The organism is Algoriphagus boseongensis (genome assembly GCF_004362805.1).
GTDB lineage: Bacteria > Bacteroidota > Bacteroidia > Cytophagales > Cyclobacteriaceae > Algoriphagus > Algoriphagus boseongensis.
In genome coordinates, this window is the sequence record NZ_SNYF01000009.1 from 1 (window position 1) to 57,671 (window position 57,671).

The following is a 57,671-nucleotide window of genomic DNA, read 5'->3' on the forward strand; positions in this document are numbered from 1 at the left end:
AAATGACGGACTGGTTGATGCGATTGATGTTGATTTTCCATGTCTTGAAAGTTGTGTAACTCTCAAAAACGGTCAATCTATTTTAGACCTTTACATCTTGCCAACTGCATACTGTCCACTGCCATCTGTTTATTTCAACACTTCCCTCGAAATCACCAACTTCTGGATCTCGGAGGTTCCTTCACCAATGGTGCAAAGCTTAGAATCTCGGTAATATTTTTCCACTGGGTAATCTTTGGTAAATCCATATCCTCCAAAGATCTGTACCGCCTCATTGGATACAGAAACCGCTACTTCAGATGCATAAAGCTTTGCCTGGGCTCCGGCAAGCGTAACTTTTTCTCCCCTGTTTTTCAGGTCAGCAGCTTTGAAAGTCAATAGTTTTGCCGCCTCAATTTGGGTGGCCATGTCTGCCAGTTTGAAGGAGATTCCCTGGAAGCTGGAAATAGGCTTGTTGAATTGGTGACGCTCCTTGGAGTATTGGATAGAAGCTTCTAAAGCTCCCTCTGCAATGCCTAAGGATAAGGCTGCAATGGAAATCCTACCTCCGTCCAATATCTTCATGGACTGGATAAAACCTTCACCCACTTCGCCCAAGACTTGGCTTTCGTGGACTTTGCAATCCTCAAAAATCATCTCGGCAGTTTCTGAGGCTCGCATGCCAAGTTTGTCCTCTTTTCTGCCTCCCTTGAATCCCGGAGTGCCTTTTTCTACAATAAAAGCGGTCATTCCATGACTATCTCCTACTTCTCCAGTTCGGGCGATTACCACCGCCACATCTCCTGAGTAGCCATGCGTGATAAAGTTCTTGGCTCCATTGAGTACGTAATAGTCACCCTCTTTTTTGGCGACGGTACGCATATTTCCAGCATCGGAACCTGTATTCGGCTCAGTCAAGCCCCAGGCTCCAAGCCATTCGCAGGTAGCTAGTTTGGGTAGGTATTTTTGCTTTTGCTCGGCATTGCCAAACATCAAAATATGACCGGTGCACAGGGAATTATGGGCTGCCATGGATAGTCCCACTGAGGGGTCAAGCTTGGCCAGTTCGAGTATTGCAGTCACATATTCAAAATAGCCAAAACCAGATCCTCCGTATTCGGTAGGAACCAAAACGCCCATCAGGCCTAATTCGCCGAGTTTTTTAAATACAGGTAAAGGGAAATAGCTCTGATCGTCCCATTCTTTTCTGAAGGGGGTGATTTCTTTTGCTCCGAAATCCCGGATCATTTGAGCGATCATTCGCTGGTTTTCATTCGATGAAAAATCCATCATGAGTAATATTTGGGTTTATTCTAGATTATAAACCTTAAGATGAGAATTAGGTTTGGCAGTACCAAATAGGCCAAATCCGATGAAAATTTTGAAAATTTCTAAGAACTCAAGCTTTTGATTCTACGAATCCAACAGAAAATTCTTTTTTTATTTAAAAAACGGGTAAAGACCCATTATTCCTTATTTTAGAAAGGTTTTGATTTTAATCAGCATAATAAATGAGATCAGCAGGATTTACGTTTTTGTTTGTCATTATAGTCGCCATTTCCTCCTTTGCTCAAAGTCCAACTTATGTTTTGGACAGCTTAAAAACACAACTAAAGCAGGCAAAAACCGACCAAGAGAGGGTAGGAATTTATTCCGAATTGACCTGGTACTGGGCTATGGTTAATTTGGATTCAGCCTTGGCTTATGGTAAAGAATCACTTGCTCTGACAGAGAAAGTGGGAGACAAAAAGGCCATTGGACAAGCCTGGAGTGATCTGGGAAATGCTTACAACCAAAAGGGACAATTTGCGGAAGCAAAAAATGCCTACAAGAAATCATTGCTGATTCGAACTGAAATAGCGGATTCTGCCGGAATTGCAGGTTCCAAAAGTAATTTAGCCTCAGTTCATCAGCGATTGTATCAGACCGATTCCGCAATGAGTTACTATGTGGAGGCCTTGGATTATTACGAGCGGACAGGAAACGACAGATATATCAATTTTCTAAAAAATAATCTTGCAGTGCTTCATGAGGATATGCGAAATTTCCCAACCGCCCTCAAGCTCTATGAAGAAGTTGCCAAGTATCGTGAGGAAAATCAATTGATTTACGATTTGGCCTTGGTATATAATAACATGGGCAATATTTATAAGGCCACCAAAGATTACTCCAAGAGTGAAGAGTACCTCAATAAAGCCCTGGAAAATGGATTTAAGGCGGGAGATTCCTTGGTGGTTTCTGTCACATACCTCAATCTGGCTTCCCTTTTCAATGCCGCTGATCGTCCTGATCAAGCAATTGAGGCCGCAAATGCAGGGATAAAAATTGCCAAAAAGGTTAACTCACTTTACGATCAGGCCATGATGGAGTATGCTTTGGGGAACTCCTATTCCTTGAAAAAGGAATATTCCAAAGCCCGAACTTCCTACTTGAGTGCCATCAAAGTTTTGGAGGATCTGGAGGCAAAGGAGGAAGTATCTGCCATTCAACTTCGATTGGTGCCGGTCTTTGCAGCACTTAACATGCCCGATAGCGCTCAATATTATACAGATTTATACATCGATTATCGAAATAAGCTGACTGAAGAACAGGTTGAGGAGTTGACCAATGAAATCCAAACCAAGTACGAAACCGAGAAAAAAGATCGGGAAATTGCCGAGCAGCAATTAGCCATCCGGAATAAAAACCTCCAGCTTTACGGGAGTTTGATTTTAGCTTTAGCACTGGGGATTTTGGGCTATTTACTATACCGTCAGCAAAAGCTGAAGAATCAGCAGCTTAAACAGGAGGCAGAATTGAAGGCTGTTTTGGCCCAATTGGAAACTCAAAACAAACTCCAGGAGCAGCGACTGCTCATCTCCAGAGACCTTCATGACAATATCGGAGCCCAGTTGACTTTTATAATTTCTGCGATCGAAAACCTGAAGTTTTTTGAGCCAGTCAAGGAGCAGCTGAACCAGCGCTACGATTCCATTGCCAGCTTCACCAAGCAAACCATCACTGAACTCCGGGATACCATCTGGGCCATGAACAGCGGTCAGGTGACTTGGGAATCCTTGGCGGGAAGAGTTCAGGATTATTTACAAAAAGCTAGACAGTCTTCGCCAGGAATTCAATTCGAGTTTTCCTTGGCCGATTCGATCCAGAAAGACTCAACGCTTGGTTCCGCAGAAAGTATTCAGGTGCTGAGAATTATCCAAGAGGCGGTTCAAAATGCAGTCAAATATGCTGAAGCAAGTTCTATAAAAGTGGAGGTCAATAGGGAAAATGTAGAGTACCAAGTTTCTATTCAGGATAATGGAAAAGGATTCGAAGAATCTGAAATTACCCCCGGGAATGGACTATACAACATGCGAAAGCGAGCAGAGGAATTGGGGGGAGTTTTGGAAATTTCTTCTAATCCCGGGAATGGTACCGTGATCCTATTAGTTTGGGATGGAGAATAGGACTTTTGACGTATAGCAATTCGAGTAGTCAAAACTTAGCTTTCGAAGAATTTTGAGATAATGCTGGGTTTTTTGACAGAATCAGTTGGGCTTTTGGTATTGGCGACCCTGACGCTTGGCCTGTTCGTATTTTTTCATTTTATCCTTTTTAAGGAGTATTTAAGCACCAAGCGGATTCATTTTCAAAGGATTACCCAGTTGGAAAATTTGGTTCAGCAAGAACTTGATCGATCCAAAGCCCTTTTTCTAGGAGACCAGCAATTCCATAGGATAAAGGCTGAAACCGAGGAAAAATTAGGCTTGATTAAAATCCTTTTGGAACTGATGGGAAAAGACAAAAAAAAGGGACCCTAATTCTAGGATCCCTTTCGTTTTGGATAGGTTCAGCTTAATTAAAATTCTTGATCATTTGGTAGCAAAACTGGATGATCTCCTTGTAGTTTTCTTTACCGAGTTTCTCATCAATGCCATGGAAGCGCTGCATGGAAGTAGAATCTAAGCGCATCGGGTGGAAGCGATATACCTGTTCGGATACAGGATAAAAATACCGAGAATCCGTAGCGCCTCCCACTAAGCCTGGCACTACTACAGTCTCAGGATGAAGGCTCCGCATGGTTTTTTCCAAGACTTTATAGGGCTCTGCATCAGCACTTGATACAGGAGGAGGATTGGTTAAGAAGCCAACAGGTTCCACTTGGACCTTGTCGGAAACGATACTTTCAATATGAGCTTGAGTAGATTCAATGGTTTCTCCAGGAAGGATTCTGAAATTGATCGTGGCTTCTGCTACGGTAGGAATTACGTTGTTTTTTACCCCGCCATCGATTATCGTAGGGGCTGTTGTCGTGTGAACATTGAATCCCTCCAAAATCTGCTTTTTAAATAGCCAAGGATTGGCAAAAACCATCCTTGTGAAAAATGGCATCTCAGGTCCTAGATATTCTAATTGTTGGGGAATCGGGTCGATCATTTTGTAAGGAAGCTGATTGTTTTCCAGATCTACGATGGCCTTAGCCAAGATTCCAATGGTATTTTCCTTGGGTGGAGCAGAGCTATGTCCTCCATTCGTTTTGACAATAAGTCGGAAGGAAGCAAATCCTTTTTCCCCCAGATTGATCATCGCCACAGGAGATTCTATTCCGGGCACTAGTCCTTCAGCGATAAATCCTCCCTCATCCATGGTCATGGCAGCCTTGATTCCTCTTTCTTTTAGTAGTTCAGCAATTTTGCCAGCTCCTCTTGGACCTCCAACTTCCTCGTCATGTCCCGAGGCAATGTAGATGGTACGCGAGGGTTGAAATCCTTCTGAAAGCAGTTTTTCCACCGACTCCAATAGGCCTATCAGCGTTCCTTTGTCGTCCATGGTACCTCTTCCGATGATGTGGGTGTCCGTGATTCGACCCTCAAAAGGTGGAGCTTCCCATTGGTTGATTGTTGGTTCATCTACAGGGACCACATCCTGATGGGACATAAGAATGATAGGTTTCATAGAAGGATCAGAACCTTCCCAGGTATAGAGCAGACTATACGTATTGATTTTTTCCAGCTTGAGTTTGGAGTGGATCAGCGGGAAAGTTTGTTCCAAAAATCGATGAAATCCAAAAAATTCGGTTGAGTCAGGGGGAGTATCCTCATTGAATGAAATGGTTTTGAATTGGATTGCCTTGGATAGGTTTTCAAAAACCTGATCTGAAATGGCGACTTTTTCCACAGGCTCACCTTCCACTTGTTTGGAGCTCATTCGGAAGGTGTTGAATAGGATAAAGGCTACTGCTGCAAGAAGTAAAAGCATCAGCCAGAGAAGGATTTTTTTCATGGAAGGTGGTTGTGAATTTTATTGTTTTGATTTTACAAAAAAGGAATTTAAGCAAAAGGTCCAAACATTCAGCTTGGACCTTTCATTTTAGGATATTTCTACATCCTTGGTATTGTCATCAGGAATCCTGTCGATCAGCTTGTTGTAAGGATCAATTCCTGCTTTCACCGGCTCACCTTTCACTTTGATTGTGATGGTGGATTGCCCGGGTTTGATTTTGTATTTCTGGACATAAAGCGGATTGGTTCGGGTTCTTCCGTTTTCATCTTTGTCCTCTGCTGCAAAAACTCCAATGTCTATGTAATCTCCATCATAGCTCGCATTTTCTTCTTTGCCTGTTTCATCGGCATAGAGTTTTTGAGAAAGTATGTTTAGGGTAAGTTCATATTCCCCATCTGAGATTTTTTTGGCGGTAACAGATTCTGCACGGTTATCATACAAGGTGATTTTATTCCAGGTGTCGTCCAGGTAATATTTCAGGCTATCTGGGGTCACTTGATCCAAATGCCTGAATAAATCATAGCTGCCTGGGAATGGAGGGAATTGCTTTAGTCCAAATTCCTGATTGAATGCATAAAGAGCAGAGTCCATCGCCTCTTCCCCGATCAGGTCTCGGAGTCCATACAAGATCAAACTTCCTTTATTGTACCATTGGTATGGGCGATTGCAATTGATGAAGGTGTTTTCCTTTTTGCTTTCGTTGGATCTTCCTCTTAGGTAGTCATCCAATTCGTCCTCCAGGAAGCGCTTCATGTTGTCTTTTCCGTACTTTCTCTCAGAGAGTATCAAGGCAGAAAATTCAGCCAATGCTTCTGAAATCAAATTGGATCCCCGTGTATTATTCGGAGTGATTTGATGTCCCCACCACTGGTGAGCCAGCTCATGCGCTGTCACATAGTAGACATAATCGAAGGCGTTTGGATCGGAGAAGTTTGCGACCCAACCGAAACTCTCAGAGAACGGAACGGTGTTCGGGAAAGATTGCGCAAATCCGGCATATCTCGGAAATTCCAAAAGGCGCATCTGCCTAAATTGGAAATTGCCGTAAGTCTCTGAGAAATAAGTCAAACCATCTTTATAAGATTCTAAGAAGCGATCCAGATTGTAAGGATGCTTGGCGTCGTGGTAGATCTCGATATTTATTTTTTGCCCATCAGGAAGGACAGCTTCATCTCTCAAAACCTCATATTCTGCTGATACAAAAGTGAAAAATGACTGAATCGGCGTGTCTTGAATGTAATGGAAATACCTTCTTCCGTTTTCTTCCCACTCCTTTTGAAGATATCCGGGAGCGACTGCGATTTGGGAAGGAATCGTGCTTACCACAGCTTCAAACTGAATGAAATCCGCATCATCTGCGAAAAGCAGCGTTCGTTCACCCTTTGGATCATGATGCGGCGGTAAATCCTCCGGTTTTTCTGGAAGCTCATATTTCCTTCTGTCCTCATCCGAAGAAATCTCAATTCCCGCATCATATCCGATATTCGGAATTCCCCCACTAAAGAATGAACCATTGTAAACCAGCTCTCTGCCAAAGCCTGAATTTGGGAATCCCGTATTCAAGGCCTTGCTAATTATGGTCAGATTCAAGGTGTCTCCCGGCTGCATGGTTTGGGGAAGAGCCGTTATTTTATACCATTCCCTTTCTGGGTTTTTTCCGAAAACCTGGAATTTTCTAGGTTCATAAGTCAAGGGAAAGCGATGCTTCAGCGTATCCCCGTTGAGGACTACTTTGAAATCATCCAAAGAAACGGAGTTGAAATGGATAGAGTCAATTGGGGAATCTGTCTTGTTTACCAATTCGACTTGAGCCACGAAATACGCATCTCGCTCCATAGGGTAGAGATCAGCCTGAATATTCACTTTGGTGTATTTAGGCTGAGGAATTCCCTCGTATTTTTTCAACTGTTTCTCATAGGCCACTGATCGCTTGGTCATTTCCTCCGGAGTCATGTATCCATTTTCATAGACCACGGTTTGGTAAATGTATGCCCCAGATGCCAAGGCAATCAGAAGAAATAGGTAGGAAAGCTTTGGAGCTGAGGTCCCAAGTCTGGATTTGGCAGATTGCCAACGGCTTTTCCAAGAATCTTCTGTTCCTCTTGAAAAGAAGATGCTGAAAAACAAAACCAGAAATATTCCCCACGCTGTCCAGTATAGATTAAACCAGAAAAGAGGTTTGCCAAAGTGCCCCAGTCCGTTCATGTCACTCCAGGTATAGCCAGGCTTATAGCTGAAGAAGAAGAGGTTGAAATTGTAATCCGCAAAATCCCTCAGGATGATCATCACCAGCCAAATTCCAATCGCAGCTGCATGTCCTGCAAACTTATTATTGACTACCAAATGAACCGCAAATACCAGCATAACCATCTGGAGATAATCTGGCAGGGAAATCAAATAGCTGTCAATCAAATAGACTTTCAAATCGTAATCGAAGTAGCCTTTCAGGGTTTGGATAATGATTCCCACTACGATAGGAACAGTAGTCAAAACCAAGCAGATAAAAGCCATTCCCAAAAACTTGGAAGAAATCACGACTGAGTCCTTTACCGGGAAAGTATCATTGATGACAGAATACCCAGTGGCTTTGTCTCTGTGGAGGGCTTCTCCGGTAAAGAACACGATGATGATGAAGACGAACAGGTTGTAGTCAAAGGATTTGTACTCCATCAAAAAGGAAGTGGATGGAAAATTGGGAACGCTATAAAGCGTCATTCCTATCCAAAAGTCCAAAACCAAAAAGATCAATCCACCTAAAAGAATTGAGCGGAAATAGACGTCTTTAGAAACATTTTGAACCTCAATCCTTGTGAGAGTTTTGAGACTGTTCCATTGATAGTTTTTGGAAAAATCCGAAACAGCCGAAATCTTTTTCTGAATGTATCCTGGTTCAGCTTCTTTGCCGGCCTTGCTTTTCTTTTGAGAAGTCTGAAAGAAATAACTGAAGCTAAATCGGAAATAAGCAGCTACAAAAAACACCAATCCCAATCCAGACCAAAGCAACCGGTTCAGCAGCAAGTTTCCTTCAAGAGGAAGGAAAAAGCTGTTTTGCTCGTAAGGAGTGAGATATCGGGTTTGAAGGCTAAATGAATTTAATCCAAACGGATCTATCAACTGAACCAAATCCTTGTTTTCAATATCCTGAGCAAGGAAATTGGCCAGCAGGTAAAATATGAAGACTACAATTCCACCTGAATAAATGGACCGGATATTTCTGGTGAAGACGATGAGGGCAAAAAACAAGGTTCCCGCCAACCAGAGATTTGGAAGAAGAAGGGTAAACCAAGGTTGGAAATAATTGATCAATAAGTTGGGACCGTAGCGCTCAGCTTCTGTGCCAAAGCTAGGGCCGAAAAGACTACCCAGAAAAATACCCAGCAATGCTCCCAAAGAAATAAAGAGAAGGGTGACGAACGATCCCCAAAACCTTCCCATGAAATAGTCAAATTTCGTGATAGGGTAGCTGAAAAGGAATGTTCCTGTCTTATGCTCTAAATCCCGATAAAGCGGCACACCCATAACCGCCGACGCAATCAAAATCCCAAAAATGGAAATCAGAAGCAGCAATTCCGCGATGACGATTGGAGCGTTATGAAAGACTTTTTCGGAAGCCGGTGTGTTTCCGAAACCAATTAGCAGCATAGGGACAATGGTCAACATCAGGAAGTAAATCCAGGTCGCCGGCCGTCCAAACCGGTATTTTAGTTCGAATAGAAAGATATCCTTAAACATAAGCCTGCTTATATGGTGATAGGATCAACTTTCTTGGAAATGAAACTGAAGTAGACGTCTTCTAGATCAGCAGGAACTGCCTCAAAACCATTATCCAAAGCCTCTTCACTTTCTACGCGAAGACTTAATTTTCCTGAGATCAATTTGGTGGAGATCACGTGGTAATCTTTTCTGTATTGATCCAAATCCCCTTTGTCGATTGCTTTTTGGTAGATTTTTCCCTGAACCATGGCCAGTCCATCTTTTGGTTTTCCTTGCATGAGCACTTCTCCCATGCAGATAATGGCCATGTTGGAGCAAAGAGTATTCACATCTTCCACGATGTGAGTGGATAGGATTACGATGGTATTTTCTCCGATTTCTGAAAGCAGATTGTAGAATCGGTTTCTTTCCGAAGGATCGAGACCTGCCGTGGGTTCATCAACTATGATTAGGGAAGGATTTCCCACTAAGGCCTGTGCAATTCCAAAACGCTGACGCATACCGCCGGAATAAGTACCCAATCCTTTTTTGCGGTCTTTGTAAAGATTCACCCGATTAAGCAGGGCTTCTACGAGGTCCTTTCGCTCAGCTTTATTTCCTATTCCTTTCATCTGGGCGATATGATCCAGCATAGTTTCGGCACTTATTCTGGGATAAAGCCCAAAATCCTGAGGAAGGTAACCTAGCCGTTCTCTTACGGATTGTTTATCCTTTAAGACATCGATCCCATCCAAAGTGATGCTTCCGAGATCAGCATCCTGAAGGGTGGCAATAGTCCTCATTAAGGTGGATTTTCCTGCACCATTGGGTCCCAAAAGGCCAAACATCCCCTGAGGGATGGTGAGGGAAATGTTGTTTAAAGCTCTTACACCATTTGGGTAAGTCTTGGTTAAGTTTGAAATAATTAATTCCATAGAAACTGGGATAGTGGTTTAAAATTGAGGTCTCCAAAAATTAGCTTTGAAGAAAATGTTTGTCTTTTAAGTTAAGTATTTGGTTTGAAAGGCTTTGTATGATTCTGGGATAATTGAGCTTTCTTAACCTTTAGATGCAGATTTTCCGTGATTGGTGACTCAGGGCAGAGATATTTTTTTTAACTAGAAAGCGAAAACCAAAAGTCCCTCCATGCGAGTCATTCACTTAATCCATATTTCTAGAAGATTATCTTATCTATTGATTTTGGCCAGTCTTCTGGCTTTTTCTTGTCAAAAAAGAGAGTTCCTCAAGGAATCCGGTCAACTCGAATCTTTTGCTGAAATGGTTCAGGCTGGAGTAAAACCCATCGCATTTGGTCCGGCAATGACCGAAGCTGAAGCTTCGCTTTTTAAGGCAGAAGCAGAGCGAATTGCAGGGAAGTATGGATTGGAAATTCTGCTGGAAACGGATTTTCCAGAAACTGATCTTTTCCCACTTACGGCTACACAAGAAAAGCAATTCTACATTTTGGGTAATTCCAATTCACTCTTAGCCTATCAGAGTTGGAAGGAGGAAGTGGAAGGATTGATTTCATCCCAAACATATACTAAAGATATCCGTCGCTCACTAAGCCGAAGACTGGGAAGATTGCTGGGCTATCCTACTGATCATATGAATGACCTTTTAGGAGAAAATTCAGCTTTTCGGGATGTGGAGGATTTTGGAATTCAGGGAAGTTCGGTGCATTGGTATTATCGGGATTTTCCAAAAGCCAAAAATTTCTATTCTGAAAAGTTGGGTTTGAATATTGCTTCCGAAACAGATTCTTCTGCAACTTTTCAATTAGCGGGGGATTCTTACTTGGTCCTTCATGCCTTGAAAGGTTCTGGATTTTCCGGATCAGAGCCCAAATCTGTAGCCCTTGCTTTACTTTCGGATCACTTGCAGGGATGGTATCAGCACTTGTTGGAGCAAAATGTGACGATCAAGTATCCTTTAAAAGTCAAGCCAGGGGGTCCGCATGATGGGTTTGTGGCAGTTGATCCTGAGGGGTATTTGTTAGAGTTTGAAGCATTTTATCAGCATCCGGAGAATGAAATTCTCATTTCAGAATTGCAAAATTTAAGTCCTACTGCAACTTCCTTAGGTAAGGAATTTTCCTTCAAGGCAACCGTAGTTTGGTTGTACTACCAGGATATGCTTTCTGCTGAAAATTTTATTCAGGAAAGTATGGGACTCACCAAAAGTGCTGATCAGGGCTGGGCAAAAATTTATAAAGCTTCGGAAAATGGCTTTATTGGATTGGTGGATGGGTTAAGAGGAATGAATACCTATTCTCCCGAGAAGCTAGTCAAAATCGGTTTGGATTTAGAAAATCCCGGTCCTTGGGAAAATTACCTCAAAGCCAATTCAACCGATTCATTGCGCCAGGCTAGAACGTTTAGGGATGCAGGAGGATATATTTTTACTTTTTAGTAAATAGGTTTTAAACCACATAGAAACATAGAATTGGTTCATTTGAACCCACCTTCCTAATTATTTCTATTTTTCCTCGAGTCAATAGTATTTGTTGACAAAGGTTTTTTGACCCTGTTTGAAAAGGTTGGTTACATTGAAATTCAGAAGAATTCCCTTTGGAGCACGAAGAAGATTCATGTAGTTTATCACTTGTGCTTGATGAACTGGCAAGATCTCAGAAACAGCTTTAAGTTCGACTACCACTAAGTCTTCTATAAAAAAATCACACTTAAACATCCCTTCAACAGTATGCCCCTTGTACACAATTGGAATTTCCAACTCTTGTTTAAAAGAAATTTCTCTCTCGAAAAACTCAATTGCTAGACATTTTTGGTAAACGCTCTCCAATAAGCCAGGTCCTATTTGCCGATGAACCTCAATAGCTGCACCCAAAATCCGGAAGGATAAATTGTCAATTTCCGCTCTTGAAGCTTTCATAAAAAAGATTAAACCTAAAACTCTAATTTAAGGCTTTTCACTTTCTATGTTTCTATGTGGTATTAGAAAAAATTCAAAGGTTGTGCAGGTCTCTTTTTAGAAAATCAGATAAAGTTTTTTTTGGATGGTTAAAGACCTTTGAGTCAATGTGGTAAATTGAAATTTCCAATTTTCCCTCTCAATAAATTCATTTATGAAAAAAATCATACTCTTTGTTTTCTTTCTAGCTACTTCCTTTTGCACTTGGGCGACCGAATTGGTCAATTTGATTACTACCTACCAAGCGGATAGGGGAGCGCTATCAAGATTGTACACCAACAGACTTTCGGAGGAGTATTTTTCCCGGATGGCCAGTTTTAATCAGGATTACCTGAAAACTCTTCAAGCCCAGAATTACGCAGCCTTATCCGAAGACGGAAAGATCGATTATGTCCTTTTCAGGAATTACCTGGAGGAGGAATTGGCAGTATTGGATTTGGATCAAAGAGCATTTTCTGAAGTCAAATCTGTAGTTGCTTTTGGCAAACCCCTGGAAGAATTTGTGGTCGCCAGGAGAAGAGCAAAGCAGCCAAGTTCACAGGAATTAGCCGCTAGCTGGAATCAGGTAGCCAAAGCCGTGGATGCCCAGTTGAAATCTTTGCCTTCAAATGCCAAATATGATTCCTGGCAAAAGGCGGATCTGGCAGCTCAGGCTGTCGAAAGCTTAAATCGAGTGGTCAAGGAAGCCTATGATTTCTATTTTGATTTTGACCCGGAATTTACTTGGTGGATGCCAGAGCCTTGGAAGAAACTGGATGCCAGCATGAAGGCTTATGCGAAAGCACTGCGGGAGCATTACACGAATTCAGTCAAAGATGATGGAAGTGGCATCATAGGTAAGCCTATTGGCAGGGAAGCTTTGGAGAAGCAGTTGGGATTTGAAATGATCGCCTATTCTCCAGAGGAATTGATCGCTGAGGCAGAAAGGCAATTTGCCTGGTGCGAAAAAGAGATGCTCAAGGCATCGAATGAATTAGGTTTTGGGAACGATTGGAAAGCGGCCTTGGAGATGGTCAAGGAAACCTATTTTCCAGCAGGAGCATGGCCGGCTGAAGTTGTTCGATTAGGAGAGGAAGCAATTGATTTGATGGAGAAGAATGATTGGATTACCATTCCTCCTTTGGCTAAAGAGACCTGGAGAACGACCATGATCTCTGCGGAAAGGCAGCGGGTGAGTCCTTTCTTCCTCGGAGGAGAGGTAATTCAGATTGCTTATCCCACTTCCGAAATGAGCCATGATGACAAAATGATGTCCATGCGAGGGAATAATCCCCACTTTTCCAGAGCTACTGTCCAGCATGAATTGATCCCTGGACACCACTTGCAGCAGTTTATGAATCAGCGCCATATGACTCATCGCAGGATGTTTGGCACTCCGTTTTGGACAGAAGGATGGGCGCTGTATTGGGAGTTTGTGCTTTGGGACCGGAATTTCCCAAGGGATGCTAAGGATAAGGTCGGGATGCTTTTCTGGAGAATGCACCGCTGTGCCCGAATTATTTTCTCCTTGAATTACCACCTTGGCAAAATGACTCCTCAGCAATGCATCGATTTGCTGGTAGATAAAGTGGGTCATGAGAGGGCCAATGCAGAGGCTGAAGTGCGAAGATCATTTGAAGGAAATTATGGTCCCTTGTATCAGATTGCCTACATGATCGGAGCCTTGGAAATATATTCTCTGAGGAAAGAAATGGTAGAATCAGGAAAAATGCCAGAGAAAGAATTCCACGATTTGATTATGACCCAAAACGCAATGCCGATTGAAATCCTGAGAGCAAAAGTGACAGGAAAACCATTGGATAAAAATCACAAAGCCAGTTGGAAGTTTTTGGATTGAATTATTTCCCGCTGATTTTCACAGAAAAGGAAATAGATATTCGCAGATTCAAAAGAAGGAAGGTTATTCAGCCTTCCTTTTTGTGTTTCCCAGCATGAACTTTTGCTAGTTGATCTATTATTTACCAAACCCCAAATCCGGGAAAAAACGTAAATTGGGTTAATTTCCAATTTTAATTCATTTGCCATGAACGCTGAAAAACTTAAGCTGACCATCATCCAAAGGGTCATGAAAATCGATAGCAAATCTTCTTTGGAGCGGATTGAGGAGCTATTGATCCGGGAGGAAATGCAAAGAAGGGCAGATGAATCCATTGAGGACATCAAAGCTGGAAGAGTACATTCATTGGAAGAGTTTAAACAAATGAATGAAAAATGGCTGAAAGAGAGAGGTTTAAAGTAATCTTGACCAGGTCAAGTATTTTAAGATTTAAAGACGAGATTTTTCCTTACCTCCTAGATAATTTTACCGCCAAGCGTGTTCTTGAAATCGAGGAGGAGTTGTTTGAAAAAGTTGATTCTCTAGAGTTTTTTCCATATCGAAGTACTAGAGAAGCCTCCTTAATTGACGATCCTAAAGAATTTCGCTTCTTACTTTATCAGGCAAGCCAAAAATTTGAATTGAAAATTTTGTTTTATATCGATGAATTGGAAAAAAAGGTATATGTCACCGATTTCTTTCATACACTTAAAGATCCCTCGAAAATCAAATCCAATTAATAAAGGAAGGCCAAATCGCCTTCCTTTTTTCATGTGAATAGGTTTGAGTTATTCCGGCATGTTTTTCAGCTTGATGACCACTACTCCATTTTTTCCATCAGCGCCATACTTTTCTAAGGCTTGTTCCCCCTTCAGTACAGAGACACTTTCGATGTCTTTCGGGTCAATCTGCTCGAAGGAAAGCACCTTCTTCATTCCGCTCTTGGTTTCCAAAAAGTAAAGCGGTTGCTCTCCATTTCCATTTACACTCACGGCCACTTTTGGAGAAGTACTGATAGTTCCATTAACTGAAGAGGCCATCGGCACCCCGTCTACAATTTTCAAAGGGGCGGTACTTCCTGTTCCTCTGATGACATAGGTTTGTGATTTAGACAAGGTTTTTACCTGCTCAGGAGTCAACTCATTTTTTATTGCTACTAAAGTGCTCAGCTGTTTTTTCTTCAATTGATTTTCAAGATTTAGAACCATGTCCAATTGCTTGGAAACTGCCGCTGCGTCAATTTTATCCTCACCCAAAAGCTTTTTTAGCTTTGCATTCTCCTCATCCAAATCCCATTTCAGGGTAGAAAACTGGCCGGCATTATCGGCATGGATTTTTTTGATTTTACTGGCTTGGGTTTCAGTTAGATTAAGCTTTTCTCGCATTTCCATGATTCGGTCAGCAGAATACAAATTGCTTTGAAACATATCTGAAGAAGCTTTAGCAGGAGCTTGCACATAGGTGTATGCACTCTGTGCTTTGACTATTCCTCCTACTAGAAATAAGGTCAGAATAAGGAATATTTTTTTCATGAGATTAAAGTTTTGAAATAGTTGGTTTAGTTAAAATTCAGTCAGGAGCGAAGCCGTTGGAGACTCCCAGATGTCCATTTCGGTTGTTTCCTGAATATGAAACTGCAATTCTTGGTCAGGCCCCTCTTCCAAGGTGATGATCAGCACCTCTGGACTAGGTTGTTCTTGCTTTTCTTCGGAGGTGAAGAAAAAAGCCCCCAGCGCCAAGGATGCTGCTATTCCCATTGGAATCCACCATTGGATGTGGCTTTTTTTCTCCAACTCCGGAAATGGCGGAATCAGCAATTGCTCGTCCTGCTTGCGGATCTCTTGGAAGAATGCTTTTAATTCTGGGTCTTTATCAATTTTCATAGGTCTCACAGATAGCACAGATGTGCACAGATGATATAGTAAGTACTAGATCTTATTTAAACCTTTGCTGTTTTTCAAACCTCAAAGGCTTTTTGCCTCTCAATCCATTCTTTCAGTTTCTTTTTACCCCGGTCGTAGTGGGTTCGGATGGTTCCGATATGCAGCTGCAATACTTCCGCACTTTGCTCCAAGGTCATGTCGTGGTAAAAAACCATCAACAAAACTTCCTGCTGCATTTTGGGGAGTTGCCGGATCAGCCCTTCGTAATCATCAGGAGGGGTTTCGATCTCCTCCCAGATTTCCCTCTCCGAGTCCAAGCTTTCCCATTTTCCCAATTTTCTCAGCTCATCCATCGCTGTAAATCGGATGACTGAAAAAAGCCAGGTTTTGGGATGGGCTTCCATTTTTAGCTTCGCTTTTCCTTCCAGGATTTTTAGATATACTTGCTGAATCACATCCTTGGCCAACTCCCCATCAAACCCACAGCATTGGCGTGCCCATAAATAGGCTTCTCTGTGGTGCTGTCTGAGTAATGTTTCTAGTTGGCTTCGGTTCATTTATACTGGTTTATCAGCTAAAGCAGGAATTTATATGACAAGCTTTCAAAAAAAATTTAACTCCTAACTTTAAACTCTAAATTTCTACCCATGTGGCCACAGCTCATTCGTCAATTCCGTCATTACCTCAAGCTGGAACGCTCCTTGAGCGAAAACTCTATTGATGCGTATACGGCAGATGTAGAGAAGTTGGCTGGGTATGCGGAAAAAGAATTTCCAGGGAAAAGCGCCTTAGACTTGGAATTGGAGCATCTTCGCCGCTTTGTCAATGCTTTGGCCAAGTTGGAAATTTCGGCCTATACTCAAGCCCGGATCATCTCTGGGATCAAGGCTTTTTATCGCTTTTTGATGTATGAGGATAGAATCAAAGAAGATCCTGCCCAGCTACTGGAAGCACCCAAGATTGGCAGAAAACTCCCGGATACGCTGAGTTTTTTAGAAATAGAACAGCTACTGGAGGCTATTCCTTTGGGTGAACCCGAAGGTCATCGCAACCGGGCCATGCTGGAAATGCTCTACAGCTCAGGGCTCCGGGTCAGCGAGCTGGTCGAGCTGAAGAAAAGCCAGGTGTTTGCGGATGTGGGATTTCTTCGGGTAGTTGGAAAAGGAAATAAAGAAAGGCTGGTTCCGATAGGAAAGGACGCCCTGAAGTATTTGAAAATCTACCAAGAGGAAGTCCGAGTGCATCAGACTCCAGCTAAAGGGCATGAGGAATATGTGTTTCTCAATCGTCGGGGACAGAAGCTCACCCGGGTCATGATTTTTCTGATCATTAAAAAGACCGCAGAGCAGGCTGGGATTAAAAAAAACATCAGTCCGCATACCTTCCGGCATTCCTTTGCTACCCATTTGATCGAAGGAGGAGCGGATCTGCGAGCCGTGCAAGAAATGCTGGGACACGAAAGCATTACCACCACAGAGATCTATACCCACTTGGATCGGGATTACCTCCGGCAAGTGCTCACGGAGTTTCACCCAAGAAAGGGGTAGGATTTCAGGAAAGGATCTCGAGATAGCTTAGGAAAGATTTATTTGTCCTTAAAAGGATTGCTAAATCGCACGTCCGTCACCAAAGTCTGATCCGTCAAGGTTTTTAGGAAATTCACCACATCTGCTTTTTGCTGGGCAGTCCAATTCAATTGTTGAGGCTGACCATTGGGTCCTTTGAGGGCATTGTTGAGGTTGGGATGATTTTTCACTCCACTATTGTAGTGCTCTACCACCTCTTCCAAAGTAGCAAACCGTCCATCATGCATGTAGGGAGCGGTCAATTCCACGCTCTTCAAAGAAGGGACTTTGAAAGTTCCCAAAAAAGCCGGATTTGGAATAGCCTCAAAAACTCCTTGATCTGTTGTAGAGGCAGCATCCAATCCGTTGTTGGTGGCACCTCGATCGGGATTGATAAAGGCCTCTGTAGAATGGCAACCTATACAGCCTCCACCACCTAAATTGGGAGGAAGGAAAAAGAGCTGCTTTCCATTGTTTTCACTTACCGTAAAATTCGGAAAATTGGCTGTGGGGATATTCACTGCCTGTCGGCCGATATCGTATTTGCTGGTGACGCTGACTATGCTGCGGACAAACTGGGCCAAAGCTTTGGCGATCTTATCCGAAGTGATGGAAGTACTTCCAAAAGCTTTTTGAAATAGTTCAGGGTAGTAAGATTGAGCCTGAACTTTGGCGACCAAGCCCTCCAAAGTCATTCCCATTTCCACAGGATCCTGGAAAGGCATCAGGACTTGTGCTTCTAAAGTGGCCGCTCGTTCATCCCAGAAAAATCTTCCCCGATCATACCAGCGGGCATTGATCAGGGACATGGAGTGGCGTCGTGTTTTTCCTCCTGCAAAGCCCTGACTAAGCACCAGATCATCCGAAAATCCCTTTTCCTGCTTGTGGCAGGATGCACAAGAAATCGTACCGTTAGCACTGAGGGATTTGTCATAAAACAAGACCCTCCCCAAGGTCGCACCCGCATCGGTGGTCGGATTGGAAGTAGGGGTATTGTCATTATCCGTAGCAGCATTTTGCCCAGGACCAATCAAGGTATTCGTGCGCAAATGGGTTGGGATAACCAGGTTGGTATAGGAATAGGGCGTCTCGGGTAGATCTAGAGGGGAAACCTCAGCCTCTGGCTCGGGCTGAAGATCTAAATCCTGAGTACAGGAAATGACAAAAAAAAGAATTCCAACAAGTCCTAGTTTGATCAATCGTTCCATCCTGTTGAGTGGGTTTATGGGTGAATTGCTGGTAGGACTTAGGAAAGGAGCAAAGGTTTAATGGAGGGAAAAAATGAGAGGCGGAATTAACTTTATTTTAGAAAGTGGGGGCTAACGGGATTCAGCTTGGAGACGGCGGGCTTTCGGAGCTGTTTTCTTCCAGCCTACTCCTAACTTCTTAAAGACATTGATTTTCATAGTTACTCGGCACCGCCCGCTGTCTTCCAAGGTGATGTTAGCGTTTCGGCATTTTTCAAGGCAGAATTAATTTCGATTTTGAAATATTGACTATAAACAATCTTTGATTTTTTTCATAGAATTCTCCATGACCCATTACCATAACTTTATCGAAACATTCAGAATATTTTCTCCCTTTTCCTGACCTATTTAATAATAATATTTTGGCGCACAAATCTCCATTCTCACATTTAAAACCTAGATACTGACGGTAATAATTTCTATATTGTTTTTCTACATCATTCTTGTATTTGAGTTCTCTTGAAACTCGTTGGTCATTTTTTAGAACATCATTATGCTGTTCGATAAAAATTTCTTCAATATCTTTAATTTGACTTTTAGTTAGCCAAACAGAATTTGAGCTTTTATCTAAAATGAATCCGTGATAATCAACTGGAAAGATGTAACCCTTATAATTTTTTCCTTCAACAAAAATCGTAGAATCCGCAATTATTTCTTCTGGCAAGAATGATAGGTCACATTGAGATATTCCCAATCTTGGTAGTATTATCAGTAAACCTAAGACCAATCTTTTTAGCATTGTGTTTTTTTTATTGCTAAACACTAACGGACAGGGCTTGCCGCCTGGCCGTCTAAATTTATGATGCTTCGAATTTAATGCAACTAGGCTGGCGGCAAGCTGGTGTTAGCGGCCACTAGTCGAATTATTTTTTGTTACCAAAGTATATGTACTACTGTCTTTTCTTTGATACCAAATTATACCTACACCTGGTTTCCATTTAAGTTTTACCACTTCTGTTGAATCCACACCAATGCAGTTAATACAGAAATGAGTTATGTCGTAGTAAGTTCCATATACATCGTCAGTGATTATACTTTTTTCATGTGGAAGTTTGCCATCAAAACCTCCAAACTTTATTTCAATTGTAGCAAGTTTATTTTTGTCCCACTTAACAGCAGATAGCAAATATTTTTCGTTACTATAAACATTTCCTTGTGATCCTCCAAATCCGACAAGTTCAGGTTTACCTGGTGGAATGGTTTTATATAAAATATAGCAGGTCTCCGGGTTCCCTGAATAGCCTTCACTCGCCCCATTAAATCTTAGTTGTTTGTCAATAATTTCAATTGAATCAAATAAACCTTTGTCACTACGAAAAACTAAAGTGTCGCCAACTTTGTAGGTGTTAATTATCGAAAAGTCTTTATTATCGAACCTGTATTTGCATGACTGTATAGTAATCAAAATAAGTATGAGAATTGTTGACTTCTTAATTTTCATCTGGTGCGTGAGGTTCTCTATAGTGGCCGCTAACGGTCAAGTATAAGCGTAGTGCGGGATTTCGGAGCAATTCACTGTCCGCCCACCACAAAGTTTCTTAGGAGCAAAAATGCTCAAATTTAGCAGTTCAGCCCGCATTACGCTTATACAATGTTGGCGGTAGTTTTTTTTATTCAATTCTCCTTAATACCCCCTTTAATTTTGCTTCAACTCCAAGATTATCAAAAAGTTTTTCAGTCAATGTTAATGTCTTCATGAAAGCTGTTTTAATATCTGTCGGATCTAATTCTGATGTTGTCTCCTGAAATAACGAATACCAATCTGGGTCTATGTCTTTTTCCAAGCTTTTTGTTGGACTTTCCCAATGTTTGGTTTGGTATGTTTCAATTCTTATTAACCAAAGTAAATATTTTTGAACATTTGATAAGCTTTGGTAAGCGTGAGCAAATTCCTGTCGTTTAATTAAGTTGCTTGTTGTAAGTAAAACATTCAACAATGATTGGCTCAACCACAGGATATTTTCATTTGTTGTTCGATCAGGTACTTTAGTTTTTATTTCTTTGAGCGTGTTAGTCAATAAATCTTCTTTATCTACTAAAATCATCTTGTCAAAGTCGCTAAACTCTACCAAACCGTCCCACGATTTGATAACTTCCATTTGGTCGTTTGTCAAAAAATGAAACTCCCCCCTTATCATATTTTCAAAAATGGCAACTTCACTTCCATACTCGTTGGTAAAATATAATGCCAAAGGATGAATTTGGCTTACCCAATTTTCAGCGGAAAAATTTTCTTTATCCTTCAAGAAGATGTAGAATTCAATATCTGAATATTTGTCCCCTTCATTTTTGGTAAATGACCCGTACATAAATACGGCAGAAATATTTTTATCATTTTGAGCTATTGACTTTGTTTTGTCAATCATTTGTAACTGTGTCATTTTCTAATTTTTTAATATTAACAATCGCCCTTTCTACTTTGCGTATTAAAGGATATTTCAATTCTTATTCTATCTTACAGTTACTTATAGCTTCATTTTCTTGAATGTTTTTCGTTGTTAATTGTTTCTTCAAATTACCGCCAACGTTTGTATATGCGCAATTTACTGCGTAAAGCATGCTTATTTGGAAGCCTTGCGAAGTTAGTTGCGGGTATTTTTGAATTAGTTTTTAATCATCTAAATCCAGTTGGTCTAAAGGACTTTTGATTTGATCAAAACCCTTGGTAGTCACATGGGTATAGATTTCAGTGGTTTTACTGCTTTCGTGCCCCAATAAACTTTGGATATATCTTAAATCAGTTCCGTGCTCCAACAGGTGTGTGGCAAAAGAGTGTCGAAGTGTATGTACACTTATTTTTTTGCTGACCCCCGCCTTTTTGGCAGATACTTTCAATGTTGCTTGGATACTCCTCGATGCATAAGGAATTGGATTGTCCTTAGTACTTCCTTGACCTTCAAATAAATAGTAAATGGGTTTGTAAACTTTGATGTATTCCCTAAGTATTTTCAAAGTTTTTGGAGAAAGTAAGGTATATCTATCCTTTTTTCCTTTGGATTGCTCTACTCGGATTTGCATCCGATTGGAATCGATGTCCTTGATTTTCAAATTGATTAGCTCACTGATCCGGAGTCCTGCTGAGTAAATAGTAGTCAAAATGGCTCTGTGTTTTAAATTTTCAGTGAGCTTTAAGATACTGACTATTTCCTCTTCACTACATACTTCGGGAAGGATTTTTTCGCGTTGAGGTCGGTCAATGTGGTAATATTTCCTCTGGCCTCCCTTTACTTTTTCATAATAGAATTTAATAGCATTGATCGATTGGTTTTGATAGGAAGAGGATACTTTTCTGTTTACCACTAAATGAGTTGTAAAGACCATGATGTCTTTTTCGGTGAGGTCATCCACTTCCTGATCTGGGAAAAAATTTATGAATTCGGTAAATAAGGCGGAATAGGTTTTAATGGTTTGTGGACTATAGCGTCGCTCTTGAAGTTTTTGAATAAACTCAGCTGGACAAGTTTTAGTAAATGTTTGGGAATTCAGTTTTTCTCGTTTATCGGAGCTTAATTCTGCCTTTTGAATAAAAATCAACTTAAGGCCCAAATCAGCAATCCTCAGTCGGATTTCTTGCTCATATTTCGGCAAATAGGGAAAGGACCATTCTTTCAGAGTCGTATCCCAGCGATAAAATGGAATTTGTTTGACTGCCTTGATTAATTCCTCTTGGAACTGGAAGCGGAGTTTGAGTCTTCCTTTTTCCTTAATCAAATATACTTCCCCTTTTTCGGGGTTGTCAGTTTCTAAAGTAATAAGGTTGGTTGACAGATTTTCTTCAATTTCCGTAATTCGTTCACCAAAGTGGTGTTTTATTTTTTCCAGATTTCCGGGATAATTTGGAATTTCCCAATGAAAGTGCTCTTTATTCCATCTACTATACCTGAGCTTTTTCACGAAATCCACATCTGCCTCTTTTTTGGGCATTTTGAGAAAAATCTTTCTTTCCGTCACTAAAATGGAAATCAATTGGGAGTTCATAAAAATCAAAACTTAAAAATCTATTAGAAATATCGTTGACTTTTGGAAAACTCCCAAATGCAATTTGGGTTATCTGCTTTTGTTTTTTGAGTCAAATCTGACTATCCAATTCGGATCAGGGCAATTCTCCTTATAAAACTCCAAATCCTTTTCTGCCGCTACACCGGGATAATCTCCCCAGTTTCCGCCCAAATCCCACATCAGCTGAAAGTGCAGGTGAGGAGGCCAGTCTCCATTTTCAGGAAATGGGCCCACATGGCAAAGTAATTCCCCTGCTTTTACCTCTTGTCCAATTGCTAAGGAATCCAAGTCGGTGAGACAGAGATGTCCAAAAAGAGAATAAAGTTTTTTCCCTTCCACCTCATGTTCCAAAATGATCGTCGGCCCGTAATTCCCAAAACCTTCATTATTCTGGAAACTGTGGATTTTACCGGAAAGTGGAGCAAAAATTGGGATTTCGGCCATTGTCCAGATATCCACTCCCAGATGGATATTTCTAAAGTCTGCTTCAGCAGTGGCAAAAACCTCACTTCGTCTATAGATAGCCCGCTTTTCCAAGTAGCCCCCGATGCCGTAGGTTTTTCCGGCTCGCTCCAGTTGCCCAAAAACAAAGGATGAAAAGGCTGCAGTATTTCCTAAATCCACTTGATCCAAACTTGAATTAAGGGGTGAAAAATCAAGTTTAAGCGTATTTCCAGAGTTTAGACTTTCTCCGAAAAGTGGCGATGGCTTCAAATTCTTCCAATTCATTGGGTGAAAATAGGGATTTCGATAGTATCCATGGATTATTTTTCCAGCAGAATTCCAGCTTCAGTTTCTTTCCAATTACGAATTACGATTTACGAATTACGACCTCTATTTAAACTTCAATCGCTGTTTGAGATAGTTAGCCTTTGGTAGCTAAAGAACGCGACTTTGTTTTTAACTTTCCCGATTCTGTCTCCCGTCTTTCAGCTTCCTACTTCTTGCTCATCGGACACCCTACATCGGACGATCCTTCTTCGGTCTTCCAGCTTCCCTTATCCAGACCTCCTTACCCCCCATCCGCCAAACTTCCGGACTTTTCCCTTCCCCCTTCGGATAATTTTTCTAATTTTGCCCCAATTTGGACTTAAGTAAAATTTTCTTCAACCCACCTCTCTAATGCCTAAAGACAGTAGCATCAAGCACGTTCTCCTCATCGGTTCAGGTCCCATCGTCATCGGTCAAGCTTGCGAATTTGACTATTCTGGCTCCCAGGCCTCCAGGTCTCTTCGTGAAGAAGGCATCAAAGTTACTTTGATCAATTCCAATCCGGCCACGATTATGACTGACCCAGTGACCGCAGACAACGTGTATTTGCTCCCACTGGAAAAGAAATCCATCAAGAAGATTTTGACAGAGCATCCGGACATCGATGCCGTACTCCCAACCATGGGTGGACAAACAGCCCTCAACTTGGCTATTGACTGCGAAAAAGCAGGGATTTGGAAAAATTTCGGAGTAAAAATGATCGGTGTAGATATCGATGCCATTGATACCGCTGAAAACCGGGAAAAATTCAAGGCTTTGATGGAGAAAATCGGGGTAGATGTCTGTAAAGGTGCAACTGCTACTTCCTTTCTTCAAGGTAAAGAAATCGCTCAAGAAATCGGTTTTCCTTTGATCATCAGAGCTTCCTATACCTTGGGTGGTGCAGGTGGTGCTTTTGTAGAAAAGGCAGAAGATTTTGAAAAATACCTAAGCGCAGGCCTTCAGGCTTCACCGGTTCACGAGGTCCTGATCGAGCAAAGTATCCTAGGCTGGAAAGAATACGAGCTGGAAGTCATGCGTGACAATATCGGGAACATGATCGTGATCTGTTCCATCGAGAATTTTGACCCAATGGGGGTTCACACGGGTGATTCGATTACAGTTGCTCCTGCGATGACCCTTCCAGACACGGTGTATCAGCGCATGAGAAATTATGCGATCACGATGATGAACTCCATCGGGAATTTTGCCGGTGGATGTAACGTGCAGTTTGCCGTTAGTCCTGACAACCAGACTATCATCGGTATCGAAATCAACCCAAGGGTATCCCGTTCCTCGGCCTTGGCTTCCAAGGCAACTGGTTATCCGATTGCCAAAGTGGCTGCAAAATTGGCCATTGGATACAATTTGGACGAATTGTCCAACTCAATTACAGGAACTACCTCAGCTTACTTTGAGCCTTCTATTGACTACGTGATCGTTAAGATCCCTCGTTGGAACTTTGACAAGTTTAAAGGTTCTGACCGCCGATTGGGACTTTCCATGAAGGCAGTAGGAGAAGTGATGGGCATTGGCCGCAACTTCCAGGAAGCTTTGCAAAAAGCTTGTCAGTCTCTTGAAATCAAGAGAAATGGCTTGGGAGCAGATGGAAAAGAGCTAAAAGATCAAGCTCAAATTCTTTACTCCTTGGCTAATCCAAGCTGGAACAGATTATTCCATGTTTACGATGCGTTCAAGCTGGGAATTTCTTTCCGAACCATCCAAGACCTGACTAAAATCGACAAATGGTTCCTCAAGCAAATCGAAGATTTGATTCATTTTGAGGCGGAAGTCGAAAAATATAAAATCAATACCATCCCATTTGAAGTGATGGACAAGGCCAAGAAAATGGGCTATGCAGATCGTCAGATTGCTCATTTGTTGGACTGTCTGGAAAGTGAGGTATTCACCAAGCGCTACGAGGAAATGGGCATCAAGCGCGTTTACAAGCTGGTAGATACTTGTGCAGCCGAATTTGAAGCCCAGACTCCATACTATTACTCCACTTTTGGGGAAGAGAATGAATCCGTTCGCACTGACAAAAAGAAGGTTGTGGTTTTGGGTTCGGGACCAAACCGAGTTGGACAAGGGATTGAATTCGACTACTCCTGCGTGCATGGAGTTTTGGCCGCCAAAGAATGTGGCTATGAAACCATCATGATCAACTGTAATCCAGAGACAGTGTCTACCGATCCGGATGTGGCTGATAAGCTTTACTTCGAACCTGTTTTCTGGGAGCATATCTACGAGATTATCCTGCATGAAAATCCGGTGGGAGTTATCGTGCAGCTTGGTGGACAGACTGCTTTGAAATTGGCAGAAAAACTTTCCAAGTATGGAATCAAAATCATTGGAACCAGCTTCGAAGCTCTGGATTTGGCAGAAGACCGAGGATTGTTTTCCACACTTCTGAAAGAAAATAATGTGCCTTACCCCGAGTTTGGTACAATTCACAATACTGACGAAGCACTTGAGCTTTGTAAAACTATCGGCTTCCCACTTCTGGTTCGTCCTAGTTATGTTTTAGGAGGTCAGGGGATGAAGATTGTGATCAACGAGAAGGAATTGGAAGAGCATGTGGTCAATGTACTTCGTGACATTCCAAACAATGAAATCCTTCTGGATCACTTCTTGGAAGGAGCCATCGAGGCTGAAGCAGATGCGATTTGCGATGGGGAAAATGTCTACATCATCGGGATCATGCAGCACATTGAGCCTGCAGGTATTCACTCAGGTGACTCCTATGCAGTACTTCCTCCATACAATTTGGGTGACTATGTGATCAGACAGATCGAAACCTATACAGAAAGAATTGCCTTGGCTTTGAAAACTGTAGGCTTAATCAACATCCAGTTTGCAATCAAGAATGACAAGGTTTATGTGATCGAGGCAAACCCAAGAGCTTCGAGAACTGTTCCATTTATCTGTAAGGCTTATCAGGAACCTTACGTGAATTATGCCGTAAAGGTGATGTTGGGTGAAAACAAGGTAACTGACTTTGATTTCAAGCCTGTGAAAAAGGGCTATGCGATCAAAGAACCCGTGTTCTCCTTCCATAAATTCCCGAATGTTAACAAAGAATTGGGACCTGAAATGAAATCTACAGGTGAAGCCATTTACTTCATCGATGACCTGATGGATGATTTCTTCTTGAAAATTTACTCAGAGAGAAACATCTATTTGAGTAGGTAATCCAGTTCGATTAAATCAAAAAGCAGTGCTTAAATTTCTTGTTGTACTTCTTGGAGTGGGTTGGCTTTTAGGCCAACTCATCCGTTATTTTCTTCGATCCAAGCTGGCTCAATTTGCAAAGCAAGTCAATGAGGCTGCTATGGAGCAACAACGGGCTCAGCAAAGAGCTCAATCAAAAAAAGACGTGAATGTGGATTTTATCCCACGCGAACAGGAGGAGAAAAGGCGGAAGGATATCCAAGGAGGTGAATACATCGACTACGAAGAAGTGAAGGAGTAATCCTTCACTTTTTTTATTTAATCATGGAAGGAAACTTGGCTTCGACTCCGCTCAGCCTGACTTTTACAACTAGATAAAGCGGCTTTGACTTTGGCTGCAACTACCTCCTGCCTACTGGACTCGCTTACACCAAAAAACTTTAAACCCACTCAGGGTTTTTGTACCGATCAGATAGTCCTCTCCGCCATCTTTTATTCCGAATTTCTTTTTGAATTCCTCTGCCCCTGAGCTATAGTTTCGGCAAATGACATTGACTTTTCCTTGAGGGAAGAGCGCTTTGATTTCCTGCTTTTTGGGAGGAATTTCTCTGATGATTTCAAATATTCGCCCCGGTATAATTTGGCCTAGATCCATGGAGGTATACAGATGGGAATTTTTCTCTAGCTTCTTTAAACCAAATCGTTCACCAAAAGACTTAAAAGCACCTGCTTTTAGAATTCCACTGAGGGGTTCAATGATGTATTTTTCAGCTTCGCTAAAAGTGGATTCGGAATTGGCTTCTTCCTCCAAAGTGAAGGTGAACTCAGGATGCTCGGAACCCAAATCGAGCACTCGAATATTCCGTTTTTCATTTGAATTTTTCTTCCAGCCGAGTAGAAGCTCTTTAATCTCATTTTTGAACGAAAGAACGGTCACCTGCTGGATGTCAGGAATCTCAGCCCAGGATTGTGAGATATCGAGCATTGGAGAGACTTTAAGCAAAATTTGATTGCTTTTGCTCTTCATCAATTCCCAAGCGCTGACAACATCCGGTTCACAATCCTGAAGTTTGTATAGCTTTTGGTTGCCGCTTCCCCGTCTGGCCGGATCGGCGTAAATAAGGTCAAATTGGAGATCTGTTTTGGCTAGAAAATCCAATCCATCTCCCTCAAAAAACTCAGATTTCCCAGGATTTAGTTTTTCCAAATTGTGTGCGGAAATCTGGAAAAGTTCAGGCTGCCTTTCGCAATAAATCCCTTTTTCGAATCCCTGACTCAAATAATAAAAGTCAACTCCAAATCCTCCTGTCAGGTCAATCATAAATTTTCCTGATACCCCTTCTGATTTGAATTTTGCGGTTTCTTCGCTGGAGCTTTGCTCCAAAGAGATGGAAGCGGGAAAAATGATTTCAGGATTAGCTGCCCAAGTGGGAAGTTTTTTGCCTGCCTTTTGTCTGGCCGAAATTTGCTGAACAGCCTGTTTGAGATCAAAAGGCGCTTTGCCTTGGTATTTAAAAAGCAAAAGTGCAGGATCTTCCGAGAGATGATCCTGCACAAATTGACGGAATTCAGCGGTATTGATTTCGCTGAGATCCATTAGACTAATTTATTTTCCAAAAGATATTCAGCGATTTGAACTGCATTGGTTGCAGCACCCTTTCTCAGGTTATCTGCCACGATCCACATATTCAAGGTATTCGGCTGGGATTCGTCTCTTCTCAATCTTCCTACAAACACTTCGTCTTTCTTGTGCGCATTGATTGGCATTGGGTAGACGAAATTTGTGGGGTCATCCTGTACAATTACTCCAGGCGTAGCCTCCAAAAGGGAGCGAACTTCTGCCAAATCAAAATCCTGCTTGAATTCTACGTTAACTGCTTCTGAATGTCCACCCATAGTTGGGATTCGAACTGTTGTCGAAGTCACTTGGATAGAGTTGTCGCTGAAGATTTTCTTGGTTTCGTTGATCATCTTCATTTCCTCTTTGGTGTATCCATTAGGTTGGAATACATCGATATGAGGAAGAACATTCATGTCAATTTTATGAGGATAAACCATTGGTGGATTTGCTTCCCCGGCTCGCTCAGCCATCATTTGATCTACGGCTGCCTTGCCAGTACCAGTCACGGACTGATAAGTAGAGACCACAATTCTCTTGATACCATAGCGATGTCTCAGGGGCTCTAAAGCCAAAACCATCTGGATGGTAGAGCAATTGGGGTTTGCGATGATTTTATCTTCTTTGGTTAGCTCTTTGGCATTGATTTCCGGAACGACCAATTTTTTGCTTGGGTCCATTCTCCAAGCCGATGAATTGTCAATAACTACTGTTCCAACTTCTGCAAATTTCGGTGCCCATTCCAAAGAAGTACTTCCTCCAGCAGAGAAAATGGCAATTTCTGGTTTGGCTGCAACAGCATCGGCAAGGCCAATAACTGTATGTTTTTTACCCTTATACTCGATCTGTTTACCTACAGATCGCTCAGAAGCAACCAATAGGAGTTCGTCATAAGGGAAATTGTGCTCTGCGAGCACCTCGAGGATTTCGGAACCTACCAGTCCGGTAGCACCGACTACAGCCAGTTTCATTTTAGGTATAGGTTTAGAATGTTTTGGGTTGCAAAAGTAAGGACTAGGAGTTCATTTTCAGGAATATGAGGCAAAAAAACCTCGAAAATTTTAAGACGATTCCTTTCTGATTTTGATATTTTATATATTTAGGTAAGAATTTTTTGAAAAATATGCTGGGTACTTTTTTGAGATATCGTTCGTCTCTATTCCTTGTGATTTTTTGCATGGGAATTTTTACGATTCAATCCTTTTCCCAAATCCAGGATTTCGAAAAAGAATTTTCAATTTCCTCTTACCCTGATGAATTTTTACCCGGATGGTATGGAAATGAAGTTCGGGCCACGACTTCGAGAATTTTCCAAAGTTTAGGATTGGGTAGGGGAGGTAGTAAAGCCTTGGCTATTCAGCCAATCAGTACATTCAATGGGGTTCTTTGGATTCGTTTGAATTTAGAGGCTAATCCTTCAAAAAAGGTAGTTTTTTGGGCTAGATCCCAGCAAAATGGAGCGGGCAATCGACCAGCTTTGGTGTTTTATTCTTGGGGTAAAGGTTTGGATGGGGAGTTTTCTGGCAAAACTCAACTGGGAAGTAATTCTGAATTCCCCAATGTGAATCAGGATTTCAGAAGGTTTATTCTTGAAGTTCCGGAGGAGTTAGGATCAGAAGAAGAAATTATTCTAAGGCTGGAAGTCAACTATGGAAACGGAACTGGTAGTGCAGCAAGGTGGCTTATGGATGATTTTGCTTTTGAAGAGTTTATTCCGGACACCATTGCTCCAGAGATAGCTTCTGTAAAGGGATACTCGGCACAAGAATTACTTATTCGATTTTCCGAGAAGGTTGATCCGGTATTTTCATTGCTTCCACCTGCGTATGAATTAGAGGGGGAAAATCCGGAGAAAATCAAAAGTCAAAATGACTCAACCTTCATCCTTTCTTTTGGAGAAAGCCTTACAGAGGGAAAAGTCTACAGCTTAAAAATCACTCAAATTCCTGATTTGGACGGAAATATTCTTAAGGACACTCTCGTCAATTTCAAGTTTTTTGATCCAAGATTATTCTCCCAAAAATCCATAGTGATCAATGAATTGATGCCGGCTCCAAGAGCAGATCAAGACCTGCCTAATGTGGAATATGTAGAACTATACAACCCCACCGAAAAGGAGTATCGCTTGGATTCACTCATTTTATCTAATACCAGAACTTCTACACGTTTGGAAAACTATTGGCTGGGCCCCGAGAAATATCTAATTCTTGTTCCAAAAGGCCAGGAGAAAAATTTCACAGCGTATGGTGAAGTGCTTGGAGTGGCCAATTGGCCTACACTTTTGAACTCAGGAGACCAGGTCATTATGAAAACTGATTCAGGGTTAGAAATCGATAGAATTTCCTTTTCAACTTCAAGTTGGGGAGGTAGTGAATTCGCAGGCGGAGGATATAGTTTGGAAGTCCCTGATCCTTATTTATTATGCACTAATTCTGAATTTCTGAAGAGCTCCAAGGATCCAAAAAGGGGGACACCAGGGGTTGAGAATTCCGTATTTGACCCGAATTTTCAACTTCCAGAATTGAAAATTACTTCTGCCTATTTTCTCGATTCTTTAAGTTTTGAAATAAATTTTTCTGGTCCTTTTTCCAATACCCTAGCTCTTAATCAGATTCAGATCAGTCCAAGTTTGAATCTGGAAAGTCTTTCAATAGAAGGAAAAAAGATAAAAGTTTTATTGGCTGAAAAAGCCCTGCCCAATCAACTATTTCAACTTAGCATCAATGAACTTCAGGACTGCCGGGGAAAATCGATTTCAGTTCTTGGCCCGATTGAATTGGTGTTGCCCTTAAAACCTAAAAAGGGGGATATTTTACTAAATGAGTTATTGTTTAATCCCATTTCAGGAGACCCCAAGTTTGTTGAAATCCATAATCGAAGTGAAAATTACCTAAGTCTTGAAAATTGGGCCTTAGGGAATCTGGATAACCAAGGTCAAGTAGCCCAAGTCAGAGTTTTTGGAAACAGGGATTTAGTAATTCCTCCAAGAGGATTTTTGGCAATTACCACAGATCAGGAGAAACTTAAAATAAGGTATCCCAAATCCCAAAGCGGGAAATTTATTGATTTAGCTTCTTTGCCAAGCTTTCCCATTTCAGGGGGTACTGTGGTTTTGATTTCTTCTTCAGGGGAAGCGGAAGAGAATTTCACTTATTCCGAGGAGCTTCATCATCCACTTTTGCGGGACTCCAAAGGAGTTTCTTTGGAAAGAGTTTATTCTGGAATTCCTGTCAATGATCCCAAGAATTGGCAATCGGCCTCAGGGAATGAAGACTTTGCAACTCCTGGAAGGAAGAATTCACAGGCCTTGGATGAGCAAGCCTTCGAAGAGTCCATACGAATTGATCCTCCGGTTTTTGATCCGGAAGGAAGCTCTGGTCCAAGTTTTACCAGTATTCGGTATCAATTTGAGGATCCTGGATGGATTGGAACTTTCCGAATTGTTTCCTCTTCAGGTCAATTTATTTATACCCTATGTCAAAATGCGGTATTGGGTACAGAGGGCCAATTTGTTTGGAATGGTGTCGATAGCAAAGGTGCAAGGGTGAAACCTGGGTACTATGTTTTGTTGGTGGAAATGGTGGACTTAGGAGGAAAGACCTTAGTCATCAAAAAAACAATTGTTGTGGCTACCAGACTATGATTTAAGATTTTTTTAGGGGTGAAAAGCAATTTTTTGTATCTTTTGATACAAACCCCAAAATGCCATGGAAAAAGATCTAATCACCCAAGCTCTCCAGGAAGTGGTTCTTAAAGGAGGCAAAGGTCTTCCGGAAGTCCAACAGTACTTGTTGATGCGCTACAGAATTCAAACTGAAAATCTGGTTTTGTCAAAAAGACTCGAAAAAATGCTAAATGAAGAAAAAGCCGTCGCCTGACAGTTTTTTGTTTTTATCGAGCTAAGTTTAATTTTTTATAAACTATTGATTTTTAGACGATAAAAATCTAATTCTTTTTTCTTCCTTCGAATAGGAGGGGCTCATTTTGCAAATATCAAAGAGCGGCGTATTTTAGAGAACCAAACTGTTTTAATTTCCGTCCCGGTACTAAAATTAAACCCAAACTGTTTATGAGTCAGGAAGAAAAAACCGCATATTCTCAAGAGGAGCTAAAAGAATTTGAAGAAATCATCCTTCAAAAGCTGTCAGTGGCAAAAGAAGAACTTCATTCGCTAAAGGAAACTTTGAGTAAGAAAAACGATAGTGGAACCGATTATACTGCTTCTACATCAAAGCTTCTCGAAGATGGGGCAGATACCTTGGAGAGAGAAAGCATGAGCCAATTGGCTGCCAGACAGCAAAAGTTTGTGATCAATCTTGAAAATGCACTTATCCGAATCAAAAATGGTACTTATGGAGTCTGCGTAGATACCGGGAAGTTGATTTCAAAGGAAAGGCTTAAGGCTGTTCCTCATACCATGCATTCCATAGAAGCAAAATTGGCCAAGAAGTAAGTGGATTTCCTTCATCGCCATATTGAGGCTTTGATTTTTTGCGCCCCTGAGCCCTTGACCACCTTAGAAATTGTAAAGTGCCTCAGTGAGATGTTTGGTACTGAGATTCCTTTAGATCATGTGGAGGAAGCCGTTTATGATTTGCGAAAAAAGTATAACCAGGAGGACTTTGCCTTTGCCCTGGAGCATATTGGAGGAGGATACCAATTCCTGACCAAGCCAGCTTATCAAACCAGTATCAGTATCCTATTGCGGCAGCAGTCACAAAAAAGACTCTCAACTGCACAAATGGAAACGCTTTCCATTATTGCCTATAAACAACCGATCACTAAAGGCGAAGTGGAGCAAATACGGGGGGTAAATAGCGATTATTCAGTGCAGAAATTGCTGGAAAAGGAATTGATTGAAATTAAAGGGAAGTCCGAGGGTGTCGGGAAACCGATTATCTATGGCACTTCCCAAAAGTTTATGGAGTATTTTGGGATCAACTCTATTCAGGACCTGCCACAACCAAAGGATTTCTCCCAACCTGAAAATCAGATAGGAGAGGAAAGAGAATAGGTTAATCTAAAACCACTTTAGCTAACCTTGAAATCAGGAATTTTTTTCCGGTGGCTACTTCTTCACAAAGTACTCTGGTCCTTCGCGTTTCTCCTTTTTTAAATTTTCTTCCAGAAACAGTAAATATGCTCCCTGGAGCTAAATCAGCCAAAAAACTTCCAGTTGCTTCTTCTCGATTAGTATCATATTTCCCCATTTCTTTCATGAGAAAAAGATCCTTAGCAGAGCTTGCCGATGGATTTCTCATGTGAAGCCTTAACGGGATCAAAATATCTTTTGGGAATACCGACTTATTTAAAACAGGAAGCATCAATTCTTGGAAGGTTTTCTTCCATTCATGACCGTGTGGAGCATGATTCACTCCGAATTTTTCAAAAGCCCTTAAATGAGCGACCTCATGAATGTAGGTAAGAAGAAATTGGTAAGGATTGAGGTCTGAGTTAATGGTGATGGTTTGGATTTTTTTGTCTTTCCGATACCGAAAATCTCCCAGTTTGGTAGCTCTGGGTTTTTTGACATGAAATGAAAAAGGAACCTCTTCCCAAAGCTTAACGCAGTACGAGAGGGAAAAAGGGGGCAAATGAAGTTTTAAGATTTTTTCGATTGCCTGTAGGTTACTCATTGGCTAAAAATAAAAAAAAAGAACCCCGACTAAGCCGGGGTTCCAATTTTTTTCCTTTTCGGATCGATTACTGAGCAGGAGCTACAACAGTAGTGTCAACAGCAGCAGCAGCAGTGTCAACTGCAGGAGCTTCCTCAACTACAGTTTCTTCAACTACTACAGTTTCTTCTGTAGTTTCTTCAGTCGTCTTGTTACCGCAAGAAGCAGTAGCGATCAAGCCAGCGATTGCGAAAATTGCAAATACCTTTTTCATTTGTTATGGTTTTCTTAATTACGGAGCAAAGGTACTAGTATTATTTACAATTCTCCAAGTACCTTCCAAATATTTTTTTATTTGTTTTTGTAAATAATTTTTACAGGAACTCCTTCGAAATCAAAGTTTTCTCTTAACCTATTCTCTAAGAACCGGGTATAGGGGTCTTTGATGTATTGTGGAAGGTTACAGAAGAAAGCAAAAACCGGATTTTTGGTAGGTAACTGGGTGGAATATTTAATTTTTATGTATTTGCCTTTCCATGCTGGTGGAGGATATTTTTCAATCTCCTGAAGCATGATGTCATTTAGTTTCGAAGTAGGGATTCGTCTGGTTTTGTTTTCAAAGACCTTAACTGCCAATTCAATTGCCTGAAATATTCGCTGTTTTTCTGTGACAGATGTGAAAATGATTGGGATCCATTTGTGCTCGCCTAATCTTTCGAGCATTTCGTCCTTAATTTTATTCATGGTCTTATGATCTTTTTCAATAAGATCCCATTTGTTGACCATGATCATTACCCCTTTGTTGTTTTTTATGGCTAGTGCAATCAAATTGATATCCTGAGCTTCTAGACCTCTGGTTGCATCCACCATGACAATAACTACATCGGACTCTTCCAATGTCCTCAATGAACGCATGACGGAATAAAACTCGATATCTTCTTTGACTTTCCCTTTTTTTCGTATTCCTGCGGTGTCAGTAATGATAAAGTCTTTTCCAAAAAACTTATACCTCGTATGAATTGCGTCTCGGGTGGTACCGGCTTCATCGGTTACAATTGATCGTTCCTGACCTAAAAGGGCATTTAGGAAGGATGATTTCCCGACATTAGGTCTTCCCAAAATTGAAATCTTGGGTACGCCTGCATCTGGATCTTCTTCTCCCTCATCTTTGAAATGGGTGACTACAGCATCCAAAAGATCTCCAGTTCCACTTCCGCTAACAGCCGCAATAGGATAAATTTCAAAATCGCTGAGTCCTAAAGAATAAAACTCATTGGCCATCAGCGCCTTTTCTTGGTTGTCAGCTTTATTGGCTACGATAAATAGAGGCTTGGTAGTGCTTCTCAGTTCATTGGCAAATTCAGTGTCCAAGTCAGTAAGGCCATCATTGCAATCCACCACAAAAAGGATTACATCAGCCTCTTCAATGGCCAATTTTACCTGCTTTCTGATTTCAGCTTCGAAAACATCATCAGAACCAGTCACATATCCACCGGTATCAATTACTGAAAAGAATTTCCCGGACCATTGGGCATGTCCATAGTGTCGGTCTCGGGTAACCCCGCTTAGGTTGTCTTCAATCGCTTTTCTCTCTTCAACCAAGCGGTTAAAGAGGGTGGATTTTCCAACGTTTGGTCTTCCGACTATTGCTACAATATTTGCCATGATCAAGATGGGTCGTACCCGAATTTTTTAAGTTTTGCTTTATTTTTCCTCCAGTCAGGTTCTACTTTGACGAAGGTTTCTAGGAATACTTTTTTGCCGAAAAACTTCTCCAGTTCTTCCCTGGATTCTATTCCGACTTTTTTTAGCATTTTTCCTTTATCTCCTATGACGATGCCTTTTTGGCTATTTCGCTCTACAAAGATGGTAGCCCGGATTTTGATGATTTTTTCCTCATCATGAAAATCCTCAATGGAGACTTCTGTACTGTATGGGATTTCTTTTTTGTAATTGGTGAAAATCTTCTCTCGGATAATCTCGGAAGCAAAGAACCGCTCCGGGCGGTCAGTTAGTTCCTCTTTATCATAAAAAGCTGGATGCTCGGGTAATCTATCGAGGATTTCCTGCAGGATTTTCTCAGTGTTGAAATTTTCCTTAGCTGAAATCGGGATGACACAATCAGATTTGACCCGGGATGTCCAGTATTCCATCACCTGATCTAACTGACCTTCTTTGGCCAGATCGATTTTATTGATTACCAAGATAACCGAAATTCCAGACTCATTGATTCTTCTGATTACGTCCTCGATTTCCTCGTCAGTTTCATATAAATCTGTCACAAAAAGAATCACATCCGCATCTTCAAGGGAGAGGTTTACAAAGCCCATCATACTTTTATGTAATTCGTATTTGGGCTTGAGCATTCCTGGTGTATCAGAAAAAACTATTTGATAATCTTCAGAATTTGTAAGTCCTACAATTCTGTGACGTGTAGTCTGTGCTTTAGAAGAAACTATCGAAAGTCGCTCACCCACAAGGATGTTCATTAGGGTGGACTTGCCGACATTGGGTTTTCCAACAATATTGACAAAACCTGCTTTATGGGGATGAGCGGTCATTTTCTAAGAATTTTTTGCAAAGGTACTTGATTTTTGAGAGTTTGTCCTTACCTTTGCATCACAATATCGCGGGATGGAGCAGTTGGTAGCTCGTCGGGCTCATAACCCGAAGGTCACAGGTTCGAGTCCTGTTCCCGCTACTACAAGAAAGGACACTTAATTTAGTGTCCTTTTTCTTTTTGAAATTTTTTCAGATAAAACTTTTGAGACTTTAATAAGGAAGGTCTAATCCTTCTGGTTATTCTCTTCCTTTGATTTTTGAGAATTGGCGTAAATAATCATATCCTCCTCAGAAAAAAGAGGCATATAATCAATCCTAAATTGAGCAAACTTTTGTCTTCTAAGCTCCAAAATTCTCTCTCGTTTCGCTTCAATTTTTGATTTATGATAGGCTCGGGAAGTAGACTTTTTTCTTAAGTTGTGTTTGATTTTAAGCCTTCTAACACTTAAAGAAGGATTTTGACTCTCCTTTTGAGAGGGGGCAAAAAGTTCTTGTTGTCTGAGGTTTTCAGATTTCGGCAAAAAAATGCTGGATAATGAAAATCCTTTTCCTATATGCGTGATGCGAATTACCATAGCCTACCTGTCAAAGATAGGTAAGCCACTTGCAAGAAATATACCCAGAACTGGGTATTTTCTAATTTTTTTCGCCTTTAGTTAGATTTTTTAATTAGCCCATCCAAGGAGAATTTTCCTCCTCCAAACATCAGCAAACAAATGAAAACAGTAAAAAACAAAAGAGGCAATTCTTTTTTGGGGAAGGGATCATTCCAATGCGCATAGAAAGCCGCAGTAAGCATGGTGATCATTAAAGGGATAGTGGCTAGGCGGGTTTTGAAACCGAGGATTACCAATCCTGCACAGATGACCTCTGCAAATGTGGCCAAGCCCAAACTAATCTCCGGACCAAATCCAAAAGGATCAGCAAACTTCACCGGACCTTCGCCAAATAGCCTGTTTATTTTTGGAATTCCATGAGTCAGCATCATTCCACCTACAAGAATCCTCACTAGCAATAATCCGATATCTGTTCTTACTTTATTGATCATAGCTTTTAAACTAGTTTCATCTCAAATTAAGCAAGCACGGCAGAAATTATTCGGTCTTTTCCATTAAGGTCCTTATGGAGTTTTATTTGGTCGAAACCTAAGTTTTTTAGCAAATCGGAAATCTCGGTTCCAGCCTTTTCATAGATTTCAAAGTATAGCTTTCCCCCCGGATTTAGTAAATCCTTACTTTTTTCTGCAATGACTCTATAAAAAACCAAAGGATCAGAATCTGGTACAAACAAGGCCAAATGTGGTTCGAATTCTACCACATTTTGATGCATTTCTTTTTTCTCACTTTGGGGGACATAAGGAGGATTAGAAACAATTATATCCAGTTGGGGTAAATCTGGGAAGCTTTTCAAAATATCACAGTTAAGAAATTTAACCTGAGCCCGATTCTTTAAAGCATTTTCCTTGGCCACTTCGATGGCTCCTTCCGAAATATCCAAGCCAAAAACCTCAGGTGAAGTCATTTCCAAACTCAGAGAAATAGGAATACATCCTGTTCCTGTGCCGATATCAAGGATTTTTAACCCTGGTTTGGGATTTTCTTTGATGATCAGATGAACCAGTTCTTCGGTTTCATTTCTGGGAATAAGTGTATGTTGATTTACCTTAAAATCCCGTCCATAAAATGGACAATGACCCAAAATATACTGGATAGGCTCTCCTTCTTTTAATCTTTCCAAATCAGAATATAGCACCTCCGGCAAAGCTTCCTCTTTCATGAATTTAAATAGATCCATTCGCTTTAAGCCCAAATGATGTTCGAGGAGCCACTCTACCAAGTTTTGGGCTTCTTGGGAATCATATAAAGGTGTGAGTTCCAGGCTTAGCTTTTGCGAAAATTCCTGATAGGATATTGACATGCTCAAAGGTAAAACAGGCTTCTAGTTTTTGATTGAAAAATCAAAATAATCCATGCTCCGGATATTCCGATTACCTTTGCATAGAGAATTTTCCCGAATGAAACTACACAACAATACCATCCGAGGTGTTCATCAAGCATTGGATGCCATTTTCGAACAAGGTCAATACGCTGATAAAGTAATCGAAAGAACCCTTAAATCTAATCCCAAATGGGGGGCTAGAGATAGATCATTTATTGCCGAAACGACCTACGAAATGGTTAGATGGTGGCGATTGATCACTTACTTAAGTCCATCGAATGATTATTGGGATCTATTCGGCACTTATTGGCTGATGCAGGGAAATGCTCTTCCACCTTGGGAAGAATTTGAGAGGCTGAATGCCGAAAAGATTAAGGGCAAATTCGAAAGCCTTAAAAATCCCGCTATTCTGGAGTCTATTCCGGATTGGTTGGAAGAGATTGGGAAAAAAGAATTGGGCGAACTATGGCAGGCTGAAATTCAATCGCTGAATGAGGAGGCTGAGGTTGTTTTGCGAGTGAACACGCTTAAAACCACTCGGGAAAGACTTAAAAACCAATTGGCAGCCGATGGAATCCAAACCTATATTGTAAAAGGATATCCCGATGCTTTGGTTTTGGAAGAAAGACAAAATGTCTTTCGTAATCCTGCATTCAAGGAAGGACTTTTTGAGGTTCAGGATGCTTCCTCACAATTGGTAGCAGCTGCTTTGGCAGTGGAACCTGGAATGAGGGTGATCGATGCCTGTGCTGGTGCAGGAGGGAAGTCTCTGCATTTGGCAGCTTTGATGGAGAATAAGGGAAAGGTGATTTCTATGGATGTGGAAGAGTGGAAACTTCAGCAAGCGAAATTGAGAGCCAGAAGAAACGGAGTTTCGATTTTTGAACCCAAATTGATTGAAGGTTCCAAGACCATTAAAAGACTTAAAGAGTCAGCTGATCGTCTTTTGCTAGACGTTCCTTGTTCCGGCTTGGGAGTGCTAAGGAGAAATCCGGATACCAAGTGGAAATTGAGTCCAGAATCCATTGAGAAAGTTCAGCAAACCCAACAGGAGCTCCTTCAAACCTACCCATCTATGCTCAAGCCGGGTGGGCAAATGGTCTATGCCACTTGCAGTATTTTGCCATCAGAAAATGAACTTCAGGTGAAAAAATTCCTTGAAAGTGAAGCTGGAAAGGAATTTCAACTGATTGAAGAAACCAAAGTTCTTGCTCAAGAAAGTGGTTTCGATGGTTTTTATATTGCCAGATTGTTAAAAAAATAATTTTCTATATTCTTGTAATTCAGTATCTTAAAGTGATTTTTTAGAATGTCCCATGGATTTAGAACTGATATTCTCTTTTGCCAACACAACAGCCTTATTGTGCTGGATTTTTTTGTTTGTTCTTTACCATAAAAAATGGGTATATAAATGGCTTTTTTCCTTGGTGATGACCTTTTTGGCCGTGGTGTACCTATTTTTTATTTTGAAAGGAATAGGAGGAGATGCCGATGGAGGTTTTGATACGTTAGCTAATGTCAAAAAACTCTTTTCAAAAGATGAGGCGGTTTTGGCAGGTTGGATCCATTACCTAGTTTTTGATTTGTTTGTGGGAATGTGGATTTGCTATGATGCTGATTTGAGAGGAATTAATAGATGGATTCTGCTTCCGTGTTTGCTTTTGACTTTCCTTCTTGGGCCTACTGGACTACTCCTTTACTTTTTAATTCGGCTTGGTTATCTAAAAAAATTCCCTCAAAGCCCTTACGAAAAATAGAAGAATTGATCCTTGGAATCTCTCAAATTGGGTCAAACGAGATAAGATATTTTCTTCCTTAATCTTTTGAAAACTGGAGGCTTTCCAAAAATTATTTCAAATTCTTGTGCCTTCGGGCAGCCCTACCACATAATTTTTGTTTTTTTATTGGCTTGGCAATGCTTTTTGTTTGTACCTTTGACGGGCAAATAGGGTTACCTACAACCAATATTTGCCATGAATCCAAACTCCTCGAAGTTTCTCTACGAAGCACTCACTTACGATGACGTGCTACTTGTCCCAGGTTATTCTGAAGTTCTTCCTCGCGAAACCAACACTTCCACCTGGCTCACCAAAAAAATCCGATTAAATATTCCTTTAGTTTCGGCTGCTATGGACACCGTAACTGAGGCTGAATTGGCAATTGCCATAGCCTTGGAAGGTGGATTGGGTTTTATCCATAAAAATATGTCCATCGAAAAGCAGGCTGCCCAAGTTCGCAAGGTAAAGCGTTCTCAGGCAGGCATGATTCTAGATCCAATTACCCTGGACATCAATTCCCGAGTTCGTGATGCTGAGGCGATCATGAGAGAATTTCATATTGGTGGGATTCCGGTAGTCGACGAAAAGAAGATTCTAAAAGGGATTATCACCAATCGAGATTTGAGATTCATCAAGGATCCTAATCGCTTGATTCGTGAAATTATGACTAGCGAAAATCTAATTACCGCTAAGTCAGGTGTTTCTCTTGAGCAAGCAGAGGAGATCCTACAGGAATATAAAATCGAAAAGCTTCCTATCGTAGACGATGAATACAAACTCACGGGACTGATTACTTACAAGGATATTCTCAAAAGAAAAGACAAACCTTACGCATGTAAGGATGAATTTGGCCGATTGAGAGTAGGTGCGGCAGTCGGAGTGACAGCAGACATTGTAGAGCGAGTTGAAGCCTTGAAAAATGCAGGAGTTGATGTGGTGTCTATTGATACTGCACATGGACATTCCAGAGGCGTAATCGACACGTGTAAAAAAATCAAAACCGCATTCCCAGATTTGGAAGTTATTGTGGGTAACATCGCTACACCTGAAGCAGCAATTGCTTTGGCAGAGGCTGGAGCTGATGCGGTAAAAGTTGGCGTGGGTCCAGGTTCTATTTGTACCACTAGAGTCATTGCTGGTGTAGGTGTACCTCAGCTTTCCGCAGTTTTTGAATGTGCGGAAGCTTTGAAAAATCATGGAGTTCCGGTAATCGCCGATGGTGGAATCCGATATTCCGGAGATTTGGTTAAGGCTATTGCAGCTGGAGGAAGTTCCATTATGATCGGTTCTCTTCTTGCAGGAACTGAAGAAGCTCCTGGTGAAATGATCATTTTTGAAGGAAGAAAATTCAAGTCCTATAGAGGAATGGGTTCTTTGGAAGCAATGGAATCAGGTTCCAAGGACAGATATTTCCAAGATGCTGAAGACAATATTAAAAAGTTGGTTCCGGAGGGAATTGTAGGCCGAGTTCCATACAAGGGCCTTGTATCTGAAGTTTTATACCAATTGGTTGGAGGACTTCAGGCGGGTATGGGGTATTGTGGCACCAAGACTGTCGAGGATCTTCAGAAAAATGGAAAATTCGTGAAAATCACCGCAGCTGGAGTTAAAGAATCTCACCCTCACGATGTGAGTGTGACTAGAGAGGCTCCTAACTATAGCATCAAATCTTAATATCAAAAAAACCGGCTTAGGCCGGTTTTTTACTTTTAAGGACAATGTCTTTGACAATTGATTCAGCGTGGACAATGCTGTTTTCTATAAAAAATTCCCGGGTATTTAGTCCTCCGCAAACCACTCCAGCCAGATAAACTCCTGGCACATTCGACTCTTGGTTGGCTTGGTCGTAGCAAGGTTGCCGTTTTTCATCCAAACTCAACTCAACTCCCAATTGATCCAAGAGCGCAAAGTTGGGTTTGTATCCTGTCATGGCTAAAACCCAATCATTAGCTATCGTTTCTTCTCCATTGGGTGTTGAAATAATGACTTCATTGGGTTTGATTTCCTTGACTTTTGAATTGGTAAAGGCCTTGATTGAGCCTTCTTTGATCCGATTCATGATGTCTGGCCTGACCCAATATTTCACATTTTCATCAACCTCATCAGCCAAAAGAACCATACTCACCTCAGCGCCTTTTCTCCAGCATTCCAAGGCAGCATCTACTGCTGAGTTGGCCCCACCAACTACCAAAACTTTCTGAGCGATAAATGGCCAAGGCTCCTTATAATAATGGAGAACTTTTGGAAGCTCTTCTCCGGGCACATTCATCAAATTGGGTAAATCATAGAATCCTGTAGCCAAAACAAGTTTTTTGGCTAAATAGTTAGCCTTTGAGGTTTGAACATGAAAGTTGTCATCCTCTTTCTCTATCATCTTTACAGCTTCGTAAAGATTGACTTTCAGGTTAAAATGAAAATAAATCCTACGGTAATATTCCAAGGCCTCAGTCCGGGTAGGTTTGGCGCCTACTGACATAAAAGGAATTCCGGCCATTTCCAACCTGTCTGAGGTGGAGAAAAATGTCATATTCACGGGATAATTGTAAATGGAATTGCACAGTGCGCCTTTTTCTAAAATGAGGTAGTCCAACCCGGCTTTCTGTGCTTCAATTCCACAGGCCAAACCAATCGGACCTCCTCCAATAATCAATACATCATAAGTTTTTTCCATAGGTCAAGGTTGAAAGCTAAACGATTTGTCACTGTAATTTCTGAAATCCCAGTCAAAGCTTCTTTCTTTTAATTGCGTAAAACCATCTTTTCCTCTTAAAACCGCAGATGCCGAAACCGTTCCATACTTCGGCTCCATCCGAATCAGCTGAGCTGAAAGCTGAATTTCTTTCTCTTCAGAAATTCCGGTTTTTGGCAAAGCTTCCAAGGGGAAAGTTTCCCGAGACTTTAGGATTTTCAGAAGGCTTTCTGTGGTGGGATTCTGATCGGCTAATTTATTTAATTGAGATTTTGCCAATTCAGTTTTCGGCCAAGGATCATTTAATAGCCCATTCGAAAGACCATGGATTCCAGGCTGAATTTTTTGAGGGCCGTTTCCATAATTGCTTGAATAAAAGAGTTCATCTCCATCAGAAACCAATAGATTGAATCCGTCAAATAACTTCTTTTTGGATTCCAATTGATCCAAATAAGCTTCCGGAGAAATTTCATTTTCCAAGAAATCCAACACCAGTTTTCCTCTGCTGATAGTGCCTTTTTCTCGGCGCGAAAAATCTCGATAGTTAGTTACCAAAGCCCATTTTCCATTGGGATGAAAGCCCATCCATGTTCCGCCACCTAGAAGATCCTTGCCTCCGAAAATCCAATTTTCCCATTGGTGAAGGGGGGAAGTGGGACGATGGAAGAATTCATCTCGGTTTGCGGAAATGATGAGAGGATAATCTTCGTGAGATTTCCATGAAAAGGCGACCAAACACATAGGCAAAAAGGAAACTTTACAAATTCAACTTAGGTGCATTTTTTAAACACAGCTTGCGAGAAAAAAATCCCTTACTTGTGGAAAGATATTGAAATCAAGAACTATGAACCCAACTTTGATCTTAATTACCGGTGCCAGCAGCGGCATTGGATTTCATTTGGCTAATTATTTTGAAGATCAAAAAATCCCGCTAATCCTCTTGGATATCCAGGAAGAAGCCTTCAAAAATCATTTTTCAAGTCAGGCTACAACTCATTGGGTAGTGGGAGATGTAGCGAATGAAGAATCTTGGAAAGAGGTTTTGGATCTGGCACATAAACTTCAATTGCCAATTTCCCATTTGATCAATTGTGCTGGAGTGATTAGGCCAGGGTTTTCGTATGAATTTGACCTGTCAGATATTTCTTACCACCTAGATATTAATACTAAAGGAAGCATTCTGGGGACTACTTTGGTAGGAAAAGAAATGAAAAAGCAGGGGTTTGGTCACATTATCAATATTTCGTCCTTAGCTGGTTTGGCTCCTGTTACAGGCTTGAGTCTATATGTTGCGTCCAAATTTGCTATTCGTGGATTTACTTTGGCGGTTGCTGCGGAAATGAAAAAGTTTGGGGTAATCGTTTCAGTTGTTTGTCCGGATTTGGTCAACACGCCGATGTTGGATTTGCAATTGGATTATCCGGAAGAGGCCAAACTGACTTTTAGTGGACCCAAGAAAGCCCTCGAGCCTGCTCAGATTACTGAGGCGATTGTAAAATTGATGGCCAAACCTAAAACTCAAATTTGTATTCCGGAGCATCGTGGCTTCTTGGCAAAATTTGCAGGTGCTTTTCCAGAAATGGCTGAAATCTTAAGAAATAGCCTAGAAAAGAAAGGAGAAAAAAATCTCAAAAACTATAAAAAACACTAGAATTCAGTTCTTTAACACTTTTTAATACGATAATTATCGTACTTTTTTGGAGATTACGATGTCTTTCGTATAACTTTGATACGAAGATCATCGTACCAAGCTCTATGAACAAGCCAACAGAAGCAGAATTAGAAATCTTATCACTCCTTTGGGAGCTGAAAGAAGCCAGTGTAAGGCAGATCCACGAGAGGATTTCTCAGTCCAAGGAAACCGGATACACGACTACCCTCAAGATCATGCAAATCATGCATGCAAAAGGAATGGTGGAAAGAGACGAAGAAAACCGAACCCATCTGTACCGACCGATCATGAAGCAAGGGGATACCCAAAAATCCCTTTTGAAAAATCTGATGACCACTGCTTTCGGTGGCTCTGCAAAATCTCTGGTAATGCAGGCTCTGGGTCAAGAGACTCCTTCAAAAGAAGAACTTGATGAGATCCGCGCTTTTCTCGACCAACTTGAAAATAAGTAAGCCATGGAATTTTTAACTGAACTACTTCCGGATAATTTGCTCTCAGCCTTGGGTTGGACCTTGGTGCATTCTCTTTGGCAGTTGATCGTGATTGCCGGGTTTCTTTGGATTGTTTTGAGAGTATTTAAAAGCTCAAGTTCGGCTACTAAATATGGTTTTGCAGTCGCAGCTTTAGTTATCTCTTTCCTTACCACTTTAGGTACTTTTTCGTATGAATATGCCATTGCTGAAGAAATTCCCGCTCTTTCTTCCTTCGAAATTCAAGCCCTTAGAGATTATTCTACTGTGGTTTCAAGAGAAAGCAATTGGGAAACTTTGCTGTATCAGGGAAAAACCTGGATCGAAAAAAGCCTTCCACTTTTGGTAAATGTATGGTTTTTAGGCGCTCTGCTTTTTCTTTTTAGGTTGCTTAATAGCCTTTCCGAAATCCGGACTTTAAGAAAATTCTCTGTTCACATCAACGATTTTTCTCTGGAAAATTCTCTCAAAAGCCTATCGGTAAAAATGGGCATTTCCAGGTCGATCCAGTTGAAAATCAGTAAAACGGCCGTTTCTCCTTTGACCTTTGGAACATTAAAACCCATAATTCTTCTTCCAGCAGGCTTGATTTTCCAGCTTTCTCCTGCGCAGCTCGAAGCCATTTTAGCACATGAGCTAGCCCATGTAAAGCGGAATGATTACCTAAGTAATCTTTTGCTGTCTAGTCTTGAGGTGCTCTTTTTCTTTCATCCTTGCTATTGGTGGATGAATACTACTGTTCAGGAGCTTCGCGAAAATGCGGCCGATGACTTGACCGTAAAGGCTGGAATAGCTCCGAAAAATCTGGCTACCAGTTTGGCGGAAGTATTGAATTATGCGAAGCAAAATCCTCCTGAATTAGCCCTGGCTGCAGGAAAAAGAAGGAATCCAACCCTTCAACGAATCAAAAGGATACTCGGGTATCCCGCTCAAAACTATCCACAAACCCCTATTATTTCTATCCCTATGCTACTCACATTATTTCTCAGCGCAGGCCTGATGGCTAGCGCCCAGCAAGACACTCCCAAACCTATTGAACCGATTGCCGGAAAAGTAAAAGTTTTGGATGCACAGCCCACCTTCTTTGAGCCCACTGCTCAAGATACCACAGTGAAAACTTACATAGATCCGAAAACCAAAAAAGAGGTTAAAGTCTATGGAAATGATGTCATGATAATAACTACCGATGATGGAAAGACCTATCAAATCAAAGGTGATGTAGTGATTTCTGACGGAGATACGGTGGTATTAAGTGGAAAAACTAAAGCCGCATTGGATAAAATGAGAGCTCTGGAACTAAAAGATATGCCTGAGTTTTCGATCCCTGATGCGCCTGAATTTCCCGGTGAGTTAGCCATGGCGCCAATTCCTGATTTTGAATTTCAATTTGAGATGCCTGAAATGCCTCCTATGCCACCTATGGATATGGCTGAATTTTCTTTCCCGGAAATGAATGTGCCTCCTTTTGAATTTGAGTTTAATCAGGATTTTCCCGGATTTTATTTCCGAACTGACACCACTAAGATGACCAAGGAGGAAAGAGAAAAATGGCAAAAAGAGATGGAGGAAAAAGCCAGAGTTTGGTCAAAAGAAGCTGAAAGCCGAGCCAAGGAATGGGAATCCAAATGGAAAGAAACTGAAGGAGAACGCAAAGAAAAAATGGCCCAGTGGGAGGCAAGATTCAAGCAGGAATTTGAACCAAGAATGAAAGAATTCGAAGCCAGGATGAAAGAATGGCAAGCCGCAAATGAGCCGAAAATGAAGGAATTTGAGGAAAAAATGAAAGTCTGGCAGGAAGCTCAGGAGCCAAAAATGAAAGAGTGGGAGGCAAGGATGAAAGAATGGGAAAAAGCTCAGCAACCTAAAATGGAGGAGTTTCAGCGAAAGATGGAAGTCTGGCAAAAAGAGTATCAATCCAAAATGGATGAATTCCAAAAGCTTCTTCAGGAAGAATTGAAAAAGAATAAAAATTAATTGTGTGTTGATGCAAAAAAAGACCTGTCCTCTGGGCAGGTTTTTTTTTGCTTACTTTTTTAAATCAACCGGTTTTGTTGGGATTTTCTCCCACTTTTTTGAAAATCCAAAGCAAGATCATAAGACCAGGGATTTTCTTGGAAAGAAATCTTTCGATTGGAGGGTGTTTAGGCACTTTTTCACTCACTATCTCTCCATCCTTAAATCCTTGAGTATCAATAAAAATTTCTTGGAAATTTTCTCGAAAATATTGGCTTGGATAAATCTTTTGGCTACTTTTAATTAAAAGTGGGAAAAAGTGGGTGAAAGTGGTAGAAAGTGAAATTGATTTTCTTACTTTTGTTTTTACAGTAAACTCTATTTAATCGAGTCCTAGTCATGTTCAACAGTCAATACGATGCTAAGCTAGATCCTAAAGGGCGGCTGGTATTGCCTTCCAAAATTAAGGGGGCAATTCCGGAGGCTAATGGGACTGCCTTGATGCTTCGGATGGCTGAAGACAAGTGCTTGGCACTTTATCCGATGGTAGAGTATAAAAAGCTGGAGAATCAGATCAAATCCCTAAACATCAACAATCCCGAGCAGCGCATGCTGCAAAGATCTTTTTTCAATTCTATCGTCGAGGTAGAGTTGGACAGTACGGGAAGACTTCTGATTCCAAAGCTATACCAAACCTATGCCGGGTTAGAGAAGGATGTAGTTGTAGTAGGCATGGGAACTCGAATCGAACTCTGGAATCCTGAAAATTATCTCAAGAACATCATTGTAGATCCGGCGGACTTGTCCAGCCTGATGGAAAAGTATCTCTCCTAAGCGCTATGACCGAGTCTGTTTACCATATCCCAGTGATGCTCTCCCAATGCACTGAAGGCTTGGCTATTAATCCCAATGGGATTTATGTCGATGTGACCTTTGGTGGAGGTGGACACTCGAGAGAAATACTTAAGCATCTCGATCAGGGAAGGCTTTTTGGATTTGATCAGGATGAAGATGCCTTGGAAAATGTCCCTCAAGATGAGCGGTTCACTTTTGTCCAGGCAAACTTCAGAGATATCAAGAGGTATCTGAGACTTTATGGAGTGAAGCAGGTGGATGGGATCCTGGCTGATTTAGGAATTTCTTCTCACCAAATCGACGAGCCGAAAAGAGGCTTTTCCACCCGGTTTAGCGGGGATTTGGACATGAGAATGAATCAGTCCGGTGAGCTGACCGCCAAGGATGTCCTCAATACCTATGAAGAATCTAAGCTTCATAAGATTTTCGGAATCTACGGAGAGGTGAAAAATGCCAAGACTTTGGCTCAGGCGATAGTGGCAGAGAGGGCAGCCAAAGCATTTGATACTACGGAAGGCTTTACGTCTTTCCTTAAAAAGTTTGCCCCGAGAGGGAAAGAGTTCAAATACTTCGCTCAGGTTTTTCAGGCTTTGAGAATCGAAGTAAATGATGAAATGGGGGCTTTGGAAGAAATGCTCCTCAGTGCAGTAGAGCTGTTGAATCCGGGAGGAAGATTGGTTGTGATTAGCTACCATAGTCTGGAAGATCGATTGGTGAAGAATTTAATTGCCAAGGGAAAATTCCAGGGAGAGGTAGAAAAGGACTTCTATGGAAACCTTCTTCGGCCTCTGGAACCTGTGAGCCGAGGAGCGATTGTGGCAGATGAGGAAGAAGTAGCAAGAAATCCAAGAGCCAGAAGTGCCAAGTTGAGAATTGCAGAAAAGAAAGGAAAATGAGTCAAAACACCTTTAAGAAGAAGCTAAAGGCCGGGAACAGTCCAAAAGGAGGTCCCCGAAAGACTGTTTTTACCTGGATCGAGGAAAAGCTGGACGTCAAAGGATTCCTTGGTGAAGGAGTTCCAGTACAGTTTATTCCACCGGTTAGCTTTCTGGTTCTTTTGGCTTTGATCTATATCTACAGCAATCACCGGGCTGAAAATATGGTCCGCAAAATTGAAAAAGCGCAGCAGGAAGTGGAAGATCTCAGGGCAGATGTGACCACCCTGGAAGCTGAATATATGCAAAGCAGCATGCAGTCAGAAGTGGCTAAGCGTGCTGCAGCACTTGAAATCTATGAATTGAACCAGCCGCCGATCAAAATCGAGGTAGAACAATGAATATCAAACGCTCCATAGTGCTCCGAGTGAGGGTGGTCTTCATCCTGGTGGCTCTGGCTGCTTGTGCGATTCCGTACAAGATCGCTGTGGTGCAGTTTAAAGAAGGAGAAAAGTGGATTGCAAAAGCTGAGCAAGTCAATTTTCAGTACAGAGAAGTTCCGGCCACTCGGGGAAATATTTACGCATCTGATGGAAGTCTTTTGGCTACCAGCTTACCTTTTTATAGAGTAGCTATCGATCCGACCATCGTGAAGGAGAGCAAGTACAAAGCAGGAATTGATTCACTTTCCCGCTTTTTATCAGCTTTTTATAAGGATAAGTCTGCTACCGCTTACAAGCGGATGATCAATGATGCCCGACTGGACAAGAAGAGATATCTGATTTTGAACCGAAAGCAAATTGGGTATCAGGACATGCAGAAAATGACTTCCTGGCCGATTTTCAGAGATGGTAGATTGGGAGGAGGAGTAATTTTTGAAAAGGTTGAAAAACGATACAGACCTTTTAATTCATTGGCCAGCCGTACGGTTGGATTTTTAAATGAGGACGAATACGGTGCGGGAATTGAATATAGTTTCAACAACTACCTGAAAGGAAAAGACGGAAAGGCATTGTTTCAGCGCCTTGCCGGTGGAGTTTGGAAGCCCATGTTTGATGCGGAAGATATTAAGCCTGAAAATGGCTATGATGTCTACACCACTTTGGATGTAAATATTCAAGACGTGGCAGAAACAGCCCTTCGTCGTCAATTGACCGATCGGGATGCAGCTTTTGGTTCTGTGATTGTTATGGAAGTGAAGACTGGTCATATCAAGGCTATGTCCAATCTTCAGCGAAATAAAAGCGGAGTAGGCTATTCTGAAAGCTACAATTACGCTGTCGGAGATATTGGAAGCACCGAACCTGGCTCGACTTTCAAGTTGCTTTCTATGCTTGCCTTGTTAGAAGAAAACAAGATTAGGCTCGAAGAAAAAATTGAAACTGGTAACGGAGCTCATCGCTTCTACAACCAAACGATGTATGATGCCAAAAATGGAGGGTATGGCACCATCACCATCCGTGAGGCATTTGAAAAATCATCCAATGTGGCTATCTCCAAATTGGTCGATATGCATTTTGGATCAAGTCCTTCCAAATTCATGGCTTACATCGATAAGGTTGGATTGGCAGAACCTTTCAACCTTCAATTGGCTGGGGAAGGAAAGCCATTTTTCAAAAAGCCAGGAAGCAAAACTTGGTATGGTACTTCTTTGCCTTGGATTTCCATCGGATATGAATCCAAGCTCAACCCAATACACACCCTTTCCCTTTACAATGCAGTCGCAAATGGTGGGACAATGATGAAGCCTATTTTCGTGCAGGGAGTGGGACAGGGAAATACCTTGGTAGAAACCTACAAGCCTGAAATCATCCGAAAGCAAATCGCTTCAGAAAGGACCATTAAGGCCTTACAGGAACTTTTGGAAGGAGTGGTTTTGAGAGGAACGGCTAAAAATATTCTAAATCCCAATTACAAAATCGCCGGAAAAACAGGGACAGCACAGAAAATTGTGAACGGTCGCTATGTGGAGACCTACTACACCAGCTTTGCTGGATATTTTCCTGCTGATCGACCAAAATACAGCATGATTGTCGTGATCGACAGCCCTAAAGGATTTGCGGCTTATGGGGGTGACGTTTCTGCGCCGGTTTTCAAAGAAATCGCAGATCGAATCTACGCCTTGGACATGGAGCTGAATCCAATTAATCAATCCAAGATTCTCCAAGCAGAAAATCAAGGTCCTGCACTTCCATTTATCAAAGCCGGTAAGGGTGAAGAGCTTCAGGGGATTTTCGAGGAACTCCATATCCAAGCCAAAGCTCCAGCAGCAGAGGAGTGGGTCAAAACCACGGGAGATTCCCAAAAACTAAACCTTGCCATTAATGAAACAGATAAGCCTGTGGTTCCTGATGTCTCAGGAATGCCACTGAGGGACGCGCTTTTCATTTTGGAAAACAAAGGACTAAAAGTGAATTACAACGGAAAAGGCCGGGTGATCGAGCAGTCTTTGACTCCGGGAAGCCAGCTGACCCCAAATGCAACTATAAATCTGGTCTTAGGCTAAATGAAAGTACTCAAGGACATATTGTACAAGGTTTCTCTTACCTCCACCATAGGCGATATGGAGAGGAAAGTAAGTGCCATCGTCTTTGACAGTCGTCAAGTAGTTGATGACTGTGCTTTTGTCGCTGTTCCTGGGACTCAGGTTGACGGCCATAATTTCATTTCCAAGGCTTTGGAAATGGGAGCCAAAGTAATAGTCTGCGAAAAATTACCAGAAACTATTCAGGAAGGCATCACCTATGTGCAGGTAGTCAATTCTGCCAAAGCATTGGGAATTATGGCTTCGAATTTTTTCGACAACCCATCTGAAAAAATCAAAGTGGTGGCTGTCACCGGAACCAACGGGAAAACCACAACCGTCACCTTGCTTCATCAGCTTTTTGTCGCCATGGGTTACAGTACGGGATTGCTTTCCACTGTGGAAAATAAGATCAATGAAAATGTAATTCCGGCAACGCATACCACTCCAGACGCGGTGAGTGTGCAGGCTTTGCTCCGCAAAATGGTGGATGCAGGCTGCTCGCATTGCTTTATGGAAGCAAGTTCCCATGCTATTGTCCAGGAAAGAATTGCCGGACTGAAATTGGCTGGAGCAGTTTTTACCAATATCACCCATGACCACTTGGATTACCATGGGACTTTTGACGAATACATCAAAGCTAAAAAGAAGCTCTTTGATGAATTGCCAAAAGATGCTTTTGCCTTGGTGAATGCTGACGATAAGCGAGGCATGGTAATGCTTCAAAACTGCAAAGCTGCTCATCAGACTTTCGCCTTAAAATCCTCTGCCGATTTCAAAGGCAAGGTTATTTCAAATACCCTGGAAGGTCTGGAATTGGACATCAATGGGAAACTGATTTGGTTCCGCCTAATCGGAGCTTTCAATGCTTACAATCTATTAGGTGTTTTTGGAGTGGCTGTTCTTTTGGGAGAAGAGGAGGAGGAAGTGCTTCGGGAGCTTTCAGGAATCCGAGGAGCAAAAGGCCGCTTTGACCGGATTACCATTGGTGGGATTACTGCTATTGTGGATTATGCCCATACTCCTGACGCCCTTGAAAATGTACTCAAGACCATCAATGGGGTGAGAAACGGAAATGAGCAGCTCATTACGGTAGTGGGTTGTGGAGGAAACCGCGACAAGACAAAGCGTCCGACCATGGCGAAAATTGCTGTGACAGAAAGCGATAAAGCAATTTTCACTTCGGATAATCCTCGTTTCGAAGAGCCAATGGACATTTTGAAGGATATGCAGGCAGGAATTGGTCCGACGGAAATCCGCAAAACATTGACCATTGAGGATAGAAGAGAGGCCATAAAGACTGCAGTGATGCTTTCTAAAAAAGGAGATATCATCCTCATTGCCGGAAAAGGGCATGAGGATTACCAAGAAATCAAGGGCGTAAAACATCATTTCGATGATACCGAAGTGGTATCGGAGATTTTAAACCAAATGACATCTAACTGATATGCTGTATCCCATTTTTGACTACCTAGATCGAGTATTGGATATCCCTGGCACTGGGGTGTTTAGATATATCTCGTTCCGTGCGGGAATGGCAGCAGTTTTCTCCCTGATCATTACCATCACTTTTGGTCATCATATCATTAACTGGATCAGAAGAAAGCAGATCGGAGAGACGGTTCGCGACTTGGGCTTGGAAGGACAAGCACAAAAGAAAGGCACTCCAACCATGGGTGGTTTGATGATGATTGCTGCGATTTTGGTTCCAACCCTCCTTTTTGCCAACCTGAATAATATCTACATCATCCTCTTGCTGATCTCTACTGTTTGGTTGGGACTGATCGGTTTTTTGGATGATTACATCAAGGTTTTCAGAAAGAATAAGGAAGGCCTAAAAGGTCGATTCAAAATCGTAGGTCAAATCGGAATCGGTATCATCGTAGGTGCCACACTTTATTATAATGATAATGTGGTGATCCGAGAGTTTTCTACTCCGGTTTCTGTAGAAAGTGGAATCGTAGAAACCCCGGCTTACCAAGATGTGAAAGGACTAAAAACCACTATTCCTTTCATGAAAAACAACGAGTTGGATTATGAAAATCTCCTCGGTTTCATGGGAGAGTCAGCCACTCCGTTCCTTTACATTTTGGTCGTGATTTTTATCATCACCGCTGTTTCCAATGGTGCAAACATTACGGATGGAATAGACGGACTCGCCGCAGGAACTTCAGCTATTATCGGTTTGACGATTGCCATTTTTGCTTACCTCAGCGGTAACGCCATTTTCTCCCAATACCTGAATATCATGTACATCCCCAACTCAGGGGAGCTCGTGATTTTTGCTTCTGCTTTCATCGGAGCTTGTGTCGGTTTCCTTTGGTACAATGCATTTCCTGCACAGGTATTCATGGGAGATACTGGATCCTTGATGCTCGGAGGAGTTATTGCGGTTTTGGCTTTGACGCTTCGCAAAGAGCTTTTGATCCCAATCATGTGCGGGATTTTCCTAATCGAAAACGTGAGTGTAATGCTCCAGGTGAGCTACTTCAAATACACCCGAAAAAAATATGGAGAGGGAAGAAGAATATTCCTGATGTCTCCACTTCATCATCATTACCAGAAAAAGGGAATCCATGAAGCCAAGATCGTAACCCGATTCTGGATTGTAGGAATCCTTTTGGCTGTGATCACTTTGGCCACTTTGAAACTGAGATAAAAGAAAAATGAAACAGATCGCCATACTTGGAGCCGGAGAAAGCGGATTGGGAGCAGCAATGCTTGCCAAGCGTGAAGGCTATGGAGTTTGGGTAAGTGATCTGGGTCAGATTGCTCAGGAGAGAAAAAATGCGCTTTTGGAAGCAGGGATAGGTTTTGAGGAAGGAAAACATGATGAGAAAAAGATTCTTTCCTCAGACTTGATTATCAAAAGTCCGGGAATTCCTCATAAGGCTCCTTTGGTAAAAAAGGCCATGGAAGAAGGCATTCCGGTGATTGATGAATTGGAATTTGCTTGCCGATTCAGTGCTGGAAAAGTCATTGCCATTACCGGAACGAATGGAAAAACCACCACTACTTTATTGACTTACCACCTTTTGAAAGAAGCAGGTTTGGATGTGGGTTTGGCTGGAAATGTCGGCAAAAGCTGGGCAGGTCAATTGGTAGAGAAAGACCACGATTGGTGGGTAATCGAGACTTCAAGTTTCCAGATTGATGGAATGGAGTGTTTCCGACCACATATCGGCATGCTCACCAATATCACTCCTGACCACTTGGATCGCTACGAGTATCAAATCGAAAAGTACATCCTGTCCAAAATGAGTCTCTTCAAAATGATGACTTCTAGGGATAAGGCGATTTTTTATGTGGAGGATGCACTGAGCAAAAAGGGTTTGGAGATGAAGCCGAATAAGGCATCCCACTATGGGATTTCCTTGGAAAAAGAACAGAAACTGGGTGGATTCTTCGATGGGAAGAATTTGAATATCCATATAAAAGAGAAGCAGGCAAAAGTGTCTTTGGAAGACCTTTCCATCAAGGGAAAACATAATATCCTCAATGCACTTTTTGCAGGAACAGCTGCCTTGTTGGCAGGGCTAACCGAAGAGCAATTGAAGTTGGGATTCCAAACTTTCAAAAATGCTCCTCACCGTATGGAGTTGATCCGCACTGTGGATGGAGTTCAGTTTGTCAATGATTCCAAAGGGACAAATGTAGAATCTACTTACTACGCACTAGGAAGCTATGAAAGACCGATGATTTGGATTGCTGGTGGTGTGGACAAGGGAAATGACTATTCAGTTTTGACTTCTTTGGTAGAAGGCGGAAAAGCTAAAGCGCTGATCTGTTTGGGTAAAGAAAATGAGAAGTTGAGAACAGCTTTCTCAGGAATCATCCCAGAAATCAGAGAGACTCAAGACATCCGAGAGGCTGTTCAGTGGGGTCAAGAAATGGCAGAAAAGGGAGAAGTAGTGCTTCTTTCTCCAGCCTGTGCAAGCTTTGACCTATTTAAAAATTACGAAGACCGAGGCGAGCAATTTCGAGCTGCGGTCATGAACCTTAAAGAAAAACAACAGGCATGAATCACCTGAAGGCATGGATAGACGAGCATTTTAAAGGCGATCCCATTATCTGGGCGATCGTGATTTTGCTGTCTTTATTCAGCATCCTGGTGGTGTATTCAGCCACCGGAACTTTGGCTTACAAGACTGCCGGAGGAAATACGGAACTCTATCTTTTCCGTCATTCCTTTTTGGTCTTTTTATCACTTTTTGTGATGTGGCTGGCGCATAAGATGCCTTATAGAAAGTATGCGCTTTATGCTAGACTTTTCATGTACCTGTCTATCCCATTGCTGATTTTCACCTATTTCTTTGGATCCAATATCAATGAAGCCAATCGTTGGTTGACCATTCCGGTTATCAATCAGGCATTCCAGCCATCCGATTTAGCTAAACTTTCACTGATTGCAGCTTTGGCTGCCATGCTAGCCAAGCGTCAGAAAAATATCAAAGATTTCACCGGGACATTCCTTCCAATCATTCTTTCAATTGGTGTGATCTGCGCATTGATTGGAATGGCAAATATGTCTACCGCTATCCTTTTGTTGATGACTTGTTTGCTGATCATGTTTATCGGAAGAGTACCTGTGAAGCACCTTGCTCTTGTGGTCATGATCGGAGTGATGGGATTGACAGTGGCGGTTTTTGCAGGGCAAAGAGGAGAAACCTTCTGGTCTCGAATCGAAGCATTTTGGGAATCAAAGGATGACGATTCCAAAATTCCTTTCCAGGCTGAGCAATCTTACATCGCCATTGCAACCGGAGGAATCACCGGAAAAGGCCCAGGAAATAGTGAGCAAAGAAATTCCTTGCCTCACCCGTATTCCGATTTCATTTACTCCATCATCATTGAAGAATATGGCCTTGTTGGAGGAGCCACTGTGCTTTTCCTATACCTCGCATTGCTCTACCGAGGAATGCGGATTGTGGTCAATTCCAATAAAGCCTTCGGAGGATTACTCTCTGCGGGTTTGAGTTTCGCTCTGGTGATCCAAGCCTTGGTCAATATGGCCGTAGCTGTTGGATTGGGGCCAATTACAGGTTTGCCTTTACCTCTTTTGAGTATGGGAGGAACCTCCTTAGTATTTACCGGAACTGCCTTGGGAATTATTCTCAGCGTGAGTCGAGGTGATCATCAGGATGAAGCAACTGCACCTGAGCCAAGCAGAGTATCCAATAGATTAAGAACAGCATAAACCCAAAATACCATTACTACAAAGTCTACATATCGAATTCTCATTAGCGGCGGAGGCACAGGAGGACATATCTATCCTGCGATTGCCATAGCTAATTCCTGGATAGAGAAGCATCCCGGAAGTGAAATTCTATTTGTAGGAGCCTTGGGAAAAATGGAAATGCAGAAAGTCCCTGAAGCAGGATATGAGATTAAAGGATTGCCTGTGGCCGGACTTCAGAGAAGCCTTTCCTTGGACAATTTGAGCTTTCCATTTAAGCTGCTGAAAAGCTTGAGAATTGCCTCAGGCATTGTGAAGGATTTCCGTCCTGATGCAGTCGTAGGGGTAGGTGGATATGCCAGCGGCCCTGTTTTATACGCTGCGCAAAAGCGTGGAATTCCAACTCTTTTGCAGGAGCAAAATTCCTATGCAGGGCTGACCAATAAGCTTTTGGCTAAGAAAGCCAAGACAATCTGTGTGGCTTATCCGGGCATGGAGAAGTTTTTCCCTGCTGACAAAATCACAGTAACTGGAAACCCAGTACGAAAAGATATTCTGGATTTGTCAGGAAAAAGAGAAAAGGCTTTGGCTCATTTTGGATTGGCTCAGGATCGAAAGACCATTTTGGTTTTGGGGGGATCTCTGGGAGCAAGAACGCTTAACCAAGCGGTTTTGAAAGATATGGAAGCCTTGGAAAATGCAGGTAACCAGGTTCTTTGGCAGTCAGGCAAATTCTATTTCAAGGACATGCTTTCCAAGTTGGAAGAATCGGGATTGAAGCATATCCAACTGAGAGAATTCATCCGGGAGATGGATTTGGCGTATGCGGCGGCTGATTTGATTGTCTCCAGAGCTGGAGCATTGTCTGTTTCAGAGCTAAGTCTTGTCGGTAAGCCGGTGATTTTTATCCCTTCTCCCAATGTGGCTGAAGATCATCAAACCAAGAATGCTATGGCTTATGTGGATCATCAGGCTGCTATGCTATTGAAAGATGCTGAGGCTGTAGGGCAATTGAAAAACAAAGTAGACGAACTGATGCAGGATGCCGATTTGGCTCTGGTATTGGGGAAAAATATGAAAAAACTGGCTAAGCCAAATGCGGCTTTGGCCATTGTGGAAGAATTAGAAAAACTGGTCAAATGACATTCAAAGGGATAAATAAGGTCTTTTTCCTTGGCATTGGAGGTATCGGCATGAGTGCTTTGGCACGCTGGTTCCGCCATGAGGGATATCCTGTGGCAGGATATGACAAGACACCTTCTCCTTTGACCAATGAATTGGAAAAGGAGGGAATGATCCTCACTTTCGAAGATAGAGTAGATGCCATTCCTTTTGAATTCACCACTCAGCCAGAAGAGGTTTTGGTAGTATGGACTCCGGCGATTCCAAAGGACAGTATCCTTTTGAACTTCTTCCAGGCCCATTACCAAATCAAAAAAAGATCTGAGGTCTTGGGAATGATCACCAAGGACTTTTATACCATAGCAGTTGCAGGAACCCATGGAAAGACAAGCACATCTTCTCTTGTTGCTCATTTATTGAAGTCAGCTGGAAAGCCAGTTGCTGCATTTTTGGGTGGAATTACCCAGAATTATAACAGCAACCTGATTCTTCCTGGTAAATCCAAAGAAGAGACTTTGGTAGTAGTGG

The 57,671-nt window shown here is 41.8% G+C and carries 53 protein-coding genes and 1 tRNA gene (1 of these 54 running past the window's edge); 30 read left to right on the top strand and 24 right to left on the bottom strand.

The window, feature by feature from the left end; translation table 11 throughout:
• Positions 1-129: 129 nt before the first annotated feature.
• Positions 130-1,269, bottom strand: a complete 1,140-nt coding sequence (locus tag DFQ04_RS15645; protein WP_133557970.1) for an acyl-CoA dehydrogenase family protein — start codon at positions 1,267-1,269, stop codon at positions 130-132.
• A gap of 221 nt (positions 1,270-1,490) precedes the next feature.
• On the opposite strand from DFQ04_RS15645, the gene DFQ04_RS15650 reads away from it, so the two are divergent.
• Both DFQ04_RS15650 and DFQ04_RS15655 read left to right on the top strand, forming a co-directional pair.
• Positions 1,491-3,425, top strand: coding sequence for a tetratricopeptide repeat-containing sensor histidine kinase (locus DFQ04_RS15650; protein ID WP_133557590.1), 1,935 nt, complete (start codon positions 1,491-1,493; stop codon positions 3,423-3,425).
• A gap of 60 nt (positions 3,426-3,485) precedes the next feature.
• A complete protein-coding gene (locus tag DFQ04_RS15655) occupies positions 3,486-3,779 on the top strand; it encodes a hypothetical protein (protein ID WP_133557592.1) in 294 nt (97 codons plus the stop codon).
• Between the two features lie 34 nt (positions 3,780-3,813).
• On the opposite strand, the gene DFQ04_RS15660 is transcribed toward DFQ04_RS15655, so the two are convergent.
• The 3 genes from DFQ04_RS15660 to DFQ04_RS15670 form a co-directional block, all read right to left on the bottom strand.
• Positions 3,814-5,241 carry a M20 family peptidase gene (locus tag DFQ04_RS15660; RefSeq protein ID WP_133557594.1) on the bottom strand — a complete coding sequence of 476 codons (1,428 nt, stop codon included), beginning with the start codon at positions 5,239-5,241 and terminating at the stop codon, positions 3,814-3,816.
• Positions 5,242-5,328: 87 nt separating this feature from the next.
• Entirely contained in the window at positions 5,329-8,973 is a 3,645-nt protein-coding gene (locus tag DFQ04_RS15665) for an ABC transporter permease/M1 family aminopeptidase (protein WP_133557596.1), read from the bottom strand.
• An 8-nt stretch (positions 8,974-8,981) separates the two neighbouring features.
• Positions 8,982-9,869, bottom strand: coding sequence for an ABC transporter ATP-binding protein (locus tag DFQ04_RS15670; RefSeq protein WP_133557598.1), 888 nt, complete (start codon positions 9,867-9,869; stop codon positions 8,982-8,984).
• 211 nt (positions 9,870-10,080) lie between these two features.
• Here DFQ04_RS15670 and DFQ04_RS15675 point away from each other — a divergent pair, with 211 nt between their 5' ends.
• Positions 10,081-11,346 (top strand): VOC family protein, encoded by a 1,266-nt coding sequence (locus DFQ04_RS15675; RefSeq protein ID WP_133557600.1) that lies wholly within the window; start codon positions 10,081-10,083, stop codon positions 11,344-11,346.
• A gap of 81 nt (positions 11,347-11,427) precedes the next feature.
• Here the strand turns inward: DFQ04_RS15675 and DFQ04_RS15680 are convergent, their stop codons facing one another.
• Positions 11,428-11,826: a GxxExxY protein gene (locus tag DFQ04_RS15680; RefSeq protein WP_133557602.1), complete on the bottom strand. Its 399-nt coding sequence runs from the start codon at positions 11,824-11,826 to the stop codon at positions 11,428-11,430.
• Positions 11,827-12,019: 193 nt separating this feature from the next.
• Here DFQ04_RS15680 and DFQ04_RS15685 point away from each other — a divergent pair, with 193 nt between their 5' ends.
• From DFQ04_RS15685 to DFQ04_RS15695, 3 genes are all read left to right on the top strand, one after another.
• On the top strand, positions 12,020-13,702 hold the full coding sequence (locus tag DFQ04_RS15685) for a DUF885 family protein (RefSeq protein ID WP_133557604.1): 1,683 nt from the start codon (positions 12,020-12,022) through the stop codon (positions 13,700-13,702).
• 186 nt (positions 13,703-13,888) lie between these two features.
• Positions 13,889-14,104 (top strand): hypothetical protein, encoded by a 216-nt coding sequence (locus DFQ04_RS15690; protein ID WP_133557606.1) that lies wholly within the window; start codon positions 13,889-13,891, stop codon positions 14,102-14,104.
• Positions 14,077-14,421: a hypothetical protein gene (locus DFQ04_RS15695; RefSeq protein ID WP_133557608.1), complete on the top strand. Its 345-nt coding sequence runs from the start codon at positions 14,077-14,079 to the stop codon at positions 14,419-14,421. Before DFQ04_RS15690 ends, DFQ04_RS15695 begins: the two co-directional genes overlap by 28 nt.
• Before the next feature lie 48 nt (positions 14,422-14,469).
• Here DFQ04_RS15695 and DFQ04_RS15700 read toward each other — a convergent pair whose 3' ends face one another.
• The 3 genes from DFQ04_RS15700 to DFQ04_RS15710 all read right to left on the bottom strand — a co-directional run bounded on the left by DFQ04_RS15700 (position 14,470) and on the right by DFQ04_RS15710 (position 16,121).
• Positions 14,470-15,213, bottom strand: a complete 744-nt coding sequence (locus DFQ04_RS15700; RefSeq protein ID WP_133557610.1) for a Spy/CpxP family protein refolding chaperone — start codon at positions 15,211-15,213, stop codon at positions 14,470-14,472.
• A gap of 30 nt (positions 15,214-15,243) precedes the next feature.
• Positions 15,244-15,564 (bottom strand): hypothetical protein, encoded by a 321-nt coding sequence (locus tag DFQ04_RS15705; RefSeq protein ID WP_133557612.1) that lies wholly within the window; start codon positions 15,562-15,564, stop codon positions 15,244-15,246.
• Positions 15,565-15,638: 74 nt separating this feature from the next.
• Positions 15,639-16,121 (bottom strand): RNA polymerase sigma factor, encoded by a 483-nt coding sequence (locus DFQ04_RS15710; protein ID WP_133557614.1) that lies wholly within the window; start codon positions 16,119-16,121, stop codon positions 15,639-15,641.
• 90 nt (positions 16,122-16,211) lie between these two features.
• Between DFQ04_RS15710 and xerD the strand changes: the two genes are divergently transcribed.
• On the top strand, positions 16,212-17,111 hold the full coding sequence (xerD, locus tag DFQ04_RS15715; protein WP_133557616.1) for a site-specific tyrosine recombinase XerD: 900 nt from the start codon (positions 16,212-16,214) through the stop codon (positions 17,109-17,111).
• A 38-nt stretch (positions 17,112-17,149) separates the two neighbouring features.
• Here xerD and DFQ04_RS15720 read toward each other — a convergent pair whose 3' ends face one another.
• The 6 genes from DFQ04_RS15720 to DFQ04_RS15745 all read right to left on the bottom strand — a co-directional run bounded on the left by DFQ04_RS15720 (position 17,150) and on the right by DFQ04_RS15745 (position 23,104).
• Positions 17,150-18,337 (bottom strand): cytochrome-c peroxidase, encoded by a 1,188-nt coding sequence (locus DFQ04_RS15720; RefSeq protein ID WP_133557618.1) that lies wholly within the window; start codon positions 18,335-18,337, stop codon positions 17,150-17,152.
• A 253-nt stretch (positions 18,338-18,590) separates the two neighbouring features.
• Positions 18,591-19,139: a hypothetical protein gene (locus DFQ04_RS15725; RefSeq protein WP_133557620.1), complete on the bottom strand. Its 549-nt coding sequence runs from the start codon at positions 19,137-19,139 to the stop codon at positions 18,591-18,593.
• 81 nt (positions 19,140-19,220) lie between these two features.
• Positions 19,221-19,817 (bottom strand): hypothetical protein, encoded by a 597-nt coding sequence (locus DFQ04_RS15730; RefSeq protein WP_133557622.1) that lies wholly within the window; start codon positions 19,815-19,817, stop codon positions 19,221-19,223.
• Positions 19,818-19,986: 169 nt separating this feature from the next.
• Positions 19,987-20,757, bottom strand: coding sequence for a lincosamide nucleotidyltransferase Lnu(I) (gene lnu(I), locus DFQ04_RS15735; RefSeq protein ID WP_133557624.1), 771 nt, complete (start codon positions 20,755-20,757; stop codon positions 19,987-19,989).
• 229 nt (positions 20,758-20,986) lie between these two features.
• Positions 20,987-22,354, bottom strand: coding sequence for a site-specific tyrosine recombinase/integron integrase (xerA, locus tag DFQ04_RS15740; protein ID WP_133557626.1), 1,368 nt, complete (start codon positions 22,352-22,354; stop codon positions 20,987-20,989).
• 69 nt (positions 22,355-22,423) lie between these two features.
• The gene (locus tag DFQ04_RS15745) at positions 22,424-23,104 is read right to left on the bottom strand and encodes a peptidoglycan DD-metalloendopeptidase family protein (RefSeq protein WP_133557629.1); all 681 of its coding nucleotides are present in this window, start codon (positions 23,102-23,104) and stop codon (positions 22,424-22,426) included.
• Between the two features lie 393 nt (positions 23,105-23,497).
• Between DFQ04_RS15745 and carB the strand changes: the two genes are divergently transcribed.
• Positions 23,498-26,317, top strand: coding sequence for a carbamoyl-phosphate synthase large subunit (carB, locus tag DFQ04_RS15750; protein ID WP_133557631.1), 2,820 nt, complete (start codon positions 23,498-23,500; stop codon positions 26,315-26,317).
• A gap of 25 nt (positions 26,318-26,342) precedes the next feature.
• Positions 26,343-26,597, top strand: a complete 255-nt coding sequence (locus DFQ04_RS15755; protein WP_133557633.1) for a DUF4834 family protein — start codon at positions 26,343-26,345, stop codon at positions 26,595-26,597.
• A 111-nt stretch (positions 26,598-26,708) separates the two neighbouring features.
• On the opposite strand, the gene DFQ04_RS15760 is transcribed toward DFQ04_RS15755, so the two are convergent.
• Together DFQ04_RS15760 and DFQ04_RS15765 are read right to left on the bottom strand one after the other, a co-directional pair.
• Positions 26,709-27,893: a class I SAM-dependent methyltransferase gene (locus tag DFQ04_RS15760; RefSeq protein WP_133557635.1), complete on the bottom strand. Its 1,185-nt coding sequence runs from the start codon at positions 27,891-27,893 to the stop codon at positions 26,709-26,711.
• Positions 27,893-28,885, bottom strand: a complete 993-nt coding sequence (locus DFQ04_RS15765) for an aspartate-semialdehyde dehydrogenase (RefSeq protein WP_133557637.1) — start codon at positions 28,883-28,885, stop codon at positions 27,893-27,895. The genes DFQ04_RS15760 and DFQ04_RS15765 overlap by 1 nt, the downstream gene beginning before the upstream one ends.
• Positions 28,886-29,091: 206 nt before the next feature.
• Between DFQ04_RS15765 and DFQ04_RS15770 the strand changes: the two genes are divergently transcribed.
• The 4 genes from DFQ04_RS15770 (at position 29,092) to scpB (ending at position 32,928) form a co-directional block, all read left to right on the top strand.
• The gene (locus tag DFQ04_RS15770) at positions 29,092-31,557 is read left to right on the top strand and encodes a lamin tail domain-containing protein (protein ID WP_166637317.1); all 2,466 of its coding nucleotides are present in this window, start codon (positions 29,092-29,094) and stop codon (positions 31,555-31,557) included.
• Positions 31,558-31,621: 64 nt separating this feature from the next.
• Positions 31,622-31,792, top strand: coding sequence for a hypothetical protein (locus tag DFQ04_RS18365; protein ID WP_166637318.1), 171 nt, complete (start codon positions 31,622-31,624; stop codon positions 31,790-31,792).
• A gap of 191 nt (positions 31,793-31,983) precedes the next feature.
• Positions 31,984-32,367, top strand: coding sequence for a TraR/DksA family transcriptional regulator (locus DFQ04_RS15775; protein ID WP_133557641.1), 384 nt, complete (start codon positions 31,984-31,986; stop codon positions 32,365-32,367).
• Positions 32,368-32,928, top strand: a complete 561-nt coding sequence (scpB, locus tag DFQ04_RS15780) for an SMC-Scp complex subunit ScpB (protein WP_133557643.1) — start codon at positions 32,368-32,370, stop codon at positions 32,926-32,928. It abuts the gene before it with no gap.
• A gap of 1 nt (position 32,929) precedes the next feature.
• Here the strand turns inward: scpB and DFQ04_RS15785 are convergent, their stop codons facing one another.
• From DFQ04_RS15785 to era, 4 genes are all read right to left on the bottom strand, one after another.
• On the bottom strand, positions 32,930-33,550 hold the full coding sequence (locus tag DFQ04_RS15785; RefSeq protein ID WP_133557645.1) for a SprT-like domain-containing protein: 621 nt from the start codon (positions 33,548-33,550) through the stop codon (positions 32,930-32,932).
• A gap of 67 nt (positions 33,551-33,617) precedes the next feature.
• A complete protein-coding gene (locus tag DFQ04_RS15790) occupies positions 33,618-33,803 on the bottom strand; it encodes a PG1828 family lipoprotein (protein ID WP_133557648.1) in 186 nt (61 codons plus the stop codon).
• A 77-nt stretch (positions 33,804-33,880) separates the two neighbouring features.
• Positions 33,881-35,194, bottom strand: a complete 1,314-nt coding sequence (gene der, locus DFQ04_RS15795; protein ID WP_133557649.1) for a ribosome biogenesis GTPase Der — start codon at positions 35,192-35,194, stop codon at positions 33,881-33,883.
• A gap of 2 nt (positions 35,195-35,196) precedes the next feature.
• Positions 35,197-36,090: a GTPase Era gene (gene era, locus DFQ04_RS15800; protein ID WP_133557651.1), complete on the bottom strand. Its 894-nt coding sequence runs from the start codon at positions 36,088-36,090 to the stop codon at positions 35,197-35,199.
• Positions 36,091-36,157: 67 nt separating this feature from the next.
• Here era and DFQ04_RS15805 point away from each other — a divergent pair.
• Positions 36,158-36,230 (top strand) — tRNA-Met (locus DFQ04_RS15805).
• Positions 36,231-36,743: 513 nt separating this feature from the next.
• Here the strand turns inward: DFQ04_RS15805 and DFQ04_RS15810 are convergent.
• Together DFQ04_RS15810 and prmC are read right to left on the bottom strand one after the other, a co-directional pair.
• Entirely contained in the window at positions 36,744-37,139 is a 396-nt protein-coding gene (locus DFQ04_RS15810; RefSeq protein WP_133557653.1) for a DoxX family protein, read from the bottom strand.
• Positions 37,140-37,165: 26 nt separating this feature from the next.
• Positions 37,166-38,008, bottom strand: a complete 843-nt coding sequence (gene prmC, locus DFQ04_RS15815; RefSeq protein WP_133557655.1) for a peptide chain release factor N(5)-glutamine methyltransferase — start codon at positions 38,006-38,008, stop codon at positions 37,166-37,168.
• Positions 38,009-38,105: 97 nt separating this feature from the next.
• Between prmC and DFQ04_RS15820 the strand changes: the two genes are divergently transcribed.
• The 3 genes from DFQ04_RS15820 to guaB all read left to right on the top strand — a co-directional run bounded on the left by DFQ04_RS15820 (position 38,106) and on the right by guaB (position 41,481).
• Positions 38,106-39,293, top strand: a complete 1,188-nt coding sequence (locus tag DFQ04_RS15820) for an RsmB/NOP family class I SAM-dependent RNA methyltransferase (RefSeq protein ID WP_133557657.1) — start codon at positions 38,106-38,108, stop codon at positions 39,291-39,293.
• A 52-nt stretch (positions 39,294-39,345) separates the two neighbouring features.
• The gene (locus tag DFQ04_RS15825; protein ID WP_133557659.1) at positions 39,346-39,786 is read left to right on the top strand and encodes an ABA4-like family protein; all 441 of its coding nucleotides are present in this window, start codon (positions 39,346-39,348) and stop codon (positions 39,784-39,786) included.
• 216 nt (positions 39,787-40,002) lie between these two features.
• Complete coding sequence (gene guaB / locus DFQ04_RS15830; RefSeq protein WP_133557661.1) at positions 40,003-41,481, top strand: IMP dehydrogenase; 1,479 nt, start codon at positions 40,003-40,005, stop codon at positions 41,479-41,481.
• A 16-nt stretch (positions 41,482-41,497) separates the two neighbouring features.
• Here guaB and DFQ04_RS15835 read toward each other — a convergent pair whose 3' ends face one another.
• Together DFQ04_RS15835 and DFQ04_RS15840 are read right to left on the bottom strand one after the other, a co-directional pair.
• Positions 41,498-42,478 carry a YpdA family putative bacillithiol disulfide reductase gene (locus tag DFQ04_RS15835; RefSeq protein ID WP_133557663.1) on the bottom strand — a complete coding sequence of 327 codons (981 nt, stop codon included), beginning with the start codon at positions 42,476-42,478 and terminating at the stop codon, positions 41,498-41,500.
• Positions 42,479-42,481: 3 nt separating this feature from the next.
• Positions 42,482-43,237, bottom strand: coding sequence for an NRDE family protein (locus tag DFQ04_RS15840; RefSeq protein WP_133557665.1), 756 nt, complete (start codon positions 43,235-43,237; stop codon positions 42,482-42,484).
• Positions 43,238-43,340: 103 nt separating this feature from the next.
• Between DFQ04_RS15840 and DFQ04_RS15845 the strand changes: the two genes are divergently transcribed.
• The 13 genes from DFQ04_RS15845 to murC form a co-directional block, all read left to right on the top strand.
• Positions 43,341-44,147: an SDR family NAD(P)-dependent oxidoreductase gene (locus tag DFQ04_RS15845; RefSeq protein WP_133557667.1), complete on the top strand. Its 807-nt coding sequence runs from the start codon at positions 43,341-43,343 to the stop codon at positions 44,145-44,147.
• A 104-nt stretch (positions 44,148-44,251) separates the two neighbouring features.
• On the top strand, positions 44,252-44,620 hold the full coding sequence (locus DFQ04_RS15850) for a BlaI/MecI/CopY family transcriptional regulator (protein ID WP_133557669.1): 369 nt from the start codon (positions 44,252-44,254) through the stop codon (positions 44,618-44,620).
• Between the two features lie 3 nt (positions 44,621-44,623).
• The gene (locus tag DFQ04_RS15855; RefSeq protein ID WP_133557671.1) at positions 44,624-46,612 is read left to right on the top strand and encodes a M56 family metallopeptidase; all 1,989 of its coding nucleotides are present in this window, start codon (positions 44,624-44,626) and stop codon (positions 46,610-46,612) included.
• A gap of 378 nt (positions 46,613-46,990) precedes the next feature.
• Entirely contained in the window at positions 46,991-47,425 is a 435-nt protein-coding gene (mraZ, locus tag DFQ04_RS15860; RefSeq protein ID WP_133557673.1) for a division/cell wall cluster transcriptional repressor MraZ, read from the top strand.
• Positions 47,426-47,430: 5 nt separating this feature from the next.
• The gene (rsmH, locus tag DFQ04_RS15865; protein WP_133557675.1) at positions 47,431-48,342 is read left to right on the top strand and encodes a 16S rRNA (cytosine(1402)-N(4))-methyltransferase RsmH; all 912 of its coding nucleotides are present in this window, start codon (positions 47,431-47,433) and stop codon (positions 48,340-48,342) included.
• Positions 48,339-48,722, top strand: coding sequence for an FtsL-like putative cell division protein (locus DFQ04_RS15870; protein ID WP_133557677.1), 384 nt, complete (start codon positions 48,339-48,341; stop codon positions 48,720-48,722). Before rsmH ends, DFQ04_RS15870 begins: the two co-directional genes overlap by 4 nt.
• Positions 48,719-50,827: a penicillin-binding protein gene (locus DFQ04_RS15875; protein WP_133557679.1), complete on the top strand. Its 2,109-nt coding sequence runs from the start codon at positions 48,719-48,721 to the stop codon at positions 50,825-50,827. Before DFQ04_RS15870 ends, DFQ04_RS15875 begins: the two co-directional genes overlap by 4 nt.
• Positions 50,828-52,291, top strand: a complete 1,464-nt coding sequence (locus tag DFQ04_RS15880) for a UDP-N-acetylmuramoyl-L-alanyl-D-glutamate--2,6-diaminopimelate ligase (protein WP_133557681.1) — start codon at positions 50,828-50,830, stop codon at positions 52,289-52,291. It abuts the gene before it with no gap.
• 1 nt (position 52,292) lies between these two features.
• On the top strand, positions 52,293-53,504 hold the full coding sequence (gene mraY / locus DFQ04_RS15885) for a phospho-N-acetylmuramoyl-pentapeptide-transferase (protein WP_133557683.1): 1,212 nt from the start codon (positions 52,293-52,295) through the stop codon (positions 53,502-53,504).
• A 7-nt stretch (positions 53,505-53,511) separates the two neighbouring features.
• Positions 53,512-54,867, top strand: coding sequence for a UDP-N-acetylmuramoyl-L-alanine--D-glutamate ligase (gene murD / locus DFQ04_RS15890; protein WP_133557685.1), 1,356 nt, complete (start codon positions 53,512-53,514; stop codon positions 54,865-54,867).
• On the top strand, positions 54,864-56,042 hold the full coding sequence (locus DFQ04_RS15895) for an FtsW/RodA/SpoVE family cell cycle protein (RefSeq protein ID WP_133557687.1): 1,179 nt from the start codon (positions 54,864-54,866) through the stop codon (positions 56,040-56,042). The genes murD and DFQ04_RS15895 overlap by 4 nt, the downstream gene beginning before the upstream one ends.
• Positions 56,043-56,054: 12 nt before the next feature.
• Complete coding sequence (gene murG / locus DFQ04_RS15900; RefSeq protein ID WP_133557689.1) at positions 56,055-57,164, top strand: undecaprenyldiphospho-muramoylpentapeptide beta-N-acetylglucosaminyltransferase; 1,110 nt, start codon at positions 56,055-56,057, stop codon at positions 57,162-57,164.
• Positions 57,161-57,671: the 5' end (the start) of a UDP-N-acetylmuramate--L-alanine ligase gene (gene murC / locus DFQ04_RS15905; protein WP_133557691.1), read on the top strand. 896 nt of this gene lie beyond the right edge of the window; only the first 511 of its 1,407 coding nucleotides appear in the window; its start codon is at positions 57,161-57,163; its stop codon lies off the right edge, out of view. The genes murG and murC overlap by 4 nt, the downstream gene beginning before the upstream one ends.

Excerpts from the sequence above, each read along its gene's own strand:
- DFQ04_RS15645 (WP_133557970.1), bottom strand. The coding sequence starts at position 1,269 with ATGGATTTTTCATCGAATGAAAACCAGCGAATGATCGCTCAAATGATC.
- DFQ04_RS15650 (WP_133557590.1), top strand. The coding sequence starts at position 1,491 with ATGAGATCAGCAGGATTTACGTTTTTGTTTGTCATTATAGTCGCCATT.
- DFQ04_RS15655 (WP_133557592.1), top strand. The coding sequence starts at position 3,486 with ATGCTGGGTTTTTTGACAGAATCAGTTGGGCTTTTGGTATTGGCGACC.
- DFQ04_RS15660 (WP_133557594.1), bottom strand. The coding sequence starts at position 5,241 with ATGAAAAAAATCCTTCTCTGGCTGATGCTTTTACTTCTTGCAGCAGTA.
- DFQ04_RS15665 (WP_133557596.1), bottom strand. The coding sequence starts at position 8,973 with ATGTTTAAGGATATCTTTCTATTCGAACTAAAATACCGGTTTGGACGG.
- DFQ04_RS15670 (WP_133557598.1), bottom strand. The coding sequence starts at position 9,869 with ATGGAATTAATTATTTCAAACTTAACCAAGACTTACCCAAATGGTGTA.
- DFQ04_RS15675 (WP_133557600.1), top strand. The coding sequence starts at position 10,081 with ATGCGAGTCATTCACTTAATCCATATTTCTAGAAGATTATCTTATCTA.
- DFQ04_RS15680 (WP_133557602.1), bottom strand. The coding sequence starts at position 11,826 with ATGAAAGCTTCAAGAGCGGAAATTGACAATTTATCCTTCCGGATTTTG.
- DFQ04_RS15685 (WP_133557604.1), top strand. The coding sequence starts at position 12,020 with ATGAAAAAAATCATACTCTTTGTTTTCTTTCTAGCTACTTCCTTTTGC.
- DFQ04_RS15690 (WP_133557606.1), top strand. The coding sequence starts at position 13,889 with ATGAACGCTGAAAAACTTAAGCTGACCATCATCCAAAGGGTCATGAAA.
- DFQ04_RS15695 (WP_133557608.1), top strand. The coding sequence starts at position 14,077 with ATGGCTGAAAGAGAGAGGTTTAAAGTAATCTTGACCAGGTCAAGTATT.
- DFQ04_RS15700 (WP_133557610.1), bottom strand. The coding sequence starts at position 15,213 with ATGAAAAAAATATTCCTTATTCTGACCTTATTTCTAGTAGGAGGAATA.
- DFQ04_RS15705 (WP_133557612.1), bottom strand. The coding sequence starts at position 15,564 with ATGAAAATTGATAAAGACCCAGAATTAAAAGCATTCTTCCAAGAGATC.
- DFQ04_RS15710 (WP_133557614.1), bottom strand. The coding sequence starts at position 16,121 with ATGAACCGAAGCCAACTAGAAACATTACTCAGACAGCACCACAGAGAA.
- xerD (WP_133557616.1), top strand. The coding sequence starts at position 16,212 with ATGTGGCCACAGCTCATTCGTCAATTCCGTCATTACCTCAAGCTGGAA.
- DFQ04_RS15720 (WP_133557618.1), bottom strand. The coding sequence starts at position 18,337 with ATGGAACGATTGATCAAACTAGGACTTGTTGGAATTCTTTTTTTTGTC.
- DFQ04_RS15730 (WP_133557622.1), bottom strand. The coding sequence starts at position 19,817 with ATGAAAATTAAGAAGTCAACAATTCTCATACTTATTTTGATTACTATA.
- xerA (WP_133557626.1), bottom strand. The coding sequence starts at position 22,354 with ATGAACTCCCAATTGATTTCCATTTTAGTGACGGAAAGAAAGATTTTT.
- DFQ04_RS15745 (WP_133557629.1), bottom strand. The coding sequence starts at position 23,104 with ATGAATTGGAAGAATTTGAAGCCATCGCCACTTTTCGGAGAAAGTCTA.
- carB (WP_133557631.1), top strand. The coding sequence starts at position 23,498 with ATGCCTAAAGACAGTAGCATCAAGCACGTTCTCCTCATCGGTTCAGGT.
- DFQ04_RS15760 (WP_133557635.1), bottom strand. The coding sequence starts at position 27,893 with ATGGATCTCAGCGAAATCAATACCGCTGAATTCCGTCAATTTGTGCAG.
- DFQ04_RS15765 (WP_133557637.1), bottom strand. The coding sequence starts at position 28,885 with ATGAAACTGGCTGTAGTCGGTGCTACCGGACTGGTAGGTTCCGAAATC.
- DFQ04_RS15770 (WP_166637317.1), top strand. The coding sequence starts at position 29,092 with ATGGGAATTTTTACGATTCAATCCTTTTCCCAAATCCAGGATTTCGAA.
- DFQ04_RS18365 (WP_166637318.1), top strand. The coding sequence starts at position 31,622 with ATGGAAAAAGATCTAATCACCCAAGCTCTCCAGGAAGTGGTTCTTAAA.
- DFQ04_RS15775 (WP_133557641.1), top strand. The coding sequence starts at position 31,984 with ATGAGTCAGGAAGAAAAAACCGCATATTCTCAAGAGGAGCTAAAAGAA.
- DFQ04_RS15785 (WP_133557645.1), bottom strand. The coding sequence starts at position 33,550 with ATGAGTAACCTACAGGCAATCGAAAAAATCTTAAAACTTCATTTGCCC.
- DFQ04_RS15790 (WP_133557648.1), bottom strand. The coding sequence starts at position 33,803 with ATGAAAAAGGTATTTGCAATTTTCGCAATCGCTGGCTTGATCGCTACT.
- der (WP_133557649.1), bottom strand. The coding sequence starts at position 35,194 with ATGGCAAATATTGTAGCAATAGTCGGAAGACCAAACGTTGGAAAATCC.
- era (WP_133557651.1), bottom strand. The coding sequence starts at position 36,090 with ATGACCGCTCATCCCCATAAAGCAGGTTTTGTCAATATTGTTGGAAAA.
- DFQ04_RS15810 (WP_133557653.1), bottom strand. The coding sequence starts at position 37,139 with ATGATCAATAAAGTAAGAACAGATATCGGATTATTGCTAGTGAGGATT.
- prmC (WP_133557655.1), bottom strand. The coding sequence starts at position 38,008 with ATGTCAATATCCTATCAGGAATTTTCGCAAAAGCTAAGCCTGGAACTC.
- DFQ04_RS15820 (WP_133557657.1), top strand. The coding sequence starts at position 38,106 with ATGAAACTACACAACAATACCATCCGAGGTGTTCATCAAGCATTGGAT.
- DFQ04_RS15825 (WP_133557659.1), top strand. The coding sequence starts at position 39,346 with ATGGATTTAGAACTGATATTCTCTTTTGCCAACACAACAGCCTTATTG.
- guaB (WP_133557661.1), top strand. The coding sequence starts at position 40,003 with ATGAATCCAAACTCCTCGAAGTTTCTCTACGAAGCACTCACTTACGAT.
- DFQ04_RS15835 (WP_133557663.1), bottom strand. The coding sequence starts at position 42,478 with ATGGAAAAAACTTATGATGTATTGATTATTGGAGGAGGTCCGATTGGT.
- DFQ04_RS15840 (WP_133557665.1), bottom strand. The coding sequence starts at position 43,237 with ATGTGTTTGGTCGCCTTTTCATGGAAATCTCACGAAGATTATCCTCTC.
- DFQ04_RS15845 (WP_133557667.1), top strand. The coding sequence starts at position 43,341 with ATGAACCCAACTTTGATCTTAATTACCGGTGCCAGCAGCGGCATTGGA.
- DFQ04_RS15850 (WP_133557669.1), top strand. The coding sequence starts at position 44,252 with ATGAACAAGCCAACAGAAGCAGAATTAGAAATCTTATCACTCCTTTGG.
- DFQ04_RS15855 (WP_133557671.1), top strand. The coding sequence starts at position 44,624 with ATGGAATTTTTAACTGAACTACTTCCGGATAATTTGCTCTCAGCCTTG.
- mraZ (WP_133557673.1), top strand. The coding sequence starts at position 46,991 with ATGTTCAACAGTCAATACGATGCTAAGCTAGATCCTAAAGGGCGGCTG.
- rsmH (WP_133557675.1), top strand. The coding sequence starts at position 47,431 with ATGACCGAGTCTGTTTACCATATCCCAGTGATGCTCTCCCAATGCACT.
- DFQ04_RS15870 (WP_133557677.1), top strand. The coding sequence starts at position 48,339 with ATGAGTCAAAACACCTTTAAGAAGAAGCTAAAGGCCGGGAACAGTCCA.
- DFQ04_RS15875 (WP_133557679.1), top strand. The coding sequence starts at position 48,719 with ATGAATATCAAACGCTCCATAGTGCTCCGAGTGAGGGTGGTCTTCATC.
- DFQ04_RS15880 (WP_133557681.1), top strand. The coding sequence starts at position 50,828 with ATGAAAGTACTCAAGGACATATTGTACAAGGTTTCTCTTACCTCCACC.
- mraY (WP_133557683.1), top strand. The coding sequence starts at position 52,293 with ATGCTGTATCCCATTTTTGACTACCTAGATCGAGTATTGGATATCCCT.
- murD (WP_133557685.1), top strand. The coding sequence starts at position 53,512 with ATGAAACAGATCGCCATACTTGGAGCCGGAGAAAGCGGATTGGGAGCA.
- DFQ04_RS15895 (WP_133557687.1), top strand. The coding sequence starts at position 54,864 with ATGAATCACCTGAAGGCATGGATAGACGAGCATTTTAAAGGCGATCCC.